General features: G+C 66.8%; 59 protein-coding genes and 2 pseudogenes (2 of these 61 cut by a window edge). 16 read left to right on the top strand and 45 right to left on the bottom strand.

Annotation, left to right across the window (positions count from 1 at the left end):
* Together A5752_RS23790 and A5752_RS23785 are read left to right on the top strand one after the other, a co-directional pair.
* A protein-coding gene (locus A5752_RS23790; RefSeq protein WP_067091037.1) for a GAF domain-containing protein crosses the window boundary here: on the top strand, positions 1-165 show its 3' end. Its footprint begins 546 nt before the window's first position; only the last 165 of its 711 coding nucleotides appear in the window; the start codon falls outside the window, past its left edge; its stop codon occupies positions 163-165.
* Positions 166-305: 140 nt separating this feature from the next.
* Positions 306-1853: a sugar transferase gene (locus A5752_RS23785; RefSeq protein ID WP_067091034.1), complete on the top strand. Its 1548-nt coding sequence runs from the start codon at positions 306-308 to the stop codon at positions 1851-1853.
* 70 nt (positions 1854-1923) lie between these two features.
* Here the strand turns inward: A5752_RS23785 and rpsQ are convergent, their stop codons facing one another.
* The 13 genes and pseudogenes from rpsQ to A5752_RS23720 all read right to left on the bottom strand — a co-directional run bounded on the left by rpsQ (position 1924) and on the right by A5752_RS23720 (position 9791).
* The gene (gene rpsQ / locus A5752_RS23780; protein ID WP_067091031.1) at positions 1924-2226 is read right to left on the bottom strand and encodes a 30S ribosomal protein S17; all 303 of its coding nucleotides are present in this window, start codon (positions 2224-2226) and stop codon (positions 1924-1926) included.
* Positions 2226-2459 carry a 50S ribosomal protein L29 gene (rpmC, locus tag A5752_RS23775; RefSeq protein WP_067091029.1) on the bottom strand — a complete coding sequence of 78 codons (234 nt, stop codon included), beginning with the start codon at positions 2457-2459 and terminating at the stop codon, positions 2226-2228. The genes rpsQ and rpmC overlap by 1 nt, the downstream gene beginning before the upstream one ends.
* Positions 2459-2875 carry a 50S ribosomal protein L16 gene (gene rplP, locus A5752_RS23770; RefSeq protein WP_059101353.1) on the bottom strand — a complete coding sequence of 139 codons (417 nt, stop codon included), beginning with the start codon at positions 2873-2875 and terminating at the stop codon, positions 2459-2461. The genes rpmC and rplP overlap by 1 nt, the downstream gene beginning before the upstream one ends.
* A 3-nt stretch (positions 2876-2878) precedes the next feature.
* Positions 2879-3751: a 30S ribosomal protein S3 gene (gene rpsC, locus A5752_RS23765; RefSeq protein WP_067091026.1), complete on the bottom strand. Its 873-nt coding sequence runs from the start codon at positions 3749-3751 to the stop codon at positions 2879-2881.
* Entirely contained in the window at positions 3751-4341 is a 591-nt protein-coding gene (rplV, locus tag A5752_RS23760) for a 50S ribosomal protein L22 (RefSeq protein WP_067091024.1), read from the bottom strand. The genes rpsC and rplV overlap by 1 nt, the downstream gene beginning before the upstream one ends.
* Positions 4338-4619 carry a 30S ribosomal protein S19 gene (gene rpsS, locus A5752_RS23755; protein ID WP_007167837.1) on the bottom strand — a complete coding sequence of 94 codons (282 nt, stop codon included), beginning with the start codon at positions 4617-4619 and terminating at the stop codon, positions 4338-4340. The genes rplV and rpsS overlap by 4 nt, the downstream gene beginning before the upstream one ends.
* A gap of 21 nt (positions 4620-4640) precedes the next feature.
* The gene (gene rplB, locus A5752_RS23750) at positions 4641-5477 is read right to left on the bottom strand and encodes a 50S ribosomal protein L2 (protein ID WP_067091022.1); all 837 of its coding nucleotides are present in this window, start codon (positions 5475-5477) and stop codon (positions 4641-4643) included.
* A 24-nt stretch (positions 5478-5501) separates the two neighbouring features.
* Positions 5502-5804, bottom strand: coding sequence for a 50S ribosomal protein L23 (gene rplW, locus A5752_RS23745; protein WP_067091015.1), 303 nt, complete (start codon positions 5802-5804; stop codon positions 5502-5504).
* Positions 5804-6457, bottom strand: a complete 654-nt coding sequence (rplD, locus tag A5752_RS23740; protein WP_067091013.1) for a 50S ribosomal protein L4 — start codon at positions 6455-6457, stop codon at positions 5804-5806. Before rplD ends, rplW begins: the two co-directional genes overlap by 1 nt.
* Positions 6457-7134, bottom strand: a complete 678-nt coding sequence (gene rplC, locus A5752_RS23735) for a 50S ribosomal protein L3 (RefSeq protein WP_067091007.1) — start codon at positions 7132-7134, stop codon at positions 6457-6459. The genes rplD and rplC overlap by 1 nt, the downstream gene beginning before the upstream one ends.
* 13 nt (positions 7135-7147) lie before the next feature.
* Positions 7148-7453, bottom strand: a complete 306-nt coding sequence (gene rpsJ / locus A5752_RS23730) for a 30S ribosomal protein S10 (protein ID WP_003883485.1) — start codon at positions 7451-7453, stop codon at positions 7148-7150.
* 433 nt (positions 7454-7886) lie between these two features.
* Positions 7887-8242: pseudogene (locus tag A5752_RS23725) on the bottom strand (YybH family protein).
* 4 nt (positions 8243-8246) lie between these two features.
* On the bottom strand, positions 8247-9791 hold the full coding sequence (locus A5752_RS23720; RefSeq protein ID WP_067091005.1) for a carboxylesterase/lipase family protein: 1545 nt from the start codon (positions 9789-9791) through the stop codon (positions 8247-8249).
* Between the two features lie 147 nt (positions 9792-9938).
* Here A5752_RS23720 and A5752_RS23715 point away from each other — a divergent pair.
* Both A5752_RS23715 and A5752_RS23710 read left to right on the top strand, forming a co-directional pair.
* Positions 9939-11188: pseudogene (locus A5752_RS23715) on the top strand (cytochrome P450).
* A gap of 97 nt (positions 11189-11285) precedes the next feature.
* A complete protein-coding gene (locus A5752_RS23710; protein WP_067091003.1) occupies positions 11286-12548 on the top strand; it encodes a cytochrome P450 in 1263 nt (420 codons plus the stop codon).
* Here A5752_RS23710 and A5752_RS23705 read toward each other — a convergent pair.
* Positions 12514-13167: a TetR/AcrR family transcriptional regulator gene (locus A5752_RS23705; RefSeq protein WP_067090991.1), complete on the bottom strand. Its 654-nt coding sequence runs from the start codon at positions 13165-13167 to the stop codon at positions 12514-12516. The two genes, A5752_RS23710 and A5752_RS23705, sit on opposite strands and share 35 nt — an antisense overlap.
* Before the next feature lie 90 nt (positions 13168-13257).
* Between A5752_RS23705 and A5752_RS23700 the strand changes: the two genes are divergently transcribed.
* Positions 13258-14907, top strand: coding sequence for an MFS transporter (locus tag A5752_RS23700; protein ID WP_067090987.1), 1650 nt, complete (start codon positions 13258-13260; stop codon positions 14905-14907).
* Here the strand turns inward: A5752_RS23700 and mftG are convergent.
* From mftG to mftA, 7 genes are all read right to left on the bottom strand, one after another.
* The gene (mftG, locus tag A5752_RS23695) at positions 14830-16260 is read right to left on the bottom strand and encodes a mycofactocin dehydrogenase MftG (protein ID WP_067090985.1); all 1431 of its coding nucleotides are present in this window, start codon (positions 16258-16260) and stop codon (positions 14830-14832) included. The genes A5752_RS23700 and mftG overlap by 78 nt on opposite strands.
* Positions 16261-16300: 40 nt before the next feature.
* Positions 16301-17713 carry a mycofactocin biosynthesis glycosyltransferase MftF gene (gene mftF, locus A5752_RS23690; RefSeq protein ID WP_067090983.1) on the bottom strand — a complete coding sequence of 471 codons (1413 nt, stop codon included), beginning with the start codon at positions 17711-17713 and terminating at the stop codon, positions 16301-16303.
* Complete coding sequence (mftE, locus tag A5752_RS23685; protein ID WP_067090980.1) at positions 17710-18453, bottom strand: mycofactocin biosynthesis peptidyl-dipeptidase MftE; 744 nt, start codon at positions 18451-18453, stop codon at positions 17710-17712. Before mftE ends, mftF begins: the two co-directional genes overlap by 4 nt.
* A 132-nt stretch (positions 18454-18585) precedes the next feature.
* Complete coding sequence (mftD, locus tag A5752_RS23680; RefSeq protein ID WP_067090974.1) at positions 18586-19776, bottom strand: pre-mycofactocin synthase MftD; 1191 nt, start codon at positions 19774-19776, stop codon at positions 18586-18588.
* A 2-nt stretch (positions 19777-19778) separates the two neighbouring features.
* Complete coding sequence (gene mftC / locus A5752_RS23675; protein ID WP_067090972.1) at positions 19779-20954, bottom strand: mycofactocin radical SAM maturase; 1176 nt, start codon at positions 20952-20954, stop codon at positions 19779-19781.
* Positions 20951-21268: a mycofactocin biosynthesis chaperone MftB gene (gene mftB / locus A5752_RS23670; RefSeq protein ID WP_067090970.1), complete on the bottom strand. Its 318-nt coding sequence runs from the start codon at positions 21266-21268 to the stop codon at positions 20951-20953. The genes mftC and mftB overlap by 4 nt, the downstream gene beginning before the upstream one ends.
* Positions 21253-21345: a mycofactocin precursor MftA gene (gene mftA / locus A5752_RS23665; RefSeq protein WP_067090967.1), complete on the bottom strand. Its 93-nt coding sequence runs from the start codon at positions 21343-21345 to the stop codon at positions 21253-21255. The genes mftB and mftA overlap by 16 nt, the downstream gene beginning before the upstream one ends.
* A gap of 95 nt (positions 21346-21440) precedes the next feature.
* Between mftA and mftR the strand changes: the two genes are divergently transcribed.
* The 4 genes from mftR to A5752_RS23645 are packed head-to-tail and all read left to right on the top strand — an operon-like array spanning position 21441 to position 25616.
* Positions 21441-22040: a mycofactocin system transcriptional regulator MftR gene (gene mftR, locus A5752_RS23660; RefSeq protein ID WP_067090964.1), complete on the top strand. Its 600-nt coding sequence runs from the start codon at positions 21441-21443 to the stop codon at positions 22038-22040.
* A 59-nt stretch (positions 22041-22099) separates the two neighbouring features.
* On the top strand, positions 22100-23755 hold the full coding sequence (locus tag A5752_RS23655) for an NAD-dependent malic enzyme (protein WP_067090962.1): 1656 nt from the start codon (positions 22100-22102) through the stop codon (positions 23753-23755).
* Between the two features lie 53 nt (positions 23756-23808).
* The gene (locus A5752_RS23650) at positions 23809-24333 is read left to right on the top strand and encodes an RNA polymerase sigma factor (protein ID WP_067090960.1); all 525 of its coding nucleotides are present in this window, start codon (positions 23809-23811) and stop codon (positions 24331-24333) included.
* Positions 24330-25616: a VOC family protein gene (locus A5752_RS23645; protein ID WP_067090958.1), complete on the top strand. Its 1287-nt coding sequence runs from the start codon at positions 24330-24332 to the stop codon at positions 25614-25616. The genes A5752_RS23650 and A5752_RS23645 overlap by 4 nt, the downstream gene beginning before the upstream one ends.
* On the opposite strand, the gene A5752_RS23640 is transcribed toward A5752_RS23645, so the two are convergent.
* A complete protein-coding gene (locus tag A5752_RS23640; protein ID WP_067090956.1) occupies positions 25617-26792 on the bottom strand; it encodes an NAD(P)/FAD-dependent oxidoreductase in 1176 nt (391 codons plus the stop codon).
* A gap of 57 nt (positions 26793-26849) precedes the next feature.
* On the bottom strand, positions 26850-27296 hold the full coding sequence (locus A5752_RS23635; RefSeq protein WP_067090953.1) for an Rv2324 family transcriptional regulator: 447 nt from the start codon (positions 27294-27296) through the stop codon (positions 26850-26852).
* Between the two features lie 114 nt (positions 27297-27410).
* On the opposite strand from A5752_RS23635, the gene ddaH reads away from it, so the two are divergent.
* Entirely contained in the window at positions 27411-28262 is an 852-nt protein-coding gene (ddaH, locus tag A5752_RS23630; protein ID WP_067090950.1) for a dimethylargininase, read from the top strand.
* The gene (rocD, locus tag A5752_RS23625; RefSeq protein WP_067090946.1) at positions 28235-29464 is read left to right on the top strand and encodes an ornithine--oxo-acid transaminase; all 1230 of its coding nucleotides are present in this window, start codon (positions 28235-28237) and stop codon (positions 29462-29464) included. The genes ddaH and rocD overlap by 28 nt, the downstream gene beginning before the upstream one ends.
* Before the next feature lie 74 nt (positions 29465-29538).
* Here rocD and A5752_RS23620 read toward each other — a convergent pair whose 3' ends face one another.
* From A5752_RS23620 to A5752_RS23600, 5 genes are all read right to left on the bottom strand, one after another.
* The gene (locus A5752_RS23620) at positions 29539-30390 is read right to left on the bottom strand and encodes a mycofactocin-coupled SDR family oxidoreductase (protein WP_197500711.1); all 852 of its coding nucleotides are present in this window, start codon (positions 30388-30390) and stop codon (positions 29539-29541) included.
* A 66-nt stretch (positions 30391-30456) separates the two neighbouring features.
* Complete coding sequence (locus tag A5752_RS23615) at positions 30457-31701, bottom strand: arginine deiminase (protein ID WP_067090944.1); 1245 nt, start codon at positions 31699-31701, stop codon at positions 30457-30459.
* A gap of 20 nt (positions 31702-31721) precedes the next feature.
* The gene (locus A5752_RS23610) at positions 31722-33170 is read right to left on the bottom strand and encodes a basic amino acid/polyamine antiporter (RefSeq protein ID WP_067090942.1); all 1449 of its coding nucleotides are present in this window, start codon (positions 33168-33170) and stop codon (positions 31722-31724) included.
* Complete coding sequence (gene nhaC, locus A5752_RS23605) at positions 33167-34651, bottom strand: Na+/H+ antiporter NhaC (RefSeq protein WP_067090940.1); 1485 nt, start codon at positions 34649-34651, stop codon at positions 33167-33169. Before nhaC ends, A5752_RS23610 begins: the two co-directional genes overlap by 4 nt.
* Before the next feature lie 74 nt (positions 34652-34725).
* Positions 34726-35565 carry an SHOCT domain-containing protein gene (locus A5752_RS23600; protein ID WP_067090939.1) on the bottom strand — a complete coding sequence of 280 codons (840 nt, stop codon included), beginning with the start codon at positions 35563-35565 and terminating at the stop codon, positions 34726-34728.
* An 83-nt stretch (positions 35566-35648) separates the two neighbouring features.
* On the opposite strand from A5752_RS23600, the gene A5752_RS23595 reads away from it, so the two are divergent.
* Entirely contained in the window at positions 35649-37058 is a 1410-nt protein-coding gene (locus A5752_RS23595; protein ID WP_082964036.1) for an MFS transporter, read from the top strand.
* Here the strand turns inward: A5752_RS23595 and A5752_RS23590 are convergent.
* The 8 genes from A5752_RS23590 to A5752_RS23555 form a co-directional block, all read right to left on the bottom strand.
* Positions 37006-37878: a cutinase family protein gene (locus A5752_RS23590; RefSeq protein ID WP_067090929.1), complete on the bottom strand. Its 873-nt coding sequence runs from the start codon at positions 37876-37878 to the stop codon at positions 37006-37008. The genes A5752_RS23595 and A5752_RS23590 overlap by 53 nt on opposite strands.
* A gap of 176 nt (positions 37879-38054) precedes the next feature.
* The gene (gene tuf, locus A5752_RS23585; protein ID WP_059165181.1) at positions 38055-39245 is read right to left on the bottom strand and encodes an elongation factor Tu; all 1191 of its coding nucleotides are present in this window, start codon (positions 39243-39245) and stop codon (positions 38055-38057) included.
* Between the two features lie 164 nt (positions 39246-39409).
* The gene (gene fusA, locus A5752_RS23580) at positions 39410-41515 is read right to left on the bottom strand and encodes an elongation factor G (protein WP_082964035.1); all 2106 of its coding nucleotides are present in this window, start codon (positions 41513-41515) and stop codon (positions 39410-39412) included.
* Between the two features lie 73 nt (positions 41516-41588).
* A complete protein-coding gene (gene rpsG, locus A5752_RS23575; protein WP_067090928.1) occupies positions 41589-42059 on the bottom strand; it encodes a 30S ribosomal protein S7 in 471 nt (156 codons plus the stop codon).
* Positions 42059-42433, bottom strand: a complete 375-nt coding sequence (gene rpsL, locus A5752_RS23570) for a 30S ribosomal protein S12 (RefSeq protein ID WP_064345572.1) — start codon at positions 42431-42433, stop codon at positions 42059-42061. Before rpsL ends, rpsG begins: the two co-directional genes overlap by 1 nt.
* Positions 42434-42767: 334 nt before the next feature.
* Positions 42768-43355 (bottom strand): TetR/AcrR family transcriptional regulator, encoded by a 588-nt coding sequence (locus tag A5752_RS23565; protein WP_067090927.1) that lies wholly within the window; start codon positions 43353-43355, stop codon positions 42768-42770.
* 77 nt (positions 43356-43432) lie between these two features.
* On the bottom strand, positions 43433-43960 hold the full coding sequence (locus A5752_RS23560; protein ID WP_067091499.1) for a DUF3558 domain-containing protein: 528 nt from the start codon (positions 43958-43960) through the stop codon (positions 43433-43435).
* Between the two features lie 2 nt (positions 43961-43962).
* Entirely contained in the window at positions 43963-44496 is a 534-nt protein-coding gene (locus A5752_RS23555) for a DUF3558 domain-containing protein (protein ID WP_067090926.1), read from the bottom strand.
* Positions 44497-44583: 87 nt separating this feature from the next.
* On the opposite strand from A5752_RS23555, the gene A5752_RS23550 reads away from it, so the two are divergent.
* Complete coding sequence (locus tag A5752_RS23550; protein WP_067090925.1) at positions 44584-45018, top strand: DUF3060 domain-containing protein; 435 nt, start codon at positions 44584-44586, stop codon at positions 45016-45018.
* A gap of 2 nt (positions 45019-45020) precedes the next feature.
* A complete protein-coding gene (locus A5752_RS23545) occupies positions 45021-45428 on the top strand; it encodes a DUF3060 domain-containing protein (RefSeq protein ID WP_067090924.1) in 408 nt (135 codons plus the stop codon).
* Positions 45429-45438: 10 nt separating this feature from the next.
* Here A5752_RS23545 and A5752_RS23540 read toward each other — a convergent pair whose 3' ends face one another.
* The 7 genes from A5752_RS23540 to A5752_RS23510 form a co-directional block, all read right to left on the bottom strand.
* Positions 45439-46206 (bottom strand): crotonase/enoyl-CoA hydratase family protein, encoded by a 768-nt coding sequence (locus tag A5752_RS23540; protein WP_197500709.1) that lies wholly within the window; start codon positions 46204-46206, stop codon positions 45439-45441.
* On the bottom strand, positions 46203-46961 hold the full coding sequence (locus A5752_RS23535) for a PaaX family transcriptional regulator C-terminal domain-containing protein (protein ID WP_067090922.1): 759 nt from the start codon (positions 46959-46961) through the stop codon (positions 46203-46205). Before A5752_RS23535 ends, A5752_RS23540 begins: the two co-directional genes overlap by 4 nt.
* A complete protein-coding gene (locus tag A5752_RS23530) occupies positions 46961-47899 on the bottom strand; it encodes a crotonase/enoyl-CoA hydratase family protein (RefSeq protein WP_067090920.1) in 939 nt (312 codons plus the stop codon). The genes A5752_RS23535 and A5752_RS23530 overlap by 1 nt, the downstream gene beginning before the upstream one ends.
* Before the next feature lie 90 nt (positions 47900-47989).
* Positions 47990-49618: an acyl-CoA dehydrogenase family protein gene (locus A5752_RS23525; protein WP_067090919.1), complete on the bottom strand. Its 1629-nt coding sequence runs from the start codon at positions 49616-49618 to the stop codon at positions 47990-47992.
* A 63-nt stretch (positions 49619-49681) separates the two neighbouring features.
* Positions 49682-50887 (bottom strand): phosphatase PAP2 family protein, encoded by a 1206-nt coding sequence (locus A5752_RS23520; RefSeq protein ID WP_067090917.1) that lies wholly within the window; start codon positions 50885-50887, stop codon positions 49682-49684.
* Positions 50888-50961: 74 nt separating this feature from the next.
* Positions 50962-51714 carry a deoxyribonuclease IV gene (locus tag A5752_RS23515; protein ID WP_067090915.1) on the bottom strand — a complete coding sequence of 251 codons (753 nt, stop codon included), beginning with the start codon at positions 51712-51714 and terminating at the stop codon, positions 50962-50964.
* 71 nt (positions 51715-51785) lie between these two features.
* Positions 51786-52376: a TetR/AcrR family transcriptional regulator gene (locus A5752_RS23510; RefSeq protein WP_067090912.1), complete on the bottom strand. Its 591-nt coding sequence runs from the start codon at positions 52374-52376 to the stop codon at positions 51786-51788.
* 199 nt (positions 52377-52575) lie between these two features.
* On the opposite strand from A5752_RS23510, the gene A5752_RS23505 reads away from it, so the two are divergent.
* Both A5752_RS23505 and A5752_RS23500 read left to right on the top strand, forming a co-directional pair.
* Entirely contained in the window at positions 52576-53559 is a 984-nt protein-coding gene (locus A5752_RS23505) for a zinc-dependent alcohol dehydrogenase family protein (RefSeq protein WP_067090910.1), read from the top strand.
* A 19-nt stretch (positions 53560-53578) separates the two neighbouring features.
* On the top strand, positions 53579-54511 hold the full coding sequence (locus tag A5752_RS23500) for an NmrA family NAD(P)-binding protein (RefSeq protein WP_067090909.1): 933 nt from the start codon (positions 53579-53581) through the stop codon (positions 54509-54511).
* 1 nt (position 54512) lies between these two features.
* Here the strand turns inward: A5752_RS23500 and A5752_RS23495 are convergent, their stop codons facing one another.
* Positions 54513-55496 carry a calcium/sodium antiporter gene (locus A5752_RS23495; protein ID WP_067090907.1) on the bottom strand — a complete coding sequence of 328 codons (984 nt, stop codon included), beginning with the start codon at positions 55494-55496 and terminating at the stop codon, positions 54513-54515.
* Positions 55497-55586: 90 nt separating this feature from the next.
* A protein-coding gene (locus A5752_RS23490; protein ID WP_067090905.1) for a DNA-directed RNA polymerase subunit beta' crosses the window boundary here: on the bottom strand, positions 55587-56438 show its 3' portion. The gene runs 3093 nt beyond the window's last position; 852 of the gene's 3945 nt are visible here — the last part of the coding sequence; its start codon lies off the right edge, out of view — the gene reads right to left on this strand; it ends in the stop codon at positions 55587-55589.

Genomic DNA, 56438 nt, shown 5'->3' with positions numbered 1-56438 from the left:
GCATACCTCGGCATTCCCTTGATCGATCATGAGGGTCGTGCCATCGGCACGTTGTGTGTATCCGACAGCAAGCCCCGGCAGTGGGGCACTGGCCACGTCCAGATCTTGAGCGATCTGGCACAACTTGCCGTGGAGCGCATGTTCGGGCAAAGCCCGACCCCATGACGGGGAAGCCCGAGCTAACACGCGGTCGTTGCGTTTTCAGACGCATCACCTTCGACCGGCGGGTGTGGTGCCTCAAAGTGACGTACTGGTGGGTAAAGTACCCTAGTATGAGTTGCCACTTCCGTTCTAGAGAGTGATAGATGCAGCTTAAGGCCGATGTTTCGGACCACGCGCCAAGTAGCCAGCGAACGGTTCCGCGGCTGACGGTCGTGCCGGACCCGGCTCACGGCTCGGGGCTCGATAATCGAACGCCGCGCTGGGTCGAGGTCCTCCGCGTCGATCCCTGGTACTCCGTGATCACGGTGCTGCTCGACGCCATCCCCGCGGTGGCCGCGGTGGTCCTGGCGCATTGGTGGATTCCGGGCGATATGGAGAACGCGCGCAACATCGCGCTGTCCTCGTGGCTCTTCATTCCGATGCTGCTCATCGTGATGGGCGCCCGGTCGATGTACCGGCAGAAGCTGAACGAAGGCTTCCTCGACCAGTTCGAGCCCGTAGCAACCTCGATAGCGTTGGCCGCTCTGGGGACGTTGACCCTCATGGTCCTTATGGTGCCGCGGCTCCCGATCGGCCAGGTTCTGTCACCGTACGTGCGCCCGAGCGAGATCGTCCTGAAGATCTGGCTCTGCGCGGCTCTTCTCATACCGGCAGTGCGCCTGTCGAGGTCGTTGGTGAACCGATGGCTGCGGCGGAAGTGGCAGGTGGGCAGGCCCGCACTGATTGTCGGCTCCGATCCGGTCGCCCACCAACTCATCTCCCGCATGCGTGACATCCGCGACTACGGCCTCCGGCCCGTGGGTGTGCTGGACGATTTCCGACCGGAAGACGTCGAGATGTTCGACGTGCCCTACCTCGGCCGCACGAGCGATCTCGAAGCCGCTGCGCGCGCCACGCGCGCCGAGGAGCTCATCATCGCTCCGTCGCAGCTGCCCGACGAACAGCTGGCACGCACTGCCCAGCTGGCCCAGGAACTCGGAATGCGGGTTCGGGTGGTCCCGCGGCTGATGGACGTCGTCGGGACCGGCACCCGGATCGAACACATGGGCGGCGTACCGCTGATGGTGCTCACCCGCGTCAATCCGAAGGGGTGGCAGTTCGCCGTCAAACATTGCGTCGATCGCGTCGTTTCCCTGATCGGGCTCGTGCTGATCTCGCCTCTGCTCGCTGTCCTCGCCCTGGCCGTGAAGCTCAGTTCGCCGGGCCCGATCTTCTTCACCCAACCGCGGATCGGCCGCGACGGAAAAGTCTTCGACTGTTTGAAGTTCCGCACCATGCGCCAGCCCGATACGTCCGAGACGGATTTCGACCTGGACGAGGGCACGGCGCCCGGAGGAGTCGAGGGTTCGGACCGCCGCACGCGCATCGGCCGGATCATGCGCAGGGCGTCGCTCGACGAACTGCCCCAGTTGGTCAACGTGCTGCGCGGGGAGATGAGCCTTGTGGGTCCCCGGCCGGAACGGCCGGAGTTCGTCGAGCTGTTCGAGATGCACGTGCGTCGCTACGGCCAGCGCCACCGGGTGAAAGCGGGGATGACGGGCTGGGCTCAGGTCCACGGTTTCCGGGGGCAGACGTCGATCGCCGACCGCGCCGAGTGGGACAACTACTACATCGACAACTGGACGCTGTTCCTCGATCTCAAGATTTTGATCCTGACGGTCCTCGCGGTGCTCCGGCCCGCCGAAGACTGAACCCGCGTCGGAACACCGAAACGAAAAACCCCCGACACATCGTGTGCGGGGGTTTTCCTTGCGGTGCGTCCTATTTGGCCTTCTCGAGGATCTCGACGAGCCGCCACCGCTTGGTCGCCGACAGCGGACGCGTCTCCATCAGCGACACCCGGTCGCCGATGCCCGCGATGTCGTTCTCGTCGTGCGCCTTGACCTTCTTGGTGGTGCGGATGATCTTGCCGTAGAGCGGGTGGCTCTTACGATCTTCCAGCTCGACCACGATGGTCTTCTGCATCTTGTCCGACACCACGTAGCCGATGGCCGTCTTACGCCGGCCGCGCTCTTCTTCCTTACGCGGCGTGTACTTGGGGCCTGCCCCTTTGTTCTCTGCCATTACGAATCCTCACCCATGGGTCCGGAGGCCAGACCCAACTCACGTTCGCGCAGCACGGTGTACACACGCGCGATTTCCTGACGCACCGTGCGAAGCCGGCGGTTGTTCGACAACTGGCCGGTCGCCATCTGGAAGCGCAGGTTGAACAGCTCTTCCTTGGACTCGCGCAGCCGATCCTTCAGTTCGTCGTCGGTCAGCTCGCGCAGTTCGCCCGGCGTCACTCCCACTGCCATCAGAAGTGCTCCTCTCGGGTAACGATGCGTGCCTTGATCGGCAGCTTGTGGATCGCACGGGTCAGCGCAGCCCGGGCGGTCGCCTCGTCGGGGTAGCTCAGCTCGAAGAGCACGCGACCCGGCTTGACGTTGGCCACCCACCACTCCGGCGAACCTTTACCGGAACCCATGCGGGTCTCGGCCGGCTTCTTGGTCAGCGGGCGGTCCGGGAAGATGTTGATCCACACCTTGCCGCCACGCTTGATGTGCCGGTTGATCGCGATACGAGCCGACTCGATCTGCCGGTTGGTGATGTAGGCGTGTTCCAACGCCTGGATGCCATAGTCACCGAAGCTCACCGTCGTGCCGCCGCTGGCGATGCCGCGCTGCCTCGGGTGGTGTTGCTTACGGTGCTTGACCTTGCGGGGAATCAACATGATTCAGCTCTCCGTGTTTTCCGTGGGCGTCTCGACCGCAGCCGCTGCCTGCGCAGCCGCGGCGTTGTCCGCCACACTGCCTGCCGGAGCGGTGCCGCTCTCGGAACCGCCGGTGGCCGCCCGGCCGGCTTCGGTGCTCGTCGCGGTGGTGCCCGACGCGCCGCTACGGCGAGGCCGGGTGCCCGACGGACGCTCGCGACGCGGACGATCCGCACCCGCGGGCACCGCAGCGGCCAGCTCACGCTTGCCACCGACGATGTCGCCCTTGTAGATCCACACCTTCACGCCGATACGGCCGAAGGTGGTCTTGGCCTCGTACAGGCCGTAGTCGATGTCGGCGCGCAGCGTGTGCAGCGGCACCCGACCTTCGCGGTAGAACTCCGAGCGGCTCATCTCGGCGCCACCGAGGCGGCCCGAGCACTGAACGCGGATGCCCTTGACGTTCGGCTGCCGCATCGCGGACTGGATCGCCTTGCGCATGGCGCGGCGGAACGCCACGCGGTTGGACAACTGCTCGGCGACGCCCTGGGCCACCAACTGCGCCTGCGACTCGGGGTTCTTGACCTCGAGGATGTTCAGCTGCACCTGCTTGCCGGTCAGCTTCTCCAGATCGGCGCGGATGCGGTCGGCTTCGGTGCCACGGCGGCCGATCACGATGCCTGGACGCGCGGTGTGGATGTCGACGCGCACGCGGTCGCGGGTGCGCTCGATCTCCACGTCGGCGATGCCGGCGCGCTCGAGACCGGTGGCCAGCAGCCGTCGGATCGCCACGTCTTCCTTGACGTAATCCTTGTACTGCTTATCGGCGTACCACCGGGACTTCCAGTCGGTGGTGATACCGAGCCGGAAGCCGTGGGGATTGATTTTCTGGCCCACTACTCCGAGCCCTCCTTCGCATCGGACGCTTCAGCAGTCGATTTCTCGGCCTTGGTGCTGGCCTTCGCCTCTGCCGACTTCTTGGGCGCCGCCTTCTTGGCTGGCGCCTTCTGGGCGGCCTTGTTGGCGGGCGCCTTCGTGGCCGCTTCAGCACTCTTGGCCTTGCTGCCCTGGGCGCGACGTGCGCGCGCCGCGCTGGCCGACTGGCCCGACGAACCACGGCCACCCTCGCGGGGCGGACGGCTCTCGACGATCACCGTGATGTGGCTGGTGCGCTTGCGGATCCGGAAAGCACGGCCCTGGGCGCGCGGCCGGATGCGCTTGGCAGTCGGGCCCTCGTCGGCGTAGACGGTGGCGACCACGAGGGTGGACGGATCCAGGCCCTCGTTGTTCTGCGCATTGGCCGCCGCGCTCGCGATGACCTTGGCGACCGGCTCGCTGGCCGCCTGCGGCGCCCACCGCAGGATGTCCAGCGCTTCGGACACCGACTTGCCGCGCACCAGGTCGATGACCCGGCGCGCCTTCGTCGCCGACACGCGCACGAAGCGCGCCTTGGCGACGGCAGACGGATATTCAGTCGTGATACTCACCGGCGCTTAGCCTTCCGGTCGTCCTTGATGTGACCCTTGAATGTGCGGGTCGGGGCGAACTCGCCCAGCTTGTGACCCACCATCGCCTCGGTGACGAACACCGGGACATGCTTGCGGCCGTCATGCACCGCAAAGGTGTGCCCGATGAAGTCGGGGATGATGGTCGACCGACGCGACCAGGTCTTGATGACCTGCTTGGTGTTCTTCTCGTTCTGTGCGTCGACCTTCTTCAACAGATGGTCGTCGACGAACGGACCCTTCTTCAGGCTGCGTGGCATATTCCTTGTACCTGCCTACTCTCAGCGCTTCTTGCCGGTGCGCCGGCGACGGACGATGAGCTTGTTGCTCGCTTTGTTGGGCTTGCGGGTGCGGCCTTCGGGCTTACCCCACGGGCTCACCGGGTGGCGACCACCGGAGGTCTTACCCTCACCACCACCGTGCGGGTGGTCGACCGGGTTCATCACGACGCCACGGACGGTGGGACGCTTGCCCTTCCACCGCATGCGGCCGGCCTTGCCCCAGTTGATATTCGCCTGCTCGGCGTTGCCGACCTCACCGACGGTGGCGCGGCAGCGCACGTCGACGCGGCGGATCTCACCGGACGGCATACGCAGCGATGCGTACGTGCCTTCCTTGCCCAGCAGCTGAATGCTGGACCCGGCCGAACGCGCGAGCTTGGCTCCGCCGCCCGGTCGCAACTCGACCGCGTGCACGAGCGTGCCCGCGGGGATGTTGCGCAGCGGAAGATTGTTGCCCGGCTTGATGTCGGCGTTCGGACCCGACTCGACGATGGTGCCCTGCTTGAGACCCTCGGGGGCGATGATGTAGCGCTTTTCGCCGTCGAGGTAGTGCAGCAGTGCGATGTTCGCGGTGCGGTTCGGGTCGTACTCGATGTGCGCGACCTTGGCGTTGACGCCGTCCTTGTCGTTGCGACGGAAGTCGATCACCCGGTAAGCGCGCTTGTGCCCGCCACCCTTGTGCCGAGTGGTGATGCGCCCGTGTGCGTTTCGGCCGCCCCGACCGTGCAGCGGACGAACCAGCGACTTCTCCGGATGGTCGCGGGTGATCTCAGCGAAATCGGAGACGCTGGCACCGCGGCGACCGGGGGTCGTCGGCTTGTACTTGCGAATTGCCATGATTCTCTAAGTTCTCTCTGCCGGCTAGGCCGGCGCTCCGAACAGGTCGATGGGCTTGCTGCCTGCGGCCAGCGTCACGATGGCGCGCTTGGTGCTCTTGCGCTTCCCGTATCCGGTCCGGGTGCGCTTGCGCTTGCCCTGCCGGTTGGCGGTGTTCACCGAGTCGACCTTGACGCCGAAGATCTTCTCGATCGCGATCTTGATCTGCGTCTTGTTCGAGTCGGGATGCACGACGAACGTGTAGACGTTGTCCTCGATCAACCCGTACGACTTCTCGGAGATGACCGGCGACAAGATGATGTCGCGGGGATCAGTGACGGTCGCCATCAGGCCGACACCTCCTCTTTCGCAGTCTGGTTGGCGCTGATGTAGGCGTTGAGCGCCTCGACACTGAAGATCACGTCGTCAGCGTTCAGCACGTCGTAGGTGTTGAGCTGATCGGGCGAAAGCACGTGCACGCCGGGGAGATTGCGCACGCTCTTGGCGCCCACCTCGTCGGTGCGGCCGATGACCAGAAGTACCTTGCGACGATCGGTCAGCGTGGCCAGGAACGCCTTGGCGCTCTTGGTCGACGGGGTCTGACCCTCGACGATCTCGGTGATCGCGTGGATCCGGTCGTTGCGCGCGCGGTCCGACAGCGCACCGCGCAAAGCGGCGCGGATCATCTTCTTCGGGGTCCGCTCGCTATAGTCACGCGGCTTGGGGCCGTGCACCGTGCCACCGCCGGAGAACTGCGGGGCGCGGGTCGAGCCCTGGCGCGCGCGGCCGGTGCCCTTCTGCCGGTACGGCTTCTTGCCGCCGCCGGAGACCTCACCGCGGGTCTTGGTGGAGTGCGTGCCCTGCCGTGCCGCGGCCAACTGCGCCGTCACCACCTGGTGCATCAGCGCGATGTTCGCCTCGACGTCGAACAGCTCGGCGGGCAGCTCGACGGAGCCGTCCTTCTTACCCGCCGGGGTGTGGACATCAACTTTGAGAGTCATTACTTCTCGCCTCGCTTGATTGCGCTGCGGACCATCACGAGCCCGCCGTTACGGCCGGGGATGGCGCCCTTGATCAACAGCACGCCGTTCTCGGCATCGACCTTGTGCACCAACAGGTTCTGCGTCGTCACGCGGTCGTTGCCCATACGGCCCGACATACGCGTGCCCTTGAACACCCGGCCCGGTGTGGCGCAGCCACCGATGGACCCGGGGCGGCGGTGCACAGCCTGCGCGCCGTGGCTGGCGCCCTGACCGCGGAAGCCGTGCCGCTTCATCGTGCCGGCGAAACCCTTGCCCTTGCTGGTGCCGGTCACGTCGACATAGGCGCCGTCGGCGAAGATCTCGGCGGTCAGCTCCTGACCGACCTCGTATTCGGCGACGGCGGACTCGTCATCGAGCCGCAACTCGGCCAGGTGCCGGCGCGGGTTCACCCCGGCGGCCGAATACTGGCCCGTCACAGGCTTGTTCACCTTCCGGGGGCTGATCTCGCCGTAAGCCAGCTGCACAGCGCTGTACCCGTCGCGCTCCGGCGTGCGGATGCGCGTCACCACGTTGGGCCCGGCCTTGACGACCGTCACCGGCACGACCCGGTTGTTCTCGTCGAACACCTGCGTCATGCCCAGCTTGGTGCCCAGAATGCCTCGCCGCGGGGCGGCGGATTTACTACCGCTAGCCATGTTCTGGTCTCTCCTACTGGATGTTGACGTCGACGCTGGCCGGCAGATCGATGCGCATGAGAGCGTCAACGGTCTTCGGCGTCGGGTCGAGGATGTCGATCAGCCGCTTGTGAGTGCGCATCTCGAAGTGCTCCCGCGAGTCCTTGTACTTGTGCGGGGACCGGATGACGCAGTACACGTTCTTCTCGGTCGGCAGCGGCACAGGACCAACCACGCTGGCGCCGGTTCTGGTGACCGTTTCCACGATCTTGCGCGCCGAGGCGTCGATCGCCTCGTGGTCGTAGGCCTTGAGCCTGATGCGGATCTTCTGTCCCGCCACGCTTCTCCTACCTCACTCATACTGGGCCCGGTTGGGCCGCTCTCACCGGCGCAGTCATGCTGCTGTGCCGCCGCTGTTCTTCTGTCTGTGGTCCACCGGTCCCCGCGGTCGGGTGTGTCGCCCGCACACGCACTCGTCCGCTCCGATAATCGTCGCGATCGAGATTGGCACCGGATGCGCCCGGTTGGGCGCCGGTCGTATGCCCCGGCCACGCGGTCCGAACAGGCACCGCCCCGGCTCAAGGCAACCCGAACAGTATGCCCTAGAAAACGGCACGCTCCAAATCCCTGGCCACGGGAAACCCGGCTGCGGGGACGCCGGCGGCCGCAGTCGACCTTACCGCGCAGTAAGGTACACCGCACGGGCCGCCGCGACCTCTACATATCGCGGCGGCGATCGCGCGGGCGCCCTGCTCCGCCTCGATCACCCCGCGTCAGCCGCGGTAGGTGCCGTGGCCCTCGCGGACGAGTCCGTCGGCACCGAAGATGAGCACCTCGTTGACCAGTCCGCCGCGGTGATTGCGGTAGATGATCACCAACGTCGACTCACCGCGGAGACGCCGACGACCTCGAAGTGCAGATCCGGCTGGGTAGCCAACGCCGCGACCCAGTACTGACGCAACGCATCCTTACCGCGCACCACTCCTCCGGTCTGCGGTAACACCCGCGCGGCGACCGGCGAGGTGAACAGCACGTCGTCGGTGAAATGCGCGAGCACGGCGTCGACGTCGTGCGCGTCCCACGCGCGCACCCAGTCGTCGGCGAAACGTTCGGGGTCAGGGGTCGGCACGCGATCAGCCTCGCAGACCCGCCCAGAAAGCGCACTGGTGTTTTTCAGCGAAGTTCGTAATGACCCGGTTGCCGTCTGGTTCCAACCACATCCGCTCTCCCGCAGGGGAATTCGTCAGCTTCGGCCAGTCGGGTCCTGGCGACCCGGTTGCGACGAACCGAGCCCAGTAGTCGATCATCTCGTCGGACAGACGCTCTTGCGCGGGGCTCAGCGCCGTCGCACCGCCGACGTCGAACAGATACCGCAACTCCAGCGAGTGCGCCGCCCCGATCGGGAACGGTGCTGCGTGCAGCGGTTCGGGCGCAGGCGCGTCATGGTCGCCGAACTCGTATGCATAGACCGGCCGGTCCGCCATGGCGCCGGCCATCCGGTCGGCCACACACGCGAAGTCGGCGGAAGTCACCGCCGCCGAGTACGCCAGCGCGACGTTGCCGCCGTACCGGTCGGGCGGATACCGCTCCGCCACGGCGGGGGAATGCGGCCCGAACGCCTCGGCCAGCAGTTCGGGGTAGTGACCAGCGTCGAACGGGCGGCCACGCAGCGCCTGCAGCGCGGCGAACAAGGCGAATTCGTCCGCGGTGGTGCCGATCATGACCGGCACGCGAGCGGCCTTACCGTCGGTGATCGCGGCGAACGAGTTCTCGGGCAGCGCCTCGGTGCCCGCGACCGGACCGCTCAGCCGTTCGGTGCCGAATCGGGCGTAGGTGAGCGGCTTTTGCAAACGGTCCGCGGGTAGCGACCGAAGGCAGTCCGCGGCGACGCGGGGATCGGCGCATCCAACGTCTGCCGCGTAGGCGACGCTGGCCTGCTGGGCGGCCGGCAGGTCATAGTGCGCCTGACATGGCGCGCTCTGGATGATCGCCGCGTTGAACAGGCCGCGCGATCCAGGAGCGACGAGGTGGTCGCACACCGCCATCCCGCCCGCCGACTCGCCCGCGATGGTGACCTTATCGGGATCGCCGCCGAATCCGGCGATGTTGTCGCGGACCCAGCGCAGCGCGGCCTGCTGGTCGGCGAGGCCGTAGTTCCCGACATCGCCGCCGGAGCCGAACGCCGGGTGGGCGAGGAAGCCCAGGGCGCCGAGTCGGTAGTTGATCGTGACGACCACGATGCCGCGCCCGGCCATGCGTCGTGCCGGGTAGATGTCGCCGCTGCCGTTGAGGAAGCTGCCGCCGTGGATCCACACCAACACCGGACGCTTCTCATCTGAGGGCGGCGGGGTCCAGACGTTGAGGGTCAGACAGTCCTCGCTGGGTGGCCGCCGGTCGACGTCGGAGCTGGTGTCCTGGATGCACCGCGCGCCGGGGCGCGTCGCGTCGCGAAATCCCGCCCACGGCGCCACCGGAGCGGGCGGCTGCCAACGCAGCACCCCGACCGGCGGTGCCGCATAAGGGATTCCGGCGAAGTAGCGGTGATCGTCGGCGATAGTCCCCCGCACGGCGCCCGCGGCGGTTCGCACCACCCCGGGGTCGACGGGCACATCCACGGCGGCGGTCTCGCCCCGGCCGCACCCGGACAGCGCGAGGGCGAGCAGAACGAGCAACGCCATCGCGCGCCGGGGGGCGCGCCGGGCCGGCCGCCCACCCAGTCCACTCGCCACGTCGCGAGCGTACTGAGCCGATGCGGGCCCCAAGCCGTGCCATCGCTTAGAGTGCGTACTTGACAGCTGTCAAGAATGACCCTGAGCGAGGGAACTATGAGCACGCCGATCATCGACGACGCCGCCAAGGTGCTGGCGGACCCGAAGGCCTACGCCGACGAGGCGAGCCTGCACGCCGCATTGACCCACCTGCGCAAGAACGCCCCGGTGTCCCTGGTCGACGTGCCCGACTACCGGCCGTTCTGGGCCGTCACCAAGCACGCCGACATCATGGCGATCGAGCGCGATAACGAGCTGTGGATCAACGCCCCGCGCCCGATGCTCGTCACGGCCGCGACCGACGACCTCTCACAGGCCAACCTCGCCGCAGGCGGCGGGCTGCGCACGCTCATCCACATGGACGACCCGTTGCACCGCGACATCCGCAAGATCGGCGCGGACTGGTTCCGCCCCAAGGCGATGCGCGCGCTGAAGACCCGGGTCGACGAGCTCGCCAAGATCTACGTCGACAAGATGGTCGAAAAGGGTCCCGAATGCGACTTCGTCCAAGAGGTCGCGGTGAATTTCCCGCTGTACGTGATCCTTTCGCTGCTCGGCCTGCCCGAATCGGACTTCGGCCGCATGCTCAAGCTCACCCAGGAGATGTTCGGCGGCGACGACGACGAGTTCACCCGCGGCAAGAGCGCGCAGGAATTGCACGAGGTCATCACGGACTTCTTCCGCTACTTCACCGCGTTGACCGCCGAACGTCGGGCCAACCCCACCGACGACCTGGCCTCGGCGATCGCCAACGCCAAGATCGACGGCGAATACCTCAACGACGTCGACTGCCTGTCCTACTACGTCATCGTCGCGAGCGCAGGGCACGACCCACGAGCGCGGCGATCTCGGGTGGCCTGCTGGCGTTGATCGAGAACCAGGACCAGCTCGCCCGCCTGAAGGCTCACCCGGAGTTGATGGGCACGGCGGTCGAAGAGATGATCCGCTGGACCACCCCCGTCAAGGAGTTCATGCGCACGGCCACGGCCGACACCGAGGTGCGCGGCGTGCCGATCAAACAGGGCGAGTCGGTGCTGCTGTCCTACGTCTCGGCCAACCGCGACGAGGACATCTTCTACGAACCATTCCGCTTCGACGTGGGTCGCGACCCGAACAAGCACCTCTCGTTCGGATACGGCGTGCACTTCTGCCTGGGCGCCGCACTCGCGCGCATGGAGATCAACAGCTTTTTCACCGAACTGGTGCCGCGGCTCGATTCGATCGAGCTGGCCGGCGACCCGGAGTTCATCGCGACGATCTTCGTCGGCGGGCTCAAGCACCTGCCGATCAAGTACGCGCTGCGCTGAACTTCGGCCCGGTGATGGAGCTCACCCTGGCGGCGCGACGTGGTGGCGGTCACATAGACTGCACTTGACACCCGTCAAGTCGTTCCCGAGGAGCTTCATGAGCACGCCGACGATGGACCAGGAATCACAGGAAGCCGCGAAGGTGTTCGCCGACCCCAAGGCGTATGCCGACGATGACCGGCTGCAAGCTGCGCTGGCTCATCTCCGGGCCCACAACCCGGTTCCGTATGTCGACCATCCGCCGTACCGGCCGTTCTATGCGATTACCAAACACGCCGACATCATGGAGATCGAGCGGGCCAACGACCTGTGGCTGAGCGAGCCACGGCCCCTGCTGGGGACCGCCGAGGCCGACGACCTCGCGCGGGCTCAACTCGAGGCCGGCATGGGGCTGCGCACGTTGATCCACATGGACGATCCGCATCACCGTGACGTTCGCAAGATCGGCGCAGATTGGTTCCGCCCCAAGGCGATGCGCGATCTGAAGGTGCGCGTCGACGAACTGGCCAAGCGCTATGTCGACAAGATGCGCGACATCGGACCCGAATGCGACTTCGTCGAGGACATCGCGGTGCACTACCCGCTCTATGTGATCCTGTCGCTGCTCGGCCTGCCCGAGGAGGACTTCCCGCGCATGCTCAAGCTGACCCAGGAAATCTTCGGCGGCGACGACGAGGAGTACCAGCGCGGCACCACCGCCGAAGAGAAGCTGCAGACGGTTATCGAGTTCTTCGCCTACTTCCACGAACTGACCGCCTCACGACGGGCCAACCCCACCGACGACCTGGCGTCGGCCATCGCCAACGGCACCATCAACGGTGAGCCGCTCTCCGATGTCGACACCGCGTCGTACTACGTCATCGTCGCGACCGCAGGCCACGACACCACCAAGGACGCGATCTCCGGCGGCCTTCGCGCGCTGATCGACAATCCCGACCAACTCGCCCGACTGAAGGCGCAGCCGGAACTGATGGGCACCGCGGTCGAGGAAATGATCCGCTGGAGCACCCCGGTCAAGGAGTTCATGCGCACGGCCGCCGAAGACACCGAGGTCCGCGGCGTGCCGATCGCCAAGGGTGAATCCGTTTATCTCGCTTACGCATCCGCCAACCGCGACGAAGACGTGTTCGACGAACCGTTCAAGTTCGACGTGGGGCGTGATCCGAACAAGCACCTGTCCTTCGGATACGGGGTGCACTTCTGTCTCGGCGCCGCGCTGGCGCGCATGGAAATGAACAGCCTGTTCACCGAATTGCTACCGCGGTTGGATTCGATCGAACTGGCCGGCGAACCCGAACTCGCCGCGACGGTGTTCGTCGGCGGGCTCAAGCATCTCCCGATTCGGTACTCGTTGAGGTGATCCCGCTCGGCCTCTTCGCGTGAGTGGCCAGAAAGCCATCCACCGCGGCCTCGGCGCATGCGCGGTAATCGAAATCGGCGACGGTCGACAACCTGCCGAGAATCAACGGGCCGATGAGCAGCGACAGCGTCTGCAACCGGTCCACCTCGTCCAGCTCGTCGGCCGCCTGCGGACCATCGAGAATCGCGTCGAAGGGTGCCGAGTACAGCGCGATGATGCGTGACCTCAAAGTGCCCACCGCATCCGAATGCGGCTCCTGCACTTCGGAATACGTCCCCACGTCGGGACCGGAGGCCATCCACGTCATGGCCGTGAGCATCGTCGGCACCTCGGCGATGGACTCCGCCCACCCGACGACGACCGCGATCAACTGATCGCGCAGGCTGCCGTCGGAGGGCGGCATCGGCGCAGGGTTGAGCAGGCTCATGAACGCCGCCGCCATCAAATCGTTGGCGCTGGAGAAGTGGCGATACAAGGTGGCACGCGCGACGTTGGCGGTGCGGGTGACCGCATCGATCGTGACCGCACTCGGGCCGCCGGCTCGCAGCAGCGTCGTCGCCGCTTCGAGCAAGCGAGCCCGGGACCGCGCGGGCCTCGGGTCGGTACTCGCCCCGCTCATCGTTTAACCCACCTCCTCGCCGGGAACAAGACTATCGGTCTCACAACAAGACTGTTAGTCTCAAAAATCCTCGGCGGAAGAGAGCGACACATGGTCGACACCCTCAGCCGGTCTGATCAGGATATCGGCGCCAGCGTCGCGGACCTGTCGACCCGAGCGCGCGTCTGGTTACTCACGGTGGCCTGCATGGGTGTCGCGCTGGCGATCAGCTCGATGGTGGCGCTCAATGCCGCGCTGCCCGACATCGCGGTCGAAACCACGGCCACCCAGGCGCAGTTGACCTGGGTCGTCGACGGTTACACCTTGGTGCTGGCGTGCCTGTTGCTGCCCGCCGGTGCGATCGGCGACCGGTACGGTCGCCGCGGCGCGCTGCTCGCCGGCCTGGCCATCTTCACCCTCGCCTCGGCCGCACCGCTCGTCATCGAGGGTCCGGTCGCCCTGATCGTCGCCCGCGCCGTGGCCGGGGTCGGTGCGGCATTGGTGATGCCGGCGACGCTGTCGCTGCTGACGGCCGCTTACCCGAAGTCCGAGCGCAACAAGGCCGTTGGCATCTGGGCAGGCGTCGCCGGCTCGAGCGCGGTGGTCGGATTCCTGGGATCCGGTGTACTGCTTCACTTCTGGTCGTGGCAGTCCATCTTCTGGGCATTCGCGATCTCCGGTGCGGGGCTGTTCGGCCTCGCCTGCACCGTGGCCTCGTCGCGCGATCAGCAAGCCACACCGCTGGACTGGTCGGGAGCCTTGCTGGTCGGTGGGGCCGTCGCGGTCTTCGTCTACGGCGTGCTCGAGGCGCCCACCCACGGCTGGACGCATCCACTGGTATACGGATGCATGGCAGCGGGGGTTATCTTGGCGGCCGCGTTCGCACTGTGGGAATTGCGCAGCGCGCACCCGTTGCTCGACATTCGGTTGTTCGCCAAGGCCGAATTCACCACCGGCGCCGTCGTGGTGACGTTCTTCTTCCTCGCGAACTTCGGATTCTTCTTCGTGGCAATGCAGTACATGCAGTTGTTACTCGGCTACAGCCCACTGCAGACGGCATTCGCGTTGGCGCCCCTGGTCGCCCCCCTGTTGGTCCTCAGCCTGGCGACGCCGTGGTATCTGCCGCGGTTGGGTCTGAGAATTGTCCTGTCCACCGGCCTGACACTGATCGCGGTCGGGTTGTTCTACATGCAGACACTCGAGGTCGACTCGCCATACCTGGACCTCGCGCTGCCGCTGCTCATCATGTCGACGGGCATCGGATTCTGCACGGCACCAGCGACTTCGGCGATCATGAGTGCGGTGCCAGACGAGAAGCAGGGCGTCGCGTCGGCGGTCAACGACACCACCCGAGAGATCGGCGCAGCCCTGGGCATCGCGGTGGCGGGCTCGGTGCTCGCCTCTCAGTACGGCGATAGGCTGCGACCCCATCTGGAAGGACTACCGGAAGCGCTCCGCACAGCCGCGTCGAACTCGTTGGCCGAGGCGCTCGAAGTATCTGCCCGGCTGGGCCCGCAGGGCGCCACGCTGTCACAGGCCGCCCGGCTGGCGTTCGTGGAATCCATGCACGTCTCGCTGATCGCGCTCGGCACACTGTGCGCGGTAGCGGCGGCGTTCATCGCAGTGTGGGCGCCCGGCCGCGACGGGAGGCAGTTGCGCTTCCTGGAGCGACTGACCTCGCGGTCAGACGATGAACTCGGCGGCTCGGTGTCCGAGCATGACGATGGTGGCGTGCGGGCCGCGACTCGGGATCACCGGTAACACCGACCCGTCGACGACCCACAACCCCGCGATGCCGTACACCCGGCATCGCGGATCGACCACCGCGACCTCGTCCCCTTCGACGCCCATCGGCGCGGTCCCCGAGAGGTGCTGCGACGTCGACCATGAGGTCGGTCCGACTTCGGCTGTCGCGCTGATGAGTTCGCGCGACAACGCGACTCCGGCGCGGAGCTTGTCGACATCGTCGGGCTCGCTGTCGTAACGGTGCTCGATGATCGGAGGCATATCGGGATCGGCGCTGACGATGCGCACCACGCCCCGCGACGTCGGCCGCATCAACGTCACCCCGATGTGGGGATGATCTGCCGGATCGTCGCGCCGACCGCTCACCATCGCCCCGAAACCGGCGGTATAAGGCCGGATCTCGAGACCGTCGTCGGTGATGAGCACGGCTTCGAGTGGCGGCAGGCCGTGGGTCTCGGTCCAGTTCACCGGCAGCACCAACTCGGGATGGTCCGACATCACCACCCCCACCGGGAGATCCGCCGTCGTCGGGATGCCCGCGGCTGCCAGTACCTCGGGTGGGCCCACACCGGACAGCATCAGCAGGTGGGCCGACCCGATCGCGCCGGCACACAACACGATGCGGTCGGCCTCGAGATAGGCTGCGCCGCCACGACTCGTGCACTCCACGCCGACCGCCTCGCCGTCGACGATGCGGATGCGTCGCACGCGGGTGTCGGTGAGCAGTGTGAGGTTAGGGCGAGACAGCGCGGGGTGAAGGTAGGCCCCGCCGGGACCCATCCGGGTGCCCTGGTGGATGTTCAGCGGCACCGCCCCGACTCCGCCGCCCACCGGGTGCTCGGCGGTGGAGCCGTTCAGATCGGTTATCCACGGATGTCCCGCCGCCGTCGCAGCATTCACGAATGAGGCTGTGCAGCCGTCGAATTCGGATACGCGCCGCACCATTATCGGCCCGTCCGACCCATGTACAGCGGTGTCGAAGTCGAGATCGGTCTCGATGGCGCGGAAGTGCGGGAGCAGGTCCGACCACGTCCAGCCGGGCAGTCGCCAGTCGTCGAAGTCGGACGGTAGCGCGCGGCAGAAGTAGCCGCCGTTGACGGCCCCGGAGCCGCCCACCACCTCGCCGCGCATGAGCATCGCGTGGCGGACCGGGTCGACGGTCAAGGTCGTCGGGTACCGCCGCACCACCGAGCTGGCCGTGCCGATCGGGAGCCGCAGTCCATCGCTGATCTGCGACGAGACGTGGGGGTCGGACGGTCCGGGTCCGGCTTCGACCACCGTGACGGTGCACGCGGGGTCGGCGGAGAGCCGCTCGGCCAGAACGGATCCGGCGCTACCGGCACCGACGATCAGGATGTCACTGCGCACGCGAGGAGCAATTGGGTCACTGCGCACGTAACGGTGTCGCTCAGGTCCGGATCTGGGGTTTGAGCGCACCGAGATTCCGCTCGCGCATCACACCGGTCCACAGACCCACGCCGTAGGCGATGTCGTCGAGGCGCTTGAGGAGGATGTAGGTGACCAGCCCGACCCGCTGGGTGTCGTCTTCGGTGTTGCGGCTGCGCGTCAACCAGTCGACGACCCCTTCCACCACCGCGGCCACCAGTACCACCTGACGGCATCGTCGAGACAGCAACGCGGCGATGAGTGCGAGCGGCCAGTAGTGTCGGCAGATCGCCGAGGCCAGCTGCATGGCGGCGGACCACAGTCCGTGAGCGGCCACCACCGCGATGTCCTTGGGTTCGGTTTCGACGCTCGACAGCGACCTGGCGATGCGGCGGCCGGTGATGGCGGCGACGACGACCGAGGCCAGGTATCCGATGGACGATCCCATCGCCATCAGTATCCAGGCCACCAGCGTCCAGCCCGAGATCACCAGCGGGGCGGTCTTGCCGGGATGGCGGACCGACAGCGGTGCGGCGGCCTCACCGTAGAAAGACCTGCGCACGAACCACTCTCGTAGTTGAGTGCGGTGGTCGTGGGCCACCAGGGCGATGGGCTCGTAGCGCAGGCGGGCGCCCGACTCGATGAGTCGCCAGCACAGATCGACGTCCTCGCCGGCGTTCAGCGTCTCGTCGAAGCCACCGACCTCGCGCAGCATCGCCCGGCGGCCGATGATCGCCGCACTGGGAACATAGGAGACCGTGCCGTACGGCATCACCGGGGCCTCACGCAGGCCGAGGTCGAGCGACGAGCGGACCGCCTCGTAGCGGGCGACCAGATTGTCCGGTTCGCGAAGACCGACGATGCGAGGCGCCACCAGGCCGACGGCGGGATCGCAGAAGTGCCCGAGCAGTGCCTCCAGCCATCCGCGCCGCGGCACGACGTCGCTGTCCAGGAAGGCCACGAAGTCGGTGGTGCACGCGGCCAGTCCGGTGTTGCGGGCGGCCGCGGGGCCCCGGCTGCGCTCGTGCCGCAGCACCCGCACCTGCGCGTGAACGTCGGCGAAGTCGGTGTCCTCGATCGGTATGGCCGAGCCGTCGTCGACCACGATGACCTGCAAGCCGCGCACGGCGGTCAGCAGCCGCCTGACGCCAGAAGCGTTGTCGCGCACCGGGATCACCACAGTCACATCGCGATGCGACGGGCCGCTGGCCGGACGCGGATGTGCCACCGTCGCGTCGAGCAGCGTGCGCGCAAGCTGGGCGCTGACGGCGTCGTGCACTTCGAGCCGACCGCCGCTGAGCATCGTCTGGGCGGCGGGGGCCAAGCGAAGGAGACGAGTAGGTGAACCGCCGAGCAGGGCCGACCCCTCGCCGAGCACCTTCACCCGGCGGTCGACCTGAACGGCGAAGCCGTCGGGCAGCCGCGGCCCGGTCATGTCAGCATCCCGTCGCGGTCCGGAGCCCAGCGCGTGATCCGCCGAAGGCATGTCTCGACCATATCGGGAAAAATCCGCGCGCCGTCCTCCACGGTGGCGGTCGTGGGATCGCCGAGCACCCCGACCTCGCTCACCGCGGCGACACCACCCCGGCGCAGCTCCCCAATCAGCTCGCGCAGGGGCGCGACGTTGCCAGGCACCCGCTCGTCGACGCGGACGTCCTGGGGCGAAATATGTAGCAATACAGACGTTTCGGTATGGCCGGCGTGCGCGTCCGCACCCGCGACGGTGCAGGAGCACCAGCCCGCGTCCCGCCCCTCGTAGCGCAGCAAAGCGGTCGCGGCGGCGAGCGCCTCGACGTTGCCGCCGTGGCCGTTGACGAAGACCAGCCGGGACGCCCATCGCGATGCCGACCTGCCGAACTCCACCAGCAACAGCCGCAGCGCGGACGTCCCGATCGAGACGGTGCCGCTGAACTCTTCGTGCTCGCCGCTGGCGCCGTAGCCGATGGCCGGCGCGACCAACCAGTTCGCTTCGTCGCCGTCGGCCAGCCGGTCAGCAACCGCCCGGCAGACGGCGGTCGCGATCCGCGTGTCGGTGTCCAGCGGAAGATGGGGGCCGTGCTGCTCGGTGGAGCCGACCGGGACGAGCAGTGCTGACGTGGTGCTCTGCAGCTGCTTCGACGTCGCATTCGCGAGCTCGCTGACAGATGGCACTCGCCGATGGTAGGCCGAATTCACCTGTCGTGCGCCAATTGTTGAAGCAAGCACAGCAATTGATTCACCGATTTCTCCGCCAGCGGCGCCGGTGTCGTCCCCCCTGCCCCCTGCGCCCCGCCTGTACCAGCACGTTCCCGGACGCAGGGTCGGCCGTCAGGAGGTCGAGCCTCCGGGCACGCCCAGTGCGCGGATGAACCCGGGCGGGACCAGCACGTCGTCGGGCACAAGATCATGTACGGATGCTCGTGCCAGACCCATCAATGCAGAATCGATGCCTCCGCGCAGCACGTCGAGCACGTTCTCGACGCCGGCCTGCCCGTTGGCCGCGAGGCCCCACAGGTAAGCCCGGCCGATCATCACCGCGCGGGCGCCGAGCGCGACGGCCTTGACCACGTCGCTACCCCGGCGGATGCCGCCGTCGAGCACCACCTCGATGTCGTCGCCGACCGCCTCGACGATCGGGCGCAGCGCGCGGATCGACGCGGGCGTTCCGTCCAGGTTGTTGCCGCCGTGATTGGACACCGAAATCGCCGAAACACCAGCGTCCACAGCACGTTTCGCGTCGTCGACGCGCATCACACCCTTGAGCATGAACGGACCACCCCACAGCTCGCGCAGCCAGGCGATGTCCTCCCAGGTCGGCGGAGGAGTGCCCATCCACTCGCCGTAGGCGGCGAAGAAAGGCGGACCGTCCTCGCCGCGCGCCGCCTGGTTGGGCACCCGCAGGTTCGGCGGCCGCAGGGTCTTACCCCACTGCCACATCCAGCTCGGCCGCGTCAGACCAGTGGGGAGCATGCGCAAGGTGGTACGCAGGTCCATCTGCTCGGGGATCTTCGGGCTGCCCCAGTCGCGGCCGTGGGAGAAGCTCCAGTCCGTGGTGACGATCAGGCCGACCGCACCCGCTTGGCGGGCCCGCTCGACGCGGGCCGCGATCGCTTCCCGGCCGCCCAGCCAGTACACCTGGAAGAACAGTTTCGGGTTGGCCGCGATCACCTCTTCGATCGGCTTGCTCGCAAACGACGACAGGCCCATGGCCGTACCGCGCGCGGCGGCCGCACGCGCGACCGCGACCTCACCGTCCGGGTGTACAGCCTGCACACCTGTCGGCGAGATCAGAACGGGCAGCGAAATCTCTTGTCCCATAACGGTGGTGGCGAGATCGCGCTTCTCCGTCGCTCCGACAACGTGCGGTGCGAAGCCCAACTCGGCGAACGCGTCGACGTTGTCGGAGACCGTGACGCCTTTCTCGCTCGCGGCGATGAGCGCCGAGTACACCGGCTTGGGAAGTCGACGCTTGGCCCGTTCTTGGGCGGCGGCGACGGTTTCGAACCACGTGGCGGTCATGATCAAACCGGACTTTCGTTGCAGAGGCGTTTGGGAGGCGTCGTGAGCAGCTTGAGCATCACCGGACCGGACCGCGAATGGTCGACGCTGGACTTGGGCTTGACCCGCTCACGGGCCAGGGCGGGTGCGCCGTAGCCCTCGACGCACTCGGGGTCCGGGCCGTCCATCGGCAGCCCGGTGAAGAACTTGGCGGCCATGCACCCGCCGCGGCAGCTGTCGTAGTGATCGCAGCTGCTGCACGCGCCGGCCGACTGCGGTTCACGCAACTCGCGGAAGAGCGGCGCGTTCTTCCAGACATTCTGAAAACCGCCGTCGGACAGGATGTTTCCGGCATGGAAGCGGTCGTGGATGGCGAACGGGCAGGCGTAGACATCACCGACTGGGTCGATGAGGCAGACGACCCGCCCGGCCCCGCACAGGTTCAGGCCGGCGAGCGCGCCCGGCTCACCCAACCCGGCGAGGTGGAAGAACGAGTCACCGGTGAGCACCCGCTCACCCTTGGCCACCAGCCAGTTGTAGAGCTGGACCTGCTGGTCGGCAGTGGGGTGCAGGTCATCCCACACATCGGCGCCGCGACCCGACGGCCGTAGCCGGGTGATACGTAGCGTCGCGCCGTATTGGTCTGCCAGGGCGGCGAATTCGTCGAGCTGGTCGACATTGTGGCGGGTGACCACCACCGAGATCTTGGCATCCTTGAAGCCCGCGTCGGCGAGGTTCTGCAGCGCCCGGGTGGCCATCGCGAACGAGCCTGCGCCGCGCACGGCGTCGTTGATCTCCGCGGTCGCACCGTCGAGCGAGATCTGCACGTCGACGTAGTCGCTGGCCGCCAGCCGCGCCGCGACCTCCGGCGTGATGCGCACGCCGTTGGTGGAGAACTTCACGCCGACGTGGTGGGCGGTGGCGTAGTCGACGAGCTCCCAGAAGTCCGAGCGCACCGTCGGTTCGCCGCCGCCGATGTTGACGTAGAAGACCTGCATGCGCTCGAGCTCGTCGATAATGTCCTTGCACTGCTGCGTGGTCAGCTCACGCGGGTCGCGCTTACCCGATGACGACAGGCAGTGCACGCACGCCAGGTTGCAGGCGTACGTCAGCTCCCAGGTCAGGCAGATCGGGGCGTCGAGGCCGTGCTCGAACTGCTCAACCAGCTTCGGCACACGAACGGTTTCCGTTGATGTCATTGCGGCACCAGCATTTTCGATCGAGCAAGCACGCCTAGCGCTTGCAGGTACGGCGCCTGCTGGGTGTCGTCGATACCGGCGGCACGGCAGGCCGATCGTACGTCGGGATATTCGGACAGCGTGTTGACGACGTCGACGATCGTCCGGTTCTTCAGGAACGACAGCTTGCGTGTCCCGAAGTGGTAGAGCAGCGCCCCGAACGGCTCCGGCCGCACCGCCACCTGGTGGTGCAGCCGCCAGCCGACTTCCGGGTCGAATGCGGTGCCTTGCTCAGACTCCGCCGACGACGAGGTCACGATCAGTAGACCCCGCACATCCCGTCGATCGACACCTCTTCGACGAGCGTCTCGGTAACCAGCTCGTCGTTCTCCACCTGCTGCTTCGGTTCCATCTCGCTCCGCCTTTCAATATCACCGGTTCTCGACAACTGTGATCGAGGTCGCAATAATATGGCATCGAGTGCCTAAATGGAAAGGGGACCCCCACATGGGGCCGGACCAGCACCGGGCGGGCCGCCGGCGCTCGACGACGTGGGACCACATCAGCAATGTGGCGATCGAGCTGTTCGCCGCGCGCGGTTTCGACGACGTCAGCGTCGACGACATCGCCGAGGCCGCCGGGATCGCCCGGCGCACGCTGTTCCGCTACTACCCATCCAAGAACGCGCTGCCCTGGGGGGACTTCGACGCGCATCTGGCCCACATGCGGGATCTGCTCGCCGATCTCGACCCCGAGGTGCCGATCGGCGAGGCGCTGCGCACGGCGTTGCTGGCCTTCAACAGCTTCGACGAGGCGGAGACCGCGCGGCACCGCATGCGCATGCGCGTCATCCTCGAGACGGCCGCGCTGCAGGCCTATTCGATGACCATGTACGCCGGCTGGCGCGGCGTGGTCGCCGACTTCGTCGCCAAGCGCCTCGACGCCACCGCTGGCGACCTCGTCCCGCAGACGGTGGCGTGGACGATGCTCGGCGTGGCCCTGTCCGCCTACGAACATTGGCTGGCCGACGAGGCGGAGCCGTTGTCGACGGCGCTCGGCGCGGCGTTCGACACCGTCGCCGACGGCCTGTGGGTCCTCGATCGCTGAATCACCGCGGCGCACTCGGTCACCGCGATAGCTTTGGGGCCGTCGCGGAAAGGACACCGATGGCCGAGGATCGCTCCGATAAGACGGGTCACGACCTGTTGTTCGACTCGCTGTGGACGAAGGGCACCGCCTTCACCCACGACGAGCGTCGCGAATTCGGTTTACTGGGGCTGCTTCCCACCGCCGAGAAGACTCTCGAGCAGCAGACCGAACATTCGTGGCGAGAGTTCAGCAGGCGTCGAGAGCCGCTGGACAAGCACATCTACCTACGAAACCTGCAGGACCGCAACGAGACGTTGTTCTATCGGCTGCTGCGCGACCACATCGCCGAAACCATGCCGACCGTCTATACGCCGACCGTCGGCGAGGCGTGCCAACGCTTCAGCGAGATCTACCAACGTCCGCGGGGGTTGTTCGTCTCCTATCCCGACCGCGAATACCTGCGCGAGGTGCTGCGCAACCGTCCGCGCCGAGAGGTCGACGTCATCGTCGTCACCGACGGACAGCGCATCCTGGGGCTCGGCGACCAAGGCATCGGTGGCATGGGCATCCCGATCGGCAAGCTTTCGCTGTACACGCTCATCGGCGGCATCGACCCGGCCCGCACGCTGCCGATCGTGCTCGACGTGGGCACCGACAACGTCGAGCTGCTCGAGGATCCGCAGTACCTCGGCTGGCGTCACCGCCGGATAAGCGACGACGAATACTATTCATTCATAGACGAATTCGTCGCCACCGTGCGCGAGGAGCTGCCGGATGTGCTTCTGCAGTGGGAGGATTTCGCCACCGCGCATGCACTGCCGATCCTGCAGCGCTACCGCGATCAGCTGCTGACATTCAACGACGACATCCAGGGCACCGCCGCGGTGACGCTGGGGGCGCTGCACGGCGCGGCCAAGGTGGCGGGGCGTCCGCTGTCGGAGCAGCAGGTGGTGATGCTGGGCGCCGGCTCGGCGGGCATCGGGGTTCTCGGGATGGTGCACCGTCAGATGGTCACCGAGGGCCTGTCCGCGCAACAGGCGCACGAGCGGATCTGGGTCGTCGACGTCAACGGCCTGCTCACCGACGACCGCACGGATCTGTCGGCAGATCAGCGCATGTTCGCGCAACCGGCCGACCGGGTCGCGAGCTGGGGATTGTCCGGACCCGCCCAACTGGCCGACGTCATCTCTCACGTCGACGCCGGTGTACTCCTCGGATTGTCCACCGCCACAGGCGCGTTCACCGAGCACATCGTGCGCGAAATGGCCGCAAAGGTCGACCATCCGATCATCTTCCCGTTGTCGAACCCGACCAGCCGCGCGGAGGCCCACCCGGCCGAGCTCGACGCCTGGACCGACGGGCGCGCATTGGTGGCGACGGGTTCCCCGTTCGCGCCGTTGCAGCGCGACGGCGTCGAGCGGCCGATCGCGCAATGCAACAACGCATACATCTTCCCCGCGATGGGGCTGGCCGTCACCGCCGCGCAAGCGACCCGGGTGACCGACGAGATGATGCGCGCCGCGGCGGCCGCGCTCGGCGAGTCCTCCCCCGCCCTCGGCGATCCTTCAGCACCCCTGTTGCCCGCGTGGTCGGACGTCCCGCACGTGGCGGTGCGGATCGCCCAGGCCGTGGCCGAACAAGCCGTCGCCGACGGCGTCGCGCCCGCGCGCAACTCCGCGGAACTGGCGCAGCGAATCGCGGACGTCCGGTGGACGCCCGAATACCGGGACTGAAAAAGTTTCGACAAGACCCTCGGAGTTCGGCGCGCAATGGCGACGATAAGGGTGTGAGCGCCGAACCGCACGGCACCGACGCTCCACGGCAACTGCTGACGCTGTACGACGAAGCGCTACCGGTGGTGTACGGATACTTCGTCCGCCGCTGTGGTGACCGTGGAACCGCCGAAGACCTGACGTCGGAAACCTTTCTGGCGGCGATGGATGCCGCCAGGAAGACCGCTCCGCCGCCGATGACCGTGCCGTGGTTGCTCGGGGTGGCGCGCCACAAGCTGGCCGACCACTACCGGCGCCGCCACGACCGGTTCAGCACCCCGGTCGCCGACCTGCCCGAACCTGTCGAGCCGCCGGACGACTGGGATGCCGAGCTCGACCGCATCGTCGCCGAAAGCGTGCTGGCCAAGCTGCCCGAACAGCACCGCACGGTCCTGGCACTGCGCTACATGGACGACTGCTCGGTGCCCGAGTGCGCCGAACTGATCGGCCGCACGGTGCACGCCACCGAGGCGCTGCTGGTGCGGGCCCGCAGGGCATTTCGCGCTCACTACCCGGAACCGGAAGGGAGGCAGCCGTGAACAACAGCCACGATCCGCTGGACGTGCTGCGCGGCGACGAGCTTCCGGTCGCCCCCGACCCGGCGTTCGCCGCCCGGCTGCGCGCGCGGCTGGAGTCGGCGCTTTCACTACCAAATCGAAGCCAGGAGGTCGTCATGAGCGGCACGGACACCGCACTCGCCGAACTGCCCGACACCACGTCGATCACACCGGACACACCGCCGCGCTCCGCTGCGCTGCCGTACCTGGCCGTCGCCGATGCGCGCCGCGCCATCGCCTGGTACGGCGACGTGTTCGGGGCAACGGTGGTCGGCGAGCCCGTCGAGATGGACGACGGCCGCATCGGCCATGCCGAGTTGGCCGTCGGCGACGGGGTGTTATACCTCGCCGACGAGTATCCCGAGATCGGCCTGAAAGCACCGTCACCGCAATCGGTTTCGGTCAGCTTGCAGCTGAATGTCGGCGACACCGACACGACGCTGGAGCGGGCACGGCGGCACGGCGCGCAGGTACAACGGGAACCGTACGAGAACTACGGGGCCCGCAACGCGGCGATCATCGATCCGTTCGGCCACCGCTGGATGCTCACCGGGCCGGTGACGGGCACGGCCGTCCCGATTCAGCACGGCGACGTCGGCTATGTCTCGGTGTGGGTGCCCGACGCCGAGCGGGCCGCGGCGTTCTATGGTCACGTCCTCGGTTGGCACTACGACCCGTCGACCCACCAGGTGACCAACACCGACCAGCGGATCGGCATCTTCAGCGTCGACAGTCCGCAGGGCATGCTGTGCTGCTACGCGGTCACCGATCTCGACGGTGCGCGGCGCTCGATCATCGACGGTGGCGGCACGGTCGGCACCATCGGTGAGTTCGACTTCGGGACCGTGCTCGACGCCACCGACGCCGCCGGTACGGCGTTCGCGGTCTTCCGGCCGGTGCCCGGAACGGCGCGCCCGGCGCTCAACGGCACTGGGCCAGGCGAACTTTCGTACATCACCTACCAGGTGCCGGACTCCGCGGCGTTCAAGGCGTTCTACAGCAGGGTGCTGTTCTGGACGTTCGAACCCGGGCGCATCGACGACGGCTGGGGGGTGCGCGAGACGCACCCGATGTCCGGTGTCGCCGGCGGCAACTCCGAAGCGGTGACCGTGCCGATGTGGACCGTCGCCGATGTCGACGCCGCGGTGGCGCGGGTGCGCGAGGCCGGCGGCACCGTCATCGACGAGCCGTCACAGCAGCCCTACGGTAAATCCGCGCTGTGCGCCGACGACCAGGGCGTCCGGTTCTACCTCGGCGAGCACTAGTCAGCCGAGGAGGTCGGCGATGGGTGCGCGCGCCGCGATCTTGGCGCGCGCCTTCATCACCTTGCCCGGCATGCCGCCGCCCACGACTCCGGCGACCACGCCGGCACGCTCGTAGTACGCGAGGAACTTGCGCCCGTCGTCCTCGACGATGTGGACGACGTCTTCTGCCTCCGGTTCGCCCAGACACTGGATCTTGACGTCGTACTGGTCGCTCCAGAAGTACGGCACGGAGACCGCGGTCGGGGGTTCCTGCCCCAGCATCGTGGGCACCAGAACCCGGGCCTGGTCGGCGACGTTGCTCCAATGTTCAACGCGCACTTGATGTCCGAGGTTGTGCCGCCATGAGGCGACATCTCCGATGGCCCAGACGTGCGGTGCACTGGCGCGGCCGTGGTCATCGCAGACGACGCCGTTGTCGAGCTTGATGCCGCTGCCCTCGAGCCATTCGGTCGCCGGATGCGAGCCGATGCCGACGACCACCAGATCGGCGTCGAGTTCGGTGCCGTCGCCGAGGACCACCTTCTCGACGCGATCCGAACCGCGCACCTCCGCGACGCCCACGCCGCAGCGGACGTCGACACCCTCGGCGCGGTGCACCCGGGCCACCAGCTCGCCGATCTGCTCGCCGAGCACGGCCGCCAGCGGCGTCGGCTGCGGCTCCACCAGCGCCACCTCGACGCCGAGTTTGCGCAGGCTCGCCGCGACCTCACAGCCGATGAACCCGGCCCCGACGACCACGGCGCGCCGAGCCGACCCGGCCTCCTGGCGCAGGGCCACGCTCTCGTCGTAGTTCCGCAGCACGTGGATGCCCGCGAGATCGGGGAAGGACGGAATCCGCTTGGGCACCAGACCGGTAGCGATGATGAGCTCGTCGTAACCCAGCTCCGATCCGTCCGCGAGCGTGACGGTCTGCGCGGCCGTGTCGAGGGACCGTGCGCCGTTGCCGAGCCGCACGGTGATGTTGTTCTCCTCGTAGAACTCCGCGGGCTTGAGGGTGACGTCGTCGGTCTCGGCGCGCAACACCTCCTTCGACAGCGGGGGCCGGTCGTACGGCAGATGGTCCTCGTCGCTGACGATCGTGACCGTGCCGGTGTACTCCGATCGCCGCAGCTGCTCGGCGGTACGGGCGGCCGCGAGTCCGCCGCCGACGATGACGATGCCCGCTGATGTGGTCATGGGCAGTTTCTTACACGATCCCTACGGCGATTTGTCCGCCACCCCGGCCATTGGTGCTCAGCCTCGATCGCGGTCGATCACGTTCGTCAGCACCACGATGCTCTCGCTGCGCTCGACCTCGGCGGCCGAGCGGATCCGTTCCAGCGCCTCCTCCAGGTGCCGCATGTCGCGTGCGACGACGTGCAGGATCGCATCGGCCGTTCCGGTGACGGTCGCGGCGCTGATCACCTCCGGAATGTCGATCCAGGCCGCCCGCAACCGTTCTGGGGCAATGGTTCCGTGACGGAACACCTGTACGTAGGCCTCGGTGGTCCAGCCCAGGGCGGTCCGGTCGACGACCGTGGTGAAGCCGCGGATGACTCCGGTGTCGAGCATGCGGTCGACCCGGCGCTTCACTGCGGGCGCGGAGAGGTTGACCCGCTCCCCGATCTCGGCGAACGTTGCGCGCGCGTCGTCCGTGAGGGCGGCGAGGATCTGCTCGTCGGTCGCGTCGAGGCGGTTCATCCGACACCTCCGCACAATGAATCGCTGATTTGACGAACTATACGCAATCTTTCGCTGGTAGACACGCAACAATCAACGATTGATTGCGTCCAAGGGCATCCCTACCGTGGATTCATGACGGTTATCGATGTCGCCGCGGCACGCCAGCCGAACCCGCCCTCCCGGCGGCGGGCGCGCCTGCGTCACTACGTCATGACCCCGCCGACCTACTTCGCGGTCGAGTACGTGATCAACCCGTGGATGAATACCGCGACGCCCGTCGACACCGAGCTGGCCCTCGCCCAGTGGGAGACGTTGTGCCGGACGTACAAGGGGCTCGGGCACGTTGTCGACATCGTCGATCCGGTCCCGGGGCTGCCCGACATGGTCTACGCCGCCAACGGCGGCCTGATCGCGAGCGGCGTCGCGGTCGTCGCGAGGTTCGCCTACCCGCAGCGCGCGGCCGAAGCGTTCGCGTACGCAGAGTGGATGTCCCAGCACGGGTATCAACCCGTGCAGACCCGCCACATCAACGAGGGCCAGGGCGACCTGCTCACCGCCGGTTCGATCCTGTTGGCGGGCTACGGATTCCGGACCGATCGCCGAGCCCACGACGAGATCGCGCAGTTGTTGGGACTCGCCACCTACAGCTTCGAGCTGGTCGATCCGCGGTTCTACCACCTCGACACCGCGCTCGCGGTGCTCGACGACACGACGGTCGCGTACTACCCGCCGGCGTTCAGCGACACCTCGCGGGTGAGCCTGCGGACGCTGTTCCCCGACGCGATCGAGGTCGCAAGTGCCGACGCCTACGTCCTCGGCCTCAACGTGGTCTCCGACGGGTACAACGTCGTGCTACCCGCCGCGGCCACCGGCTTCGCCGCCCAGCTCCGCGAGGCAGGGTTCAACCCCGTCGGCGTCGATCTCTCCGAACTGCTCAAGGGCGGCGGATCGATCAAATGCTGCACATTGGAGGTGCATCCGTGACCACTCTGGAGGCGACGGGCGCCGCGATCGACGACCGCTGCGTGGCGCACAACTACGCGCCGCTTCCGGTTGTCGCCGCCAGCGCCGAGGGCGCGTGGATCACCGACGTGGAGGGCCGTCGCTACCTGGACTGTCTCGCGGCGTATTCGGCGGTGAACTTCGGGCACCGCAACCCCGAAATCACCGCCGTCGCGCATGCCCAGCTGGACACCGTGACGTTGGTCAGCCGAGCGTTCCACTCCGACCGTCTGGCGCCTTTCTGCGCGGCGTTGGCCGACCTGTGCGGCAAGGACATGGTGCTGCCGATGAACAGCGGCGCCGAGGCCGTCGAGAGCGGCATCAAGGTCGCCCGCAAATGGGGCACCGACGTCAAGGGCGTTCCGGCGCATGCCGCGAATATCGTGGTGGCACACAACAACTTCCACGGCCGCACCACCACGATCATCAGCTTCTCCGACGACGAGACGGCCCGCCGCGGCTTCGGCCCGTACACCCCCGGATTTCGCGTCGCGCCGTTCGGCGACGCCGATGCCTTCGCCGACGCGATCGACGAGAACACGGTCGCGGTGCTGATCGAACCGATCCAGGGCGAGGCGGGGATCATCGTTCCGCCCGACGACTTCCTGCCCCGCCTGCGCGCGTTGTGCACGCAGCGCAATGTGCTGTTGATCGCCGACGAGATCCAGTCCGGTCTGGCGCGCACCGGCACGACGTTCGCCTGCGAGCACTGGGATGTGACGCCCGACGTGTACCTGCTCGGGAAGGCCCTCGGCGGAGGCGTGATGCCGGTGTCGGCGGTGGTCGCCGACTCTGACGTCCTCGGCGTGTTGCATCCCGGAGAGCACGGCTCGACATTCGGAGGCAATCCGCTGGCCGCGGCGATCGGGGCGGCCGTGGTGGCGATTCTGCGGCGAGGCGAATTCCAGCGCCGCTCAGCCGAACTCGGCGCACATCTGCACCGGCGGCTGCGGTCGCTGATCGGTCACGGCGTCGTGGCGGTCCGCGGTAAGGGTTTGTGGGCCGGCGTCGACATCGACCCGCGCTCGGGCACCGCCAAACAAGTCAGCCTGCGCCTGGCGCAGCGCGGCGTCCTCGTCAAGGACACCCACGGTTTGGCGCTGAGGTTCGCTCCTCCGCTGGTGATCACCGAGGCCGAAATCGACTGGGCCATCGACCAGTTCGCCGCCGTGCTGGTCCCCTGAGTCCGGCGAGCAGACGCAAAACTGCCGGAAATCGGCGGAAATTGGGCAGTTTTGTGTCTGTTCGCGAGGAAAAGTCAGTGCTTCATGGCGCCGCGGTCGACCGCGATCTGGCTGCCGGAGAGCGTCTTCGAACCGTCACCGGCGAGCCACGCGACGACGTCGGCCACCTCTTCGGGCTCCATGAACCCCTGAAGCCCCTTGTTCTCCTCGTCGAGCGGCTGGTACGGCATCGGAGCGAAACTGTGCAGATAGCTCGGATACTTGGCAAAGATCGCCATCATCGCGTCCTTCTCGACCATCGGCGTCTCGATCGAGTACGGGTGAATCGAGTTCACCCGGATCCCGAACTCGCCGGCCTCGATGGCCAGCGCGTTGGTCAGCGCGGTCAGTCCGTGCTTGGATGCCGCGTAGTGCGCGTTGCCCGGCGTGGCCTTCAACCCGGCCGAGGAACTGACGATGATGACCGATCCACCGTTGCCCGCGGCGATCATCGCCGGCAGGGCGGCGCGGATGGTGCGCCACGTCCCGTTGAGGTTGACGTCGATGACGGTGTCCCACTGCTCTTCCGACATCTCCCAGATGCGGCCCCAGCTGAGCACGCCGGCGTTTGCCACCAGGATGTCGAGCCTGCCGAACTGCTCGACGCCGTCGGCCACCACCTGCTGCAGCGCGGCCAGGTCGCGAATGTCGACTTCGCGGGCGAGCACCTTGCGGCCGGTCGCCTCGACCGCGCGCACCGTCTCGGCCAGATCCTCCGACGTCGGCATCGGGTAGGTGATCGTCTCCGATATCGGGGCGCAGACGTCGATCGCGATGATGTCGGCGCCCTCACCGGCCAGCCGCACCGCGTGCGCCCGCCCCTGCCCGCGCGCGGCTCCGGTGATGAATGCCACTCGGCCTTCCAGGGGTCGGTTGATCGCCGTCACCGCTGCTCCTTCCGGGATCCTCCGGACAGGCTAACAGCCAAACTGGAACGTGTTCTAGCGGCTGATTCACTCAATGGGATCGCGGATGATCGGACAGGTCATACAGTGCCCGCCGCCGCGGCCACGGCCCAGTTCGGCACCGACGATGGTGATGACCTCGATGCCGGCACGGCGCAGCAGTGCGTTGGTGTGGGTGTTGCGGTCGTAGGCGAACACGACGCCGGGTTCGATGGCGACCAGGTTGTTGCCGCTGTCCCACTGCTGACGCTCCGAGTCGTAGGCCGTTCCGCCCGTCTCCACGACCCGCAGTTCGCTCAACCCGAGGGCCGATGCCACGACCTCGACAAAAGGCTTGTGCGCCTCGACCACCTCGACGCCCGGGGCGGCATCGCTGGGGTAGAGCGTGAATGTCTCCATGGCGTCCACGATTTCGGGATAGATGGTCACCACGTCCCGGTCGGCGAACGTGAAGATGGTGTCCAGATGCATGGCCGACCGCAACTTGGGCATACCGGCGACGATCACCTGCGTGGCCGCGCCCTCGCCGAACAGCGTCGCAGCCACCTGCGTGATGGCCTGCCGCGACGTCCGTTCGCTCATGCCGATGATGACGACGCCGTGTCCGGGCACCAGCACGTCGCCCCCTTCGAAACTGGCCAGGCCCCAGGGCTGCTCTGGATCGCCCCACCACACCCGCGAGCCGACGAAGTCGGGATGGAACTCATAGATCGCCTTCATCAACAGCGTCTCGTCGTGGCGTGCCGGCCAGAACAGCGGGTTGAGGGTCAGACCGCCGTAGATCCAGCAGGTGGTGTCGCGCGTGTACAGCGTGTTGGGTAGCGGCGGCATCAGATACTCGGTGATCCCGGCGTTTTCGCGTGCCAGGGACCGGTAGCCGGAGTGCAGTTCTCTCGGCAGGTCGCGGATCGACATACCGCCGATCAGCAACTCCGCGAGCCGTTGGGGCATCAGCTCGTCGAGGAAGCCGCGTGTGTCGTCGACCAGGCCGAGCCCCACCTCGTTGGCCACGATCTTGCGGTCCAGCAGCCACGCCTTGGCTTCCGGGATGGCCATCGTCTCGGCGAGCAACTCGTGCAGTTCGACCACCTCGACGTCGCGCTCGCGCATCTTGTCGACGAAGTCGAAGTGGTCGCGGCGGGCGTTCTGCACCCACAGCACGTCGTCGAACAACAGCGCGTCGCAGTTGGTCGGGGTCAGGCGCTCGTGGGCGAGGCCGGGCGAGCAGACCAGCACCTTGCGCAGCTTGCCCACCTCGGAGTGGACGCCGTAATCAGCAGATCGGTTGGACACTTCGATTCCTCTCGTGTGCACTAGATTTCGATCGCGCCGGTTGACAGCGACACCACGGCGATGATCGCGCCGAGCACGACCACGCCGAACAGGACGGCCTCAGCGGGACGGAAGACGCGCAGGCCACGTTCCCTGCGGGCCTTGAAGTAGAGCGCGGCCGCCGGGGCATACAGGATGCAGGACAGCAGCAGCTTGTCCATGCCCGCGGCGTAGATCAGAAACAGGGTGTACACGGTCGCGATGGCGGCGATGCTCATATCGCCGACGAGTGACCTGCCGTCCTCGTATGTTTCGCGCGTGGTGGTGAGTTTCAATGCGTACGCCGCCGCCAGCAGATACGGGATCAGCGACAGCGCGGCGGTGAGGTCCAGCATGAAATCGAGTGCGTCTGCGGCGAACAGCAGCGCGATCAGCAGCAGGGTGATCAGTGCCGCGGCCATGATCAGCGCGGCGACTGGGGCATCGTGGCTGTTGGTCCGGGCCAGGAATCGCGGCATGTCATCCGATTTGGCGGGAATGAACAGCACCTCCGCGGCCATCAACGTCCATGCGAGATAGGCCCCCAGCACCGAGACGATCACACCGACCTTGATGAAGACCGAACCCCAGGGGCCGACGATGGATTCCAGTACCGCCGCCATGGACGGTTGGCCGACGTTCGCCAACTCGTCCTGCGGCAGCACGCCGTACGACACCAGAGTCACCATCGCGAACACGCTGAGAACGCCGAGGAAGCCGAACACCGTTGCCCGCCCGACGTCTTCGCGCCTGCGCGCCATGCGCGAGTACACCGCGGCGCCCTCGATGCCCAGGAACACAAAGACGGTGATCAGCATCGTGCCCGTGGCCTGATCCCAGATCGCGGAGAAGGAGTATCCCCCGGCGTCGCCCCAGAAGTTGTCCGCGAATACGCCGGCCTCGAACGCGACGATCGCGATCACGATGAACACCAGGATCGGAAGCACCTTCGCGACGGTGACGATGTAGTTGATCACCGCGGCGTCCTTGACACCCCGCATGACGAGCGCGGCGAAGAGCCACACCCCGACGGTCGACACCACCACCGCGAGCACGGTGTCCCCCGCGCCGAACGCCGGAACCACCGCGCTGAGCGTCGTCGTGATCAACACCCAGTACGACACGTTGCCCGCGCAGGCCGACGCCCAATAGCCGATGGCCGAGTTGAACCCGACGTAATCACCGAAACCGGCCTTGGCGTAGGTGAAGATGCCCGCATTGAGTTCCGGCTTGCGGACAGCCAGCCTTTGAAACACGAAGGCCAGCATCAGCATTCCGGAGCCCGCGATGGTCCAGGCGATAATCGCGCCGAGCACGCCGGTCTCGGTGCCGAAGCGCCGCGGCAGCAGGAAGACACCCGAGCCGATCATCGACCCGACCACCATCGCGGTCAGGGTCGGCAGGCTGACTTTCTGTTCGGCCTGTTCGGTGCGGGTCTCGGCTGAGGTCATGTCGCTTCCGCTTCCTCGGTGGATGACGCCTTGACGATCTTGAAGCCGGTGTAGCCGTACACCACGCTGAGCAGGGGGCTGGCGATGTTGAAGACCGCGAACGGCAGGTACGCCAATGTCGACACGCCGAGCACCGCGCTCATGAACGCGCCGCACGAATTCCACGGCACGAGCGCCGATGTCACGGTCCCGCTGTCCGCTGCCAGCCGCGACAGGTTCTGCGGCGCAAGCCCGCGTTTCTCGAACTCGAGGCGGAAGACACGGCTGGGCAGCACGAGCGCGATGTACTGATCGCCGGCGACGATGTTGAGCCCGATACCGGTTGCGAACACCGAAAAATAGAGTTGGCCTGTTGATTTCGCGGCGGCGATCAACGGATGCACCAGCCGGTCGATCAGCCCGAACTGCTCCAATAGTGCGCCGAACGTCACCGCGCCGATGATCAGCCAGATGGTGAGCAGCATGCTGTCCATACCGCCGCGCGACAACAACCGGTCGATCTCAGCGATCCCCGAGTTTATGGTGAAGCCGTTGGCCATCGCGCGCCAGACCGCCTGTATCGACCCGACGATCACATTGGCGCTGCCGTGCATCTCACGCACGAATCCGTCGACCACATCGCGTTGCAGGACGACGGCCTGCGCACCGGCCCACAACGAAGCCGCCAGCAGAGCCAACGACGCGGGCGCCTTGCGGACGGACAGGAAGACGAGGATCGCCAGCGGTAGGAGGTTCAACGGCGTGATCGAGAAGATCTCGCTCAGCTTGGCGAGTTCGACCTCTTCGCCGACGGTGGCCACCGGCGGCGGGCCGGCGACACCCAGGGTTGCGAACACGATCGCCGCGATCACGAACGCCGGCACCGACGTCCACGCCTGATGGCGAATGTGCGTATAGAGGTCCACCTCGACCATTTGCGCGGTCAGGATCGTCGTCTCCGACAACGGTGAGAGCTTGTCCCCCAGGTAGGCACCGGAGATCACGGCGCCCGCGGTGATGGCCGGTGACACCCCGAGCATCGTCGCGATGCCGACCAGGCCCACGCCGACCGTTCCCGCTGTCGTCCACGAACTTCCGATCGACATCGCCACGACACCACAGATGACCGCGGTGGCAACATAAAAGTAACCCGGCGAGAGCACCTGAATTCCGTGATAGACCAACGTCGGGATGGTGCCGGACAGATTCCACGTCCCGATCAGTGCGCCGACAGCAAGCAGGATGAACAACGCGCTGGTGATCGACGACAGGGCGCCTTGACCCGCCTCTTGCACTGCGCTCCAACGATGCCCGTTCTTCAGCGCGATCAGGGCGGCGACCGCGCAGCACAACACGAGTGCCACCTGAATGGGCCCGTCGAGGGCGTCGAGTCCGAAAAGCGCTATGGAGCTACCGATCAGCACGGTCAGCGCGACCAGCGGAATGATGGCATCGGCTAGCGACGGACCTTGGATCGCCCTCTGCTCCAGCGAGTCCGTCATTGCGGCACCCCCACAGGGGCGCGACACGGCACGACGGAACGGTATCAGCCCGCGGCGGGCTGGAGGCCGAAAAGTTACAGGTCAGCGATTATTTGCTGGCGCTTCGCCGTGTATTCGTCCTCGGAGATCGAACCCATAGCGCGTAGCGTCTCGAGTTCCTGGAGACGCGCAGCGGTCGACGGTTCCGGGGGTGCGACTGAAGGTGCGGCGGTCGGTACCGCCGCAGGTGGCGGGGCGGTGCCGGCCGGTGCCTGATGTGCGGCCGCCGCTCGGCGCACGACCTGCTGAACCTGCTGACGTGCAACAGGATTCGACCTCAGGTCGATCATGTTGTTGAGCCCGATGTTGTTCGCCTTGAGGATGTGGAGGATCTCCATCAGCGGCTCCGTCTGGCCGGTCAGATCGTACGTACGGTTTTCCTCGGCGATGGTGAAGTTGGCGGGCATCATCCCGCTCACCAGACTGCTTCGCTCCCAATCGATCTGATACTCGTTGGTCATCGGATCGACCAGCGCGACCAGCTTGCGGTTGGTGATCATCGGCAGCCTCGAGATCGAGGCGATCACCCGGTCCTGGCTGGCGAACGGCGCGATGCCGGGTCCGGAGATCTGTAGGTCGAGTTTCACCAGCGGCTGTTCGTTGATCCGAGTCCCGGTTTCGTGGATTCCGGTGACCTGAGCCAGCGCCAGTACTCCGGTCTGTTCGAGAGCGGCGGTCTTGGCCGCCGACCGGGCTCCTCCGGCCGTGATCGCCAGTGCGATCAGCACATCGGCGGCGGTAATGAGCAGGCCGGCCCAGAACATCCACTTCATCATCGGATCGGCGCCCGAGGCGAAGTAGATGACCAAGAAGATCGGCCCGACGATGCCACACAGCAGCACGAAGGCTTGAACCTTGATGTAACGCCACAACATGCCAGTCACGCTCCCGTCATCACCGCCTGACCTGCGTGTCAGATTAGCGCCAATCGCCCGTCGGTGAGCCGTATCGTCGTGCGATGGCATCGGTGGAGAAGTCGCGGTCGGGGTGGACCTTGGCTGCCGTCGCACTGGCGTTGTTCTGTGTGCAGATCGATTACTTCGCGATGAACCTCGCGGTCCCGCGCATGGCGGTCGAGTTCGGCAGCAGCGCAACCGACCTGCAGTGGATCGTCAGCGTCTACATGCTGGCTCTGGGCGCGTTCATGGTGCCCGCGGGCCGCATCGGTGACATCGTCGGCCGTCGCCGCACGCTGCTCACCGGGGTCGCGTTGTTCGGCGCCGCCTCGGTGGCGTGTGCGGTGGCGCCGACCCTCGGCGTGCTGATCGCCTTCCGGGTAGCGCAGGGTTTGGGTGCGGCGTTGATCTTTCCGGTGTCGGTGAGTGTGCTGACCAATGCGTACGGCGTTGCGAGGGCCGGCCGGTCGATCGGATTGGCTTACGGTATAGCGGCTTTGGGCAACGCGGCCGGTCCACTCGTCGGCGGGTTGCTGACCGACACCGTCGGCTGGCGATGGATCTTCTGGCTGAACGTGCCACTCGCCGCGGCCTCGCTCGCCATCGGGGCGCGCGTCGTCACCGAATCATTCGACGAGTCGGCGCCCCGGCGCATCGACACGGCGGGACTGGCGTTGATCAGTGTCGGGATCGGGCTGTTCACGTTGACCTTCGATCGCGCGCCCGGCTGGGGTTGGCTGTCGGTGTCGACCGTCGCCGCGTTCGCGGGTTCGCTGCTCGCACTGGCGGCGTTCGTCGTCGTCGAGACCAGGGTTCGGTGGCCGCTGGTCGACCTGTCGCTCGTCCGCAACGCGAGGTTCACGATCCTGGTGGTGGCGGGCGCCGTCGCGAACATCGCTTACGCGGTGACCATCTTCTTGTCGACGGTGTTCCTGCAGACAGTCCGGGGACTCGATCCGTTGACCGCGGGACTGGCGTTCCTCGGCCCATCTGCGGGCGCGGCGATCGGCGGTGTGCTGGCCGGCAGGGTCGGCACTCGACGCTCACCTGCGGCGGTGATGGGTGCGACGACGGTCGCCGCCGCGTTGGGCCTCGGCGCCGTTGCGCTGTCGCGCGATTGGGCGCCCTACCTCGTCGCCCTCAGTGTGTGCGGGCTGTCGCTGGGCCTGGTCTATGCATTCACCACCGTCGCGACGCAGGCGGTGGTGCGTCCGGCACGGGCCGGCGAGGCCGCCGGGGTCACGCTGACGGTGTTGGTGTCGCTGGCCGGCGTCGGCGTGGCCGTCGCGTCGACCGTGCTGGAGATGTTGCAGCGCAACGGAACACCGGCCGCGGAGGCGATCGACACGATCCTTGCGGTGCTGGCGGTGGCGCTGCTCGCCGCCGGAGCGGTCGTGCTGTGGATCGCCCCGCGGACGGCTACTCGGTCGGAGCCGTCGCGTCGGTCGGTGTCGCCGCGGCCAGCGGGGTGATCGGAAGCGCCTCGGGCGCCTGCGGTGTCACCGTTGCGGGCCCGATGAGCTGATACAGCGGCTGAGTCCAGCGGTACCCGCTCGAGGCCTTCGTGTAGCCGGTGTGGATGAGCGTCGAAACCTTCGACACTTCTTCGGCGTCGGGGTCGTAGTCACAGACCGCATCGTTGAGCTCGCACACGCTGATTGTGCGGGCACCGATCGCGGGCGGAAGCGGCGCCGGTGCATGCGCGAGGATCGGCCAGTCCTGGGCCACGCCCTTTCCGGCGCCCGGGACGCTGGTGACCGAGCCGATGTTGATGGTCGGGTCGGCGGGCAGGCGGTCACCGTCGGCGATGAGCAGCGCGGCCACCACGTTCGGATTGGTTCCGGCCGCATGCAGATTGCGGTGTACCACCATCGCGCCCTGCGAGTAGCCGGCGAGCACGACCTTCGACTCCGGGCAACGCTGGGTGAACGCCGTGTACTGCGACTCGAGCGCGGATGCGCCGGCGTCGACGCTGCCCATGAAGCCGAGCCACTCCCCGACGCCGCCGTCGTCATCGGGCACCGGGACGGCGGGGTACTCGACGGCCTCAGCCGTCATCGTGCGACCGTCGGCGGTCACCAGACGCTGCACGTCGCGGTAGGACTGGTAGATGTCGTCGCCCATTCCGGCGTTCGAGGTCAGGTCGCCGTCACGCTGTCCCGATCCCGCGGCTCCGAACCAGTGCACATCCGGGCAGCCGGGCGCGGCCTGGGCCGTGGCGGTGGACAGACCCGCGAGTGTGGCACCCGCGATTGCGGCGGCGCTGGCGAGCGTGGTGAGACGACCGAACATGAAACCCTTACCCTTCTTCGCCCGACCAGGGCATACGCGAAGTACATCGTCTCGGCGGCCGCGGACGTTACGGGAAACCAGCCGTCGCGCAGAAACGAAAGCGGCGCCCACCCGAAGGTGAGCGCCGCTTCGCAGCAGAGACTAGATCACTTGAATGATCACGTCGGCAGGGCCGACTACTTGATGATCTTCGTGACCCGGCCGGCGCCGACGGTACGGCCGCCCTCGCGAATCGCGAAGCGCAGACCCTCGTCCATGGCGACGGGCTGGATGAGCTTGACGGAGATGTCGGTGTTGTCACCGGGCATCACCATCTCGGTGCCCTCCGGCAGCGTCACCACGCCGGTCACGTCCGTGGTACGGAAGTAGAACTGCGGACGGTAGTTGTTGAAGAACGGCGTGTGCCGGCCGCCCTCGTCCTTGGACAGGATGTAGACCTGGCCCTCAAACTCGGTGTGCGGCGTGGTGGTGCCGGGCTTCACGACGACCTGACCGCGCTCGACGTCCTCGCGCTTGATGCCGCGCAGCAGCAGACCGACGTTGTCGCCGGCCTGGCCCTGGTCGAGCAGCTTGCGGAACATCTCGACACCGGTGACCGTGGTCTTGGTGGTGTCGGGGCGGATGCCGACGATCTCGACTTCCTCGTTCACGTTGATCACGCCACGCTCGACGCGACCGGTGACCACGGTGCCGCGGCCGGTGATCGTGAAGACGTCCTCGACGGGCATCAGGAACGGCTTGTCGGTCTCGCGGACCGGATCCGGGATCGACTCGTCGACGGCCTCCATGAGCTCCTCGACGGACTTGACCCACTTCTCGTCACCCTCGAGCGCCTTGAGCGCCGACACGCGGATGACCGGGGCGTCCTCGTCGAACTCCTGGGCGGCCAGCAGTTCGCGGACCTCCATCTCGACGAGCTCGATGAGCTCCTCGTCGTCGACCGCGTCGGCCTTGTTCAACGCGACCAGGATGTAGGGCACGCCCACCTGGCGGGCGAGCAGCACGTGCTCACGCGTCTGCGGCATCGGGCCGTCGGTCGCCGCGACCACCAGGATCGCGCCGTCCATCTGGGCGGCGCCGGTGATCATGTTCTTGATGTAGTCGGCGTGACCGGGTGCATCGACGTGCGCGTAGTGGCGCTTGTCGGTCTGGTACTCCACGTGGGAGATGTTGATCGTGATGCCGCGCTGACGCTCCTCAGGCGCATTGTCGATCTGGTCGAATGCGCGCGACTCGTTCAATTCGGGAAACTTGTCGTGCAGCACCTTGGTGATTGCTGCGGTCAGCGTCGTCTTGCCGTGGTCAACGTGACCAATGGTCCCGATGTTGACGTGCGGCTTCGTCCGCTCGAACTTCGCCTTCGCCACTGTGTGGTCCTCCTGGACTGTGTTGGTGCTTGTCTAAAGCAGTGTTGATCTTTGCAGTTGTTTCTCGCCGCAGAGCAACCGGGGCTACTGCCCGGTTGCCTTAGCGCCATTCATGGCTCGGCTCCGGCTCAGCTCCGATCCTCGGGCCTGGCGGCCCTCGATTCTCACTGACCCGTCGCCTTCGCGATGATCTCCTTCGACACGGCCGCCGGAACCTCGGCGTACGAGTCGAACACCATGGAGTAGTTTGCCCGGCCCTGGGTCTTCGACCGAAGGTCTCCGACGTAGCCGAACATCTCCGACAGCGGTACCTGCGCCTTGACGACGCGGGCACCCGATCGCTCCTCCATGGCCTGGATCTGACCACGGCGGGAGTTCAGGTCACCGATCACGTCACCCATGTAGTCCTCGGGTGTGGTCACTTCGACCGCCATGATCGGCTCGAGGATCACGGGCTGGGCCGCCTGCGCGGCCTTCTTCAGCACCTGTGAACCCGCAACTTTGAACGCCATTTCCGACGAGTCCACCTCGTGGTAGGCACCGTCGAGCAGAGTCACCTTGAGGTTCACCAGCGGATAACCCGCCAGCACGCCGTACTGCATCGCGTCCTGGGCGCCGGCATCCACCGACGGGATGTACTCGCGCGGGATGCGGCCACCGGTGACCTTGTTCTCGAATTCGTAGGTCGCACCGTCCTCGCCGGTGAACGGCTCGAGGTCGATGAGCACCTTGGCGAACTGGCCGGAGCCACCCGTCTGCTTCTTGTGGGTGTACTCGACCTTCTCGACCTTGCGCTTGATCGTCTCGCGGTAGGCCACCTGCGGCTTGCCGACGTTGGCCTCGACCTTGAACTCGCGCTTCATCCGGTCGACGAGGATGTCGAGGTGAAGCTCGCCCATGCCGCCGATGACGGTCTGGCCGGTCTCCTGGTCCAGGTGGACCTTGAACGTCGGGTCCTCCTCGGCCAGCTTCTGGATCGCTGTGCCGAGCTTCTCCTGGTCGCTCTTGGTCTTCGGCTCGATGGCCACCTCGATGACCGGGTCCGGGAACGTCATCGACTCGAGCACGATCTGCTCGTTGGCGTCGGACAGGGTGTCACCGGTGGTGGTGTCCTTCAGACCGATCACGGCGTAGATGTGCCCCGCGGAGGCCCGCTCAACCGGGTTCTCCTTATTGGCGTGCATCTGGAACAGCTTGCCCAGCCGCTCCTTCTTGCCCTTGGTGGAGTTGATCACCTGCGAGCCGGACTCGACCGTGCCGGAGTAGACGCGCACGTAGGTCAGCTTGCCGAAGAACGGGTGCACGGCGATCTTGAAAGCCAGCGCCGAGAACGGCTCGTCCACCGACGGCTTGCGGCTGATGGCCTCGTCTTCCTTGCCGGGCACGTGACCCTGCACCGACTCGACATCCAGCGGCGACGGCAGGTAGTCGATGACCGCGTCGAGCATGGGCTGCACGCCCTTGTTCTTGAACGCGCTGCCGCACAGCACCGGGTACAGCTCGGAGCTGACGGTCAGCTTGCGGATCGCGGCCTTGATCTCGGCAACGGTGAGCTCCTCGCCGCCGACGTACTTGTCCAGCAGCTCCTCGTCGGTCTCGGCGACCGTCTCGAGCAGCTTGGTCCGGTACTCCTCGGCCTTCTCGGCGAGCTCGGCCGGGATGTCCTCGACCTCGTACTTCTCACCGAGGGCGGTCTCGCCGCGCCATACCTTGGCCTTCATCTCGACCAGGTCGACGATGCCGATGAAGTCGTTCTCCGCGCCGATCGGCAGCTGGATCACCAGCGGCTGGGCTCCGAGGCGCTCCTCGATGGTGCGCACGGTGAAGTAGAAGTCCGCACCGAGCTTGTCCATCTTGTTGACGAAGCAGATGCGCGGCACGTCGTACTTGTCGGCCTGGCGCCAGACCTGCTCGGACTGCGGCTCGACACCTTCCTTGCCGTCGAAGACGGCCACGGCACCGTCGAGCACGCGCAGGCTGCGCTCCACCTCGACGGTGAAGTCGACGTGGCCGGGGGTGTCGATGATGTTGATCTGGTTGTCGTTCCAGAAACACGTGACGGCCGCGGAGGTGATGGTGATCCCCCGCTCCTGCTCCTGCTCCATCCAGTCCGTGGTCGAAGCGCCGTCGTGCGTCTCACCGATCTTGTAGTTGACGCCGGTGTAGTACAGGATGCGTTCGGTCGTCGTCGTCTTGCCGGCATCGATGTGAGCCATGATGCCGATGTTGCGGACCTTGTTCAGGTCGGTAAGCACGTCCTTCTGTGCCACAGAAGTCTTCTCTCTCGCTTGGTAGTTGCTGTGTGGTCATTGCGCCGGCGGCAACACTGCACGCCGGCGGCTATCACCAGCGGTAGTGCGCGAAGGCGCGGTTTGCCTCGGCCATCTTGTGGGTGTCCTCACGCCGCTTCACGGCGGCACCCAGGCCATTGCTGGCGTCGAGGATCTCGTTCGCCAGGCGCTCGATCATGGTCTTCTCGCGGCGGGCCTTGGAAAAGCTGACCAGCCACCGCAGTGCCAGCGTGACCGAGCGATCCGGACGCACCTCGACGGGAACCTGATAGGTGGCGCCACCGACGCGACGGCTGCGAACCTCGAGTGCCGGCTTGACGTTGTCCAGAGCGCGCTTGAGGGTGACCACCGGATCGGTGCCGGTCTTCTCGCGGGCCTGTTCGAGCGCACCATAAACAATGCGTTCGGCCAGCGATTTCTTCCCGTCCAGCAGAACCTTGTTGACCAGCTGGGTGACCAGCTGCGACCCGTAGACCGGATCGTTGACCAACGGACGCTTGGGTGCCGGTCCCTTGCGCGGCATCAGCTCTTCTCCTTCTTCGCGCCGTAACGGCTACGCGCCTGCTTGCGGTTCTTCACGCCCTGGGTGTCCAGGGAGCCGCGGATGATCTTGTAGCGCACACCCGGCAGGTCCTTCACACGGCCGCCGCGCACCAGCACCATCGAGTGCTCCTGCAGGTTGTGGCCCTCGCCCGGGATGTAGGCGGTGACCTCGACCGCGCTGGTGAGCTTGACGCGCGCGACCTTCCGAAGCGCCGAGTTCGGCTTCTTCGGGGTGGTCGTGTACACGCGGGTGCACACTCCGCGACGCTGCGGGCTGCCCTTGAGGGCCGCGGTCTTCGCCTTCGCGGGCTTGTCGTGGCGACCCTTGCGGACCAGCTGCTGGATGGTTGGCATCTACCGGCTTTCTGTGTTGCTGCTTCTTAAGTTCTGGTCAAGTCTCTGTACTGCTGTTTTGCCCCGGTTGCGCACCCCGCGACCGGGTGTGTCGCACGCGCCCGCCCGAAGCAATTCGAAGGCATTGCCTCAATTCTCAGAGCATGGCGACATGCGAATTGGCCCGGCGTGCAGGCACGCTCAGCGGGTTCCTTCGGTAAACGCACCCGCAAAGCGCCTTATCTGCCAGGCACGATCGTCCACAATACCAGCACAGGGGCAGCGCTCCAAACCCGTCGGCTGCGCCCTAACCGCAGGTCAGGTTACCTTCTCCTGGATGGGCCGGCACGCGCAGCTACCGGCGCTCCATCCCGGACGCCAACCGCATCACCATGTCGCTGTACACGGCGTCGGTGTCGATACCCTCCATCGCCCCGGTCATCTCCAGCAGCACGAATCCGTGCATGGCCGACCAAAACTCCAGCGCCGCATAGAACGCGTTCTCACCCTCGAGTCCGTAGGACGCCAGGACCGCGATGACGGGCGCCGCGGCCGCCCGGGTGGCACCGGTGAATTCGGGGTCGTCGCCGCCCAGCGGCATCCGGGTGAACGCCGAATAGCGCCCCGGATGGTGATGGGCATAGCTGCGGTAGGCGCTGGCCATCGCGGTCACCGCATCGTCGCGGGTGCGGCCCTCGGCGACGTTGGTGAGCATGCCGATGATGTCGCCGACGACGCGCATCCGCACCGTTCTGCGCAGGTCCTCGAGGCTGTTGACGTGGTTGTAGAGCGACGGCCCCTTGGTACCGAGCTGGGTGGCGAGCGCGTTGATCGTCAGCGCGTCCCAACCTTCACGGTCCAGGAAGGTCAGTGCGGCGTTGACGATCGATTCGCGACTGAGCCGGGGCGCTCTCCTGGCGGGCGTGCTCGAGGGCTGGGCCATTTGCGCTTCGCCCCCTTGCCGTCGTCGATTCCGTCGTTGATTCCCGGAGAAAACTAACACCTCTAGTTCCCTTGGAGTCAGTTGACGCGCTCCTGGCTGAGCTCGGCGAGTTGTTCGGTGATCGAGCACAGATCCGGCAGCGTCGCGGGGTTCATCGTCTGGATGGACCACGTGATGACGTCGCCGCCCTTGGCCACATAAAAACTGCAGGCGTTCGCGTCGAACGCCTTGAAGCCCTTGTTGCCGTCGACGGACAGTTCGGTCAGCGTGCGGCCGGCCTGCTGTTCGAGCGTCCGCTCGGTGTCCATGTCGCTGCCGCGGTACCACCAGGTCGAGATGCCCATCCCGGCGCCGACGGTGCCGAACACCGTGTTCTCCTGCCAGAAGCAGCCCGCGTCGCTGACGACCGCCTTGGTGTACTCCTCCGAGCCGACTGCCGCGGCGATGTCTGCGTCGGTGATGCCGTTGCAGTCGCCGCTGCGGAATCCGCCGCCGGGTTTGGCGGTCGGTGAGGACGTCGGTGACTCGTCGGACGACCCGCACGCTGTCAGCAGCGCGGCGCACGCGGACAACGCGGCCAGTCGGCGAATCCACCGGGCGCACACGGTCACATCTCCGATTTCAGGGTGGCCGACAGCAGCTTTTGCGCCTCCTGGCACGGATCGCCGGCGCGCTGATCGCGGAACTGCACCCACCAGCTGAGGACTCCGCTGCCCGCCGCGGCGGTGACCGAGCACGCCGCGCCGGTGATGTCGCGCCGAGCCGTGAAGGCCGGGTGGCGCTCGATGTCCGTCTCGGTGATCTGCGCGCCACGCTCGTCGGCGAGCGCGCGCTCCCGGTCGAGGCTTCCGTGCTCGAACCAGGAGTACGTCGCATCGACCGTCACGTCGCCGCGAAAGAGGACGTACTGACAGACCGCACCGCTGTAGGGCCGCACGACGTTCTCGGCGACCAGGATCTCCTGGACGGTCTCGTCGTCGAGTAGACCGCAGCGGTCGTCGACGTAGCCGTAGTCGCGGTCGGGATCGGGGACGCCGGGGGTGGCGCGCTGCGCGGTTCCGTTGACGGTCTCAGCACACCCCGCCACCGCCGCCACCGCTACGACCGCCGCGACAGCAATCGGACCGAACCGCGAATGCATCGCCGCTCACGCTACCCAGCACAACCGTTAATAGCGACTCGGGTGAACCATCCCAACAGCGCAACGCGGCAACGTACGCTCTTGTCCATGATGTGGACTGTTGCAGCCCGATCACTTGCGGCATCGGCCACGGTGTTTCCGCTGACCCTCGCCGCTCCCGTCGCGCAGGCGGAGCCGGTGGTCTGCAACCCATTGTTGCGTCAGTGCGCCGACAACAGCGTCGTCGGCGCGCATCGGGGAACCGACACCACCATCACGGGCATCGGCATCGTCGACACGATCGACTGCGCCGACTCCACCTTGCTCGTCAACGGCGCGAACAATCGGATCACCACATTGGGGAACTGTTGGGCGGTGACGATGCAGGGCAACGGCAACCTCGTCGTCGCCGACAACGTGATCAACGACATCACGGTGTACGGCTGGGATCAGACGGTGTTGTACAAGAACGGCAACCCGCTCATCTTGGACCGTGGACGCGAATTGGGCATGACCAACCGCATCAACCGGGTGCCCGCATGAGCATGCGCGCCACATCCATCGCCTATCCCCTCGTCGGTGCTGCCGCTGCGGCGCTTCTGCTCGCCGGCTGCGGATCCGAGAGTTCCGACACCAACACCCCGACCGCGACGGCGGGTTCGTCGGGCGCTCAGGTCGAAGTCGGCAACACGATCAACTACGGCTCGTTCGGAACCACGGCCGACATCGACTGCGCCGACGGGAAATCGCTGAACATCGGCGGGTCGAACAACACGCTGACCGTCAAGGGCACCTGCGCGAACGTGAACATCGGCGGCGCCGACAACAAGGTCACCTTCGAGAAGGTCGACAAGGAGATCAGCGTCGTCGGTCTCAACAACACGGTGACCTACAAAGACGGCGACCCGAAGGTCAACGACACCGGCAACAACAACAAGATCTCCAAGGGCTGATCAGGCGCCCTTAGGCGCTCGCGCCGTGCCTGCCCGCACCGGCGGCGAAACGGGCGGCCCCTTCTAGGGATTCGGCGGCCACGCGGGACATGCTGCCGAACTCGAAGTCCATCGCCTCGGCCTCCGAGCGGCCCCACTGGTTCAGCGCCGATAGCCGGTCGGCGCGCATGCACTGCTGCGGCAACCCGGCCAATTCGGCGGCCAGTTCCTCGGCCCGTTGGCGCGCTTCACCTTTGGGCACCATGCGATTGGCTAGGCCCATCGCCAGGGCCTCGGGCGCGTCGACGGCGCGGCCGGTCAGGATGAGATCCATTGCGCGGCTGTGGCCGATGAGTCGTGGCAGCCGCACGGTTCCCCCGTCGATCAGCGGTACGCCCCAGCGTCGGCAGAACACACCCATGATCGCGTCCTCCTCGACGACGCGCAGATCGCACCACAACGCCAACTCCAGGCCGCCGGCCACGGCGTATCCGCTCACGGCGGCGATCACCGGTTTGGACAACACCATTCGGCTCGGCCCCATGGGCCCGGGTCCGCTGCGATGCACCGGATTGGCGTCCGGTGTTCCGAACGCCTTGAGATCGGCTCCTGCGCAGAATGTCCCGTTGTCACCCCACAGCACCGCGACGGCGGCCGAGTCGTCCTTGTCGAACTCGTCGAACGCCGCGTACAGCTCAGCGGCCGCCGGACCGTTGACGGCGTTGCGTGCTTGCCGGCGATTCATGATCACCGTCGTGACGGCACCGTCCTTCTCGACCCGCACTCCTCCACCGGTCATGTCGCCTCCATCAGTTGCTCACGTCGCGTGAGTGACGATCCAGTACTGTCGCGCCGCGCGGACAGCTCCGCGGCGAAGTCGTTGTAGACCTGACGCAACGCGGCGCCGGGCCAGTCATCGGGCAGCAGTTCTTCCGGCAGCACCGGGTCGGTGAGCAGGTGGCGGACGATCGCGGCCGCGACGGCGAACCGCGCGGGTACATCTGGCGCCGAAGCGATTTCGTCGAGCAAGGCCCGACCCGTGCGGGCCCACGCGGGTAGGTCCCACAATCGCGCCGCCAGCTCTGCGGGTTCGGCGTCGCGGGCCACGAGCACGCGCACGCGTTGCAGGGCCTCCGGCGGCAGCGCCGTGTCCAGGTTGTCGGGCCGCAGCCACACTCCCTCGCGCAGTTCGGCGAACCGGCCGTCGTGCAACGTGCTTCGCAGGCCGGCCCTGGCCCGGGCGTCGGTGCCGACGCTGGTGATCACCACGGTGGTCCAGCCGCCCTCCCACCGACGCAGCCGCGGATTGATCGCGTCGTCCTGACGGCGCTGACGCGTCATCAGACGGTCCGACAATCGGTAGCCGTCCTCGGACCGCACCAAATCGCCTGCGCTGACCATCCGCGTCAGCGCGACGCGCACCGTCGACTCCCTGATGCCGAAATCGGCGGTGAGCCTGATGAGCTCGCTTGCGGTGGCCCAGGCCGGGTGCGCGCCGAGCAGCACGCTCAGCACGACGGAGCGAGCCGGCATCCGCGACAGCGACTTCGGCATCAGACCCCGGAGGCCCTGCGGCCGTAATCGTCGAACGGTTCGTCGCGCTGGCGAACGGCTTCGCGGAACCCCTGCTCGCGGGACAGCGCGACGAACGCGTGCCCTTCCGGCGTGTGCCGGGCGATCCCGTCGAACACCGTGGAGATCATCGCGCTGTTCGCGGTGCCCTGGTTGTACAGCGCCGAATTCATCGCCAGCTTGACCATGATGAGCTGGTTGACCGGAACCCGCGCGATCCGCTCGACCAGCCGTTCGGTGCGCTCGTCGAGATCCTCGGGCGCCGGCGCCTCCACCGCGAGCCCCCATTCGGCGGCCTGCGCGCCGGTGATCGAATCACCGGTCAGCAGAAGGCGTTTGGCTCGCTGGTCCCCGAGCCGATGTGCCCACATGCCGGCTGCGGGCACACCCCAGACGCGGGTAGGCGGGTAGCCGATCTTGGCATCCGCGGCGGCGATCACCTGGTCGGCGTGCAGCGCGATGTCGGTGCCGCCGGCGATGCAGTAGCCGTGGATCTTGACCACTGTCGGCTTGTCGCAACGCATCAGGCTGGAGAAACCGCGGACGAACCGGCTCATCATCTGGTAATCGATCATCGGATCCCACGGCTGATCGGGCCGGCTGTTCTCCCCCTGTGTCCTGCCGGACAGCACGGTGTCACGGTAGGGGCTGCCGCCTCCCGCCGACGACGAACCCTCCGCGTACGCCGAGAGATCGAAACCGCCGCAGAAGCCGTCTCCCCGACCGGAAACGAGGATCACGTGCACATTCGGGTCGAGGTCGGCCCGCTCCACCAACGCCGACAGTTCCAGCGGCGTGTCCGCGACGATCGCGTTGCCCTTCTCCGGACGGTTGAACGTGATGCGGGCGACCCGGTCCGTGACCTCGTAGGTCATCGTCTTGAGGTTGTCGAAGTCGACCGGCCTGATCGCGTGCGTCATCGTCGTGTCACCTCACCCTCGCGAGCAGACGCAAAAGTGACCAAAATCCCGCGAAAAGCGGCAGTTTCCCGTCTGCTCGCCGAAATAACGTCATCCCTTGACCAACGCGCGCTCGATGATCGGCGCGAGGTCGAGCCCGGTGGGAAGCGTTCCGAACGCGCCGCCCCAGGCCCCGCCCATCCGGGTGGCGAGGAACGCCTCCGCGACCGCGGGGTGTCCGTGGCGCACCAACAGAGAGCCCTGCAGTGCGAGGCTGATGTCCTCGGCGACCTTACGGGCGCGGTATTGGATGGTTTCGAGATCGCCGAGCGCGGGGCGCAGCGCCTGGACGTGGGCGTCGAGGCGAGGATCGGCACCCGTCGTCTGACCGAGTTCGTCGAACAGCACGTCGATGCATTCCGGACGAGTGGCCATGGCGCGCAACGTGTCCAGCGCACTGACGTTGCCCGACCCTTCCCAGATACCCATCAGCGGCGCCTCGCGGTAGAGCCTCGGCATACCGGACTCCTCGACGTAGCCGTTGCCACCCAGGCACTCCATGGCCTCTCCGGCGTGTGGCGTGGCGCGCTTGCACACCCAGTACTTGCCCGCCGCCAGTCCGATGCGCCGCAGCAGCGTCTCGCGCTCGTCACCGCGCACCGCCGCGTCGGTGGCGCCGGCCATGCGCATCGCCAGGATGGTCGCCGCCTCGGCCTCGACGGCGAGGTCGGCCAGCACGTTGCGCATCAGAGGCTGGTCAATCAGGTACTCGCCGAACGCCTTTCGGTGCTGAGCGTGGTGGATGGCGCGGGTCAGGCCGTTGCGCATACTCGTCGCGCTGCCCAGCGTGCAGTCCAGCCGGGTGAGGTTGACCATCTCGATGATGGTGGGCACGCCGCGGCCTTCCTCCCCTACCAGCCACGCGGTCGCACCGTCGTATTCCACCTCGGACGAGGCGTTGGCATGGTTGCCGAGCTTGTCCTTGAGCCGCTGCAGGAACATGCGATTGCGGCTGCCGTCGGGCAGGACCCGCGGCAGGAAGAAGCACGACAGCCCCTTGGGTGCTTGTGCCAGAACCAGGAAGATGTCGCACATCGGCGCAGAGGTGAACCACTTGTGGCCGGTCAAGCTGTAGCTGCCGTCTGCGTTCGGCGTCGCCTGCGTGGTGCCCGCGCGCACGTCGGACCCGCCCTGCTTCTCGGTCATCGACATGCCCGCGGTGATGCCGACCTTGGTGGTGGGCACCTTCAATTCGGGGTCGTATTGGCGGCTGGTCAGCAGTGGTTCGTAGACCTTGGCGAGTTCGGGGTTGGCTCGCAGGGCGGGGACGACGGCGTAGGTCATCGAGATCGGGCAGATATGGCCGGGCTCGGGGGTCCACACCGACGTCTTGGCGGCGCGCACGACGTGGGCGCCCGGCCGATCGTCGGCCCACGGCGCGGCGTGTAGCCCGTGCCCGATGGCCACCTTCATCAGCGAGTGGTAGGCGGGGTCGTACTCGACTTCGTCGACGCGGTGGCCGTAGCGGTCGTGTGTGCGAAGGATCGGTTGGTTGCGGTCGGCCAACTCACCCCAGCGCTGCGCCTGCTGCGAGCCCGACAACGCGCCCAACTCGGTGACCTCGTCGAGCCCCCATTCGCCGCCTTCGCGGATCAGCGCCTCGGTGAGGACCGGCGAGGTCGCCGGGTTGTAGTCCTCCAGCGGAGGGACCTGGTTGGTGACGACGTGCGTATCTGCCATGCGACCACTATTACACTTTCGCCAACAACTGCACAATAGCTGTAATACTGCTGTGGCTGTCGGTCAGCGGCTGTCGAGTTCGGCGACCACGCGGCGGCTCGGCTCGGCCACGACGAGGGATTCGGCCTCGACGGGTTCGGGCTCGGCGGGCTCCGCCGCTGCGTCGGGTTCATCGGGTCCGACCACTGCCGACGCCGACGGTTCCGGCGCCTGCGAGGTCCTGGCCCGGCGGCGTTTCCCGTAGCGGTTGAGGACGAAGATCACCGCGGCGGCGAGCGCCCATCCCAACAGGATGTCGATGACGTAGTGCTCGGCGGTGTAGACCAGCGTGAAGGCCATCACGAGTACATAAGCGGCGAGCAGTGGACGCCAGGCTCCGTGGACGCGGTGCCACAGGAAGGCGGCGATGGCCGCGGTCATCCCCGCATGCAGAGACGGGATCGCTGCTACCAGGTTGACGCTGGCTTGGCCCGCATCGAGCAGTGCGGTCGCCGAGTGCAGGTTGAGGTTGCCCCAGCCCCGTCCGACGATTCGCTCGATCCACTGGTTCGCGCCGTCCTGACTGGACTGCATCGGCCCGAGCACACCGCCGTCGGGCACTCCACGCGCGGAGCGGAACATGCAGCGGGCGTCGGCCGGTCCGCCCGCGATCTCGGCCGGAGTGCAGCGGGCCGCCGCCCACGGTGGCGCGGCGGGCACCAGGGCGTAGATGAGCAGGCCTGCGAAGTTCAATCCGACGAACAGCCGCACGAACGCCTTCCACTCGTCCCGATTGCGCAGCCACAGCACTCCGGCGACCACGTAGGGAAGGATGAAGAAGGACATGTACACGCAGCTACCCACGACCTCCCACCATGGAGGATGAGCCTGTTTGAGCTGCTCCTGCAGCCACACCGTGGGCACGGTGCCGCTGAACAGCCAACGGTCCACCTCGGCCGGCCACTCCCACAGCGTCGGTCGACCGACCATGTCGGCCGCGCCCCTGCTCAGGTCGTAGGCGATGAGTATCAGCGCGAACGGCAGCCAGTCCCAGATGACGTAGAGCATGCGGCGTCCCTGTCCGATGCTCGCGGCCAGCAGCCCGGTCGCGATGTAGAGCAGGACGAGTTCGCGGTTGAAGGCGAATCCGGAGGTGACGGTCCGGTAGACGATGACGGTGGCCCACGTCAGGATCGCGACCCATCGCACGATGGCGAGCCGACGTGCGCGGGCGTCGGACCGCTCAGCAGCGCTCGACACCGCGACAGATGACTGGTCGACCGCGGCCACTCGGATGAATCTAGTTCACCCCGACGTCACCCACGGTTCGAGGACCGTTCGGTTAGCGGATCGTGACCAGCGAGCTAGTCGAGGTGTTCGCGCAGAAACGCGATGTCATCCTTGCGCCCTTCGTCCGCGGTCTCGCAGATCACCGGGGCGTCGGCGGCCTTGACGACCGCCACGAGCAGCTGCGGGTCGATCTGACCGGTGCCGAAGTTGGCGTGCCGGTCTGCGCCGGAACCGGCGGCGTCACGCGAGTCGTTGCAGTGCACCAGGTCGATGCGCCCGGTGATGGCCTTGATGCGGTCGACGGCGTCGACCAGCACCTCGCCGGCGGCCCAGGCGTGGCAGGTGTCCAGGCAGAACCCGATGCCTTTGTCTCCGATGTGGTCCCACAGCCGGGCGATGACGTCGAAGTGCCTGGCCATCGCGTGGTCGCCGCCCGCGGTGTTCTCCAGGTACACCGGCACCTCGGTCTCGAGGTAGTCGAGCGCCTTGACCCAGCGTTCGAAACCGGCGTCCCAGTCCTTGTCGTCGGCGTGACCGCCGTGCACGATGACCGCCGTCGCGCCGACCTCGGCGGCCGCGTCGCAGGTGTCCTGCAGGATCTTGCGCGACGGGATACGCACCCGGTTGTTGGCCGACGCCACGTTGATCAGATACGGCGCGTGCACGTAGAGCGGGATGCTGGACGCCTTGAGCGCGTCGGCGTCCTCGCGCGGCTTGGGTTTCTTCCAGCTCTGCGGGTTGCCAAGGAAGAACTGCACGACGTCGGCACCGTCGGCCTGCGCCGCTGCGAGCGGATCGTCACCGTGGACGTGAGAACCGATAAGCACGTGGCCGAGTTTAGGCGGGCGACGATCAAGCGGCGAGGGACGAGCCGCGTTGAGGAGCCCGCCTCACGAGTTTAGGCGGGATGCCCGACACCGTCAGTGGCGTCGTCGATCAACTGGGCTGCCGCCGAGCGGGCATGCAGCAGCGCCGCGGTGTCGTCGAGCGACGTGGCCAGGGCTGTGGCGCCTTCGAACAACACCATCAACTGGTTGCCGAGCGCATAGGCGTCGCGCGCGCCGGCCTCGTCGGCGACGGCGATGAGCCGCTCGGCGAAGCGCCTCTTGTGCGCACGCACCAGGTCGTCGATCTCGGGCCACGCTCCGGCCGACTCCACCGCGGCGTTGTGGAACGGACAGCCGCGAAACTTCTCGACCGGTGGAGCGTCGAAGATCGCCAGCAGCCGCTCCCGAGGTGCCAAGTCCGACCGGTCCAGCGGACGCTCCATCGGGGTGCCCGACGCGTTGAGCCTGCGCAGGTACTCTTCGACGAGCTCGCTTTTACTTGAGAAGTGTTGATAGAGGGTCCGTTTCGACACCTTTGCGTGTTGGATCACCGCCTCGATACCGGTGGCGTTGATGCCGTTGCGGTAGAACAGCTTGGCCGCGGTGGCGGCCAGGCGCTCTCGCGCGCCCCGACCCCCGCGGACTGCGGCCTGCTCAGTCATCGCCCCAGTATACCGATCGGTATCCTGCCGCCACGCCGCGTTTTGAGGTACTCGACCAGACCGTCTAGGACAGATGCTCTGGGCGCGAACGCATCACGCCGCTCGTCATTCCCGAATATCTGAAGCGTCACAACATCTAGCATGTTGAAAACCGATCGGTGTACTTTGATGCCACAGCGTCGAAGTACGGAGGTTTCTGATGCAGCATCTCGTGTTGACCCAGTTCGGTGACCCCGAGGATTCCGTCCAGCTCGTCGACGATCCGCCAGCGCCCCCCGCCCACGGCCAGGTCTCGGTCCGTCTCGAGGCCGCCGCGATCAACCCGTCGGACCTGTTACTGGTCCGCGGCAAGTACCTCGTCCGCCCCGAGTTGCCTGCGACCGTCGGCGCCGAGGGCGTCGGCATCGTCACCGAAGCCGGCCCCGGCGTGGACCGCGCTATCGTCGGCAAGCGCGTGATCGTGCTGCCCACGTACGAATACGGCACCTGGTCACAACAGATCTCAGTGGCCGCGGACGACGTGGTCGAAGTGCCCGGTGACACTGATCCGCTGCAATTGGCGATGCTGACGATCAATCCCCCGACCGCGCATCTGTTGCTCGAGCGCGTCAACCTCCAGGCCGGTGACTGGGTCGGCCAAACCGCGGCGAACTCAGCGGTCGGTCGCCTCGTGGTGGCACTGGCCAAACGGCGAGGATTGAAGACGCTCAACGTGGTTCGCCGCGAGGACGCCGCCGAAGAGATCCGTCTGGCCGGTGGTGACGTCGTACTCGTCAGCGGACCCAACCTGGCGTCCGACATCAAGCGCGAACTCGGCGGCGAGGAACTGAGCCTGGTCATCGACCCGCTGGGCGGCACACTCGCGGCAGAACTGGTCGCCGCGCTGAAGTTCCGCGGAACGGCGATCACCTACGGCTCGTTGACCGGGGCGCCGACCGGCCCGTCGTCGGCGACGCTGTTCGCAAAAGAGGTGACCTTCACCGGGTTCTGGCTCGGCAACTGGTATTCGCGCGCGCCGCGGCCCGAGATCAAACACACGCTCACCCACCTCGCCGGCCTGGTGGCCGACAGCGAGCTGTCGGTACCGGTCGAGGGGACCTACCACCTCGGCGAGTACGCCAAGGCCTTCGCCCACGCCGAGACGCCCGAACGGGGCGGCAAGGTGCTGTTCACGGTCGACTGATCCGAAAGGGAGCCAACCGATGTCAGACAACCCGATTCTGGTGACCGGTGCCACCGGACGCCACGGCAACACCGGCGAACATCTTGTGCGTCGGCTCAGGGACGAGGGCCATGCGGTCCGGGTGCTCGTGCGCACACTCAGCGAGCGCACCGACCGCCTTGCCGGCCTGGGCGCCGAGGTCGTGGTCGGCGATCTTCACGATCGCCGCAGCCTGCTACCCGCGTTGACGGACGTGGACCTGGCGTACTTCATGTACCCGATCGATGCCGGAGTGGTTGCGGCCGCCGCCAATTACGCCGCGGCGGTGCGCGAAGTGGGGCGGCGACCCCGCACGGTGGTGATGTCGATGGGCCCCGCCCACCCCGACAACCCGAGCGACCTCGGCCGCGCGCAGTGGCTCGCCGAGCAGATTCTGGAATGGGCCGGCCTCGATTTGGTCATCCTGCGGGTCGCCGCGCTGTTTCACGAAAACCTCGCCGTGTTGCACAGCGACTCCGTCCGCGAGCACGGGCTGATCCGGAACTCGTTCGGAGACAACGCGGTCGCCTGGATCAGCGGTAGCGACGCTGCCGAGTTGGGGCTGATGGCTCTAGTGCATCCTGACCGCTTCCCCGAGCCCGTCTACTACGTCAAGGGTTCGGAGGTGTTCAGCCACGCCCACATCGCCGCGGCGCTGGAGGACATGACCGGCCGTCCCATCCGCTACGAGGCCGTCACTCGGGACGAGTGGCGCTCCGATCTCGAGAGGCTGGCCGAGTCGGCTTACGTCGTCAATCCGGCGATGGCACAGCATATCTCCGCTGTCGGCCACATGGTCGCCACGAGTGGACGCACGCTTCCCGCCGACCGGAGGGCGTTGGGTGAACTCATCGGCCGCGAACCGATCACCCTTCGCGAGTTCCTGAACGACAATCTGGAGGCGTTCGCCGCCCCCGAGCGCCGGCCGGCATAGGTCAGCTCTGGGTGGCGAGCAGGAAGGTCAGATATCCCAGATATGCCGTCACCATCAGCACGCCCTCGGCACGGCTGACACGTCGGCCGGTGATGAAGATCGGAATGCAGAGCAGCGCGACGATCACCATGATCGGAATGTCGATGCGCACCAGGCTCGACGGCAACTCCAGGCCGTGCGCGGGCACCAGGCAGGTGACGCCGAGTATCAGCGCGATGTTGTAGATGCTGCTGCCCACCAGGTTTCCGATTGCGATGTCGCGGTCACCGCGCAACGTGGACATCACCGTGGTCGCCAGCTCTGGCGCCGAGGTTCCGATGGCCACCACGGTGAGTCCGATCAGCGCATCGGAGACGCCGAATTCGCGGGCCATTCCGACCGAACCGTCGACGAGCCATTCGGCTCCGACCACCACCAGCGCGATACCGCCTACGAGCATTGCGGCCTCACGCAGCGTCTGACGGCGACCGCCGGAGGGCTCTTCCGCCGCATCCTCGGTATAGGCCTGCGCGAATTCGCCGACGACAGCGCGCGATTCCCGATGCGCCGACCGGATCACCACGACGGTGTAAACGATCGCACCGGCGAACAGGATGCCGCCGTCGGTACGCGTCAACACGCCGTCGGCCGCGAGCACGAACAACAACAGCGCGGCCACCGCCATCATCGGCAGCTCCAGGCGAATGGTCCGCAACTGCAGGACCAACGGGACCATCGCCGCACTCAACCCCAATATCAGGAACAGGTTGACCACATTGGTCCCGGCGATGTTGCCGACCGCCAACGCCCCGCTACCTTGACCGGCGGCCGTCACGCCGACGGCCAGTTCCGGCATGCTGGTGCCGATCGACACCACGGTCAGGCCTACCACGATCGGACTGATGCCCAGCCGAGCGGCCAGGCGGGACCCGCCCTTCACCATCACCTCGGCACCGACGATCAACGCGGCCAGCCCGGCGAGGAACCACCCGATATTCGCCAGCATCAGGTCGAATGATGACACTTTCGCACCCGGGGGACGGCCAGGGACAACGAAAATGCCCCCGGGCGAACCCGGGGGCATCTCCGTAACTAGTTACCGATAATCCGAGTAGCCGTAGTCGTCCAACGGCACCGCGGCACCGGTGGCCTGGCCGAAGTCCGGGCTGTAGTACTGATCCTCGTAGGACGGGATCGTGTAGGCCGCAGCGCGGGCTTCCTCGGTCGGCTGAACCTGGATGTTGCGGTAACGGTTGATACCGGTACCGGCCGGGATCAGCTTGCCGATGATCACGTTCTCCTTCAGACCCTGCAGCTTGTCGCTGCGGCAGTTGATCGCCGCATCGGTGAGCACGCGCGTGGTCTCCTGGAACGAGGCCGCCGACAGCCACGAGTCCGTGGCCAGCGATGCCTTCGTGATACCCATCAGCACCGGACGACCCGCCGCGGGCTCGCCGCCCTCGGCGACCACCCGACGGTTCTCGGTCTCGAACTCGCCACGCTCGGTCAGCGAGCCGGGCAGGAACTCCGTCGAACCCGAGTCGATGATCGTGACGCGACGCAGCATCTGCCGGACGATGACCTCGATGTGCTTGTCGTGGATCGACACGCCCTGAGCGCGGTAGACCTCCTGGACCTCCTTGACGAGGTGGATCTGCACCTCGCGGGGGCCCTGGACACGCAGCACCTCGTGCGGATCGGCAGCACCTTCCATCAGCTGCTGGCCCACCTCGACATGGTCGCCGTCGGCGAGCAGGCGCTCGGTGCCGTCGTCGTGCTTGAACACCTTCAGGCGCTGACGACGAGAGAGCTTGTCGTACACCACTTCTTCGCCACCATCGTCGGGAACGATGGTGATCTTGTAGAAGCGCTCGCCCTCTTCGAGGCGCACCCGGCCGGTGACGTCGGCGATCGGCGCCTTGTTCCGCGGGATACGGGCCTCGAACAG

It is taken from the genome of Mycobacterium sp. 852002-51961_SCH5331710 (assembly GCF_001665535.1).
Classification (GTDB): Bacteria; Actinomycetota; Actinomycetes; order Mycobacteriales; family Mycobacteriaceae; genus Mycobacterium.
The sequence above is the reverse complement of the archived record's forward strand: the minus strand, read 5'-3'. Positions and strand labels throughout refer to the sequence as shown.

Coding starts and splice junctions, on each gene's coding strand:
- A5752_RS23590 (WP_067090929.1), bottom strand. CDS start 37,878: ATGTTCGGTCGTCTCACCACGCTCGCCAGCGCCGCCGCAATCGCGGGT.
- ddaH (WP_067090950.1), top strand. CDS start 27,411: ATGACGGTTATCGATGTCGCCGCGGCACGCCAGCCGAACCCGCCCTCC.
- A5752_RS23600 (WP_067090939.1), bottom strand. CDS start 35,565: ATGTTGTGGCGTTACATCAAGGTTCAAGCCTTCGTGCTGCTGTGTGGC.
- A5752_RS23500 (WP_067090909.1), top strand. CDS start 53,579: ATGTCAGACAACCCGATTCTGGTGACCGGTGCCACCGGACGCCACGGC.
- A5752_RS23705 (WP_067090991.1), bottom strand. CDS start 13,167: ATGAGCGGGGCGAGTACCGACCCGAGGCCCGCGCGGTCCCGGGCTCGC.
- A5752_RS23640 (WP_067090956.1), bottom strand. CDS start 26,792: ATGACCACATCAGCGGGCATCGTCATCGTCGGCGGCGGACTCGCGGCC.
- A5752_RS23710 (WP_067091003.1), top strand. CDS start 11,286: ATGAGCACGCCGACGATGGACCAGGAATCACAGGAAGCCGCGAAGGTG.
- A5752_RS23785 (WP_067091034.1), top strand. CDS start 306: ATGCAGCTTAAGGCCGATGTTTCGGACCACGCGCCAAGTAGCCAGCGA.
- mftC (WP_067090972.1), bottom strand. CDS start 20,954: ATGACATCAACGGAAACCGTTCGTGTGCCGAAGCTGGTTGAGCAGTTC.
- A5752_RS23700 (WP_067090987.1), top strand. CDS start 13,258: ATGGTCGACACCCTCAGCCGGTCTGATCAGGATATCGGCGCCAGCGTC.
- mftD (WP_067090974.1), bottom strand. CDS start 19,776: ATGACCGCCACGTGGTTCGAAACCGTCGCCGCCGCCCAAGAACGGGCC.
- A5752_RS23545 (WP_067090924.1), top strand. CDS start 45,021: ATGCGCGCCACATCCATCGCCTATCCCCTCGTCGGTGCTGCCGCTGCG.
- rpsG (WP_067090928.1), bottom strand. CDS start 42,059: ATGCCGCGCAAGGGACCGGCACCCAAGCGTCCGTTGGTCAACGATCCG.
- rplD (WP_067091013.1), bottom strand. CDS start 6,457: ATGACTCTCAAAGTTGATGTCCACACCCCGGCGGGTAAGAAGGACGGC.
- rpmC (WP_067091029.1), bottom strand. CDS start 2,459: ATGGCAGTGGGAGTGACGCCGGGCGAACTGCGCGAGCTGACCGACGAC.
- rplB (WP_067091022.1), bottom strand. CDS start 5,477: ATGGCAATTCGCAAGTACAAGCCGACGACCCCCGGTCGCCGCGGTGCC.
- rocD (WP_067090946.1), top strand. CDS start 28,235: ATGCTGCACATTGGAGGTGCATCCGTGACCACTCTGGAGGCGACGGGC.
- A5752_RS23610 (WP_067090942.1), bottom strand. CDS start 33,170: ATGACCTCAGCCGAGACCCGCACCGAACAGGCCGAACAGAAAGTCAGC.
- A5752_RS23510 (WP_067090912.1), bottom strand. CDS start 52,376: ATGACTGAGCAGGCCGCAGTCCGCGGGGGTCGGGGCGCGCGAGAGCGC.
- A5752_RS23635 (WP_067090953.1), bottom strand. CDS start 27,296: ATGAACCGCCTCGACGCGACCGACGAGCAGATCCTCGCCGCCCTCACG.
- A5752_RS23505 (WP_067090910.1), top strand. CDS start 52,576: ATGCAGCATCTCGTGTTGACCCAGTTCGGTGACCCCGAGGATTCCGTC.
- A5752_RS23525 (WP_067090919.1), bottom strand. CDS start 49,618: ATGGCAGATACGCACGTCGTCACCAACCAGGTCCCTCCGCTGGAGGAC.
- A5752_RS23555 (WP_067090926.1), bottom strand. CDS start 44,496: ATGCATTCGCGGTTCGGTCCGATTGCTGTCGCGGCGGTCGTAGCGGTG.
- A5752_RS23720 (WP_067091005.1), bottom strand. CDS start 9,791: ATGGCGTTGCTCGTTCTGCTCGCCCTCGCGCTGTCCGGGTGCGGCCGG.
- mftF (WP_067090983.1), bottom strand. CDS start 17,713: ATGACCGGGCCGCGGCTGCCCGACGGCTTCGCCGTTCAGGTCGACCGC.
- A5752_RS23535 (WP_067090922.1), bottom strand. CDS start 46,961: ATGCCGAAGTCGCTGTCGCGGATGCCGGCTCGCTCCGTCGTGCTGAGC.
- A5752_RS23595 (WP_082964036.1), top strand. CDS start 35,649: ATGGCATCGGTGGAGAAGTCGCGGTCGGGGTGGACCTTGGCTGCCGTC.
- rpsL (WP_064345572.1), bottom strand. CDS start 42,433: ATGCCAACCATCCAGCAGCTGGTCCGCAAGGGTCGCCACGACAAGCCC.
- A5752_RS23550 (WP_067090925.1), top strand. CDS start 44,584: ATGATGTGGACTGTTGCAGCCCGATCACTTGCGGCATCGGCCACGGTG.
- A5752_RS23530 (WP_067090920.1), bottom strand. CDS start 47,899: ATGACGCACGCGATCAGGCCGGTCGACTTCGACAACCTCAAGACGATG.
- A5752_RS23565 (WP_067090927.1), bottom strand. CDS start 43,355: ATGGCCCAGCCCTCGAGCACGCCCGCCAGGAGAGCGCCCCGGCTCAGT.
- mftA (WP_067090967.1), bottom strand. CDS start 21,345: ATGGAACCGAAGCAGCAGGTGGAGAACGACGAGCTGGTTACCGAGACG.
- rpsQ (WP_067091031.1), bottom strand. CDS start 2,226: ATGGCAGAGAACAAAGGGGCAGGCCCCAAGTACACGCCGCGTAAGGAA.
- rplP (WP_059101353.1), bottom strand. CDS start 2,875: ATGTTGATTCCCCGCAAGGTCAAGCACCGTAAGCAACACCACCCGAGG.
- rpsS (WP_007167837.1), bottom strand. CDS start 4,619: ATGCCACGCAGCCTGAAGAAGGGTCCGTTCGTCGACGACCATCTGTTG.
- nhaC (WP_067090940.1), bottom strand. CDS start 34,651: ATGACGGACTCGCTGGAGCAGAGGGCGATCCAAGGTCCGTCGCTAGCC.
- rplC (WP_067091007.1), bottom strand. CDS start 7,134: ATGGCTAGCGGTAGTAAATCCGCCGCCCCGCGGCGAGGCATTCTGGGC.
- A5752_RS23540 (WP_197500709.1), bottom strand. CDS start 46,206: ATGACCGGTGGAGGAGTGCGGGTCGAGAAGGACGGTGCCGTCACGACG.
- A5752_RS23655 (WP_067090962.1), top strand. CDS start 22,100: ATGGCCGAGGATCGCTCCGATAAGACGGGTCACGACCTGTTGTTCGAC.
- mftR (WP_067090964.1), top strand. CDS start 21,441: ATGGGGCCGGACCAGCACCGGGCGGGCCGCCGGCGCTCGACGACGTGG.
- A5752_RS23495 (WP_067090907.1), bottom strand. CDS start 55,496: ATGCTGGCGAATATCGGGTGGTTCCTCGCCGGGCTGGCCGCGTTGATC.
- rplW (WP_067091015.1), bottom strand. CDS start 5,804: ATGGCGACCGTCACTGATCCCCGCGACATCATCTTGTCGCCGGTCATC.